Origin of the sequence: Kitasatospora sp. CB01950 (assembly GCF_001905465.1) — a bacterium.
GTDB lineage: Bacteria > Actinomycetota > Actinomycetes > Streptomycetales > Streptomycetaceae > Kitasatospora.
The window spans coordinates 423,010-480,285 of sequence record NZ_LISX01000004.1 but is presented as its reverse complement, the minus strand read 5'-3'; the positions used below and the strand labels follow the sequence as shown (position 1 = coordinate 480,285).

Genomic DNA, 57,276 nt, shown 5'->3' with positions numbered 1-57,276 from the left:
TAGTCGTATTCGAGGCCCTTGGCGAGGGAGGCCGGGACGAGGGTGAGCCGGGCGTCGGCGGTGGTCTCGGTGCCGGGCTCCAGGCAGGGCAGCCCCGCGGCTTCGAGCGCCGCGGCGAGCTCGGGGATGCGGGCGTCGGCGGCGATCAGGCCGACCGAGCCCTCGTGGCGGAGCGCGTCGCGGCAGGCGGCGAGGACGGCTTCGTCCCGCCCGGAGGGCACGTGGCGGATGCTGAGCGAGCCGGGCGCGTCGCGGACGGAGGTCGCGGGGGCGAGCCCGGGTGCGATCGCCGGGAGGAGGCGGGAGGCGTAGGCGATGACCTCGCCGGGGACGCGGAAGCCCTGGGTGAGTTCCTCGATGTGCGCGCCGTCCTTGCCGAGGTGGTGCAGGGCCTCCTGCCAACTGCCGGTCGCCCACGGGGTGGTGCCCTGGGCGAGGTCGCCGAGGACGGTCGCGGAGCCGGTGGTGCAGCGGCGGCCGACGGCGCGGTACTGCATGGGAGAGAGGTCCTGGGCCTCGTCGACGACCACGTGGCCGAGCGACGGGGTGCGGTGGACCAGGTCGGCGGTCTCGTCGATCAGGACGGCGTCGGCGGCAGACCACGGCGCGGTGCGGGCGGAGCGCGCCGTGGTCCACCGGATCGTGGCCTGTTCCTCGGACGACAGGATGCCGTCCGCGGCGGCGGCCAGGAACGCGGCGTCGGTGAGCAGGCGGTGCACCAGCTTGGCCGGGTCGACGGCCGGCCAGCTGGCCTTGACGACAGCCTTGACGGAGGTGTTGCGGGCGACCGCGTCCTGCACCCGGTCGTCGGGGGCCTCGCCGCCGTGTTCCATCTTGACCAGAATGGCGTGCGCGATCCGCTGCGGGAGGGCCTCGGCGGCAGCGCCGTAGCGGATGTCGCGGTCCATCAACTCGCGGACGATCTCTTCCAGTTCGTACGCCGGGACGCGCCATCGGCGGGAGCCGCGGACCACCATGCAGGGCTCGGTCGGCACGGTGATCCCGGCCCGGACGGCGTTGCGCAGCACCCGGGCCATCCGGGCGTCGCCCTTGATCCGGGCGGCGTCGGCGGTGTCGGCGCCGCGCACCTCGACGTGGCCGACGAGTTCCTGCACGGTGGCCTGCGCGACATCCAACTCGCCGAGGGCGGGCAGGACTTGCTCGATGTACTGGAGGAAGGACCGGTTCGGTCCGACCACCAGGGTGCCGGTGCGGGCCAGCCGCTCGCGGTGCGCGTACAGCAGGTAGGCGACACGGTGCAGGCCGACAGCGGTCTTCCCGGTGCCGGGGGCGCCCTGGACGCAGACGGTGCCGGTGATGTCGGCGCGGACGATCTCGTCCTGCTCGGGCTGGATGGTGGCGACGATGTCGCGCATCGGGCCGACGCGGGGCTTCTCGATCTCGGCGGCGAGGAGCGCGGAGCGCGTGTCGCTCTCGTCCGGATCGGACAGGTTCTCGTCCTCGTAGGCCGTCAACTCGCCGCCGGTGTAACCGAATCGGCGGCGCTTGGCGACGTCCATCGGGTCCGTGCGGCTGGCCCGGTAGAACGGCTGGGAGACCGGCGCGCGCCAGTCGATCACCATCGGGTCGCCGCCGGCGTCGTGGACGTGCCGGCGGCCGATGTAGAACTGCTCGCCGCCGCTGCCCTCCGACTCGGCCTCGCTGATCGCGTGCAGGTAGTCCAGCCGGCCGAAGAACAGCGGGGTGTGCGCGAGGTCGGCGAGCGCCTTGATCCGTTCGTCGATCTGCTTCTGCAGCACCAGCGCGGACACCCAGGTGCCGGTGACGTCACGCAGGTCGAGCGCCTCGACGTCCTCCCGCATCGCCTTCAGCGCGGCCCGGGAGGCGGCCAGGTGGGAGCGTTCGCGGCCCAGCGGATCGGTGTCGGCGGCGAACGTGTCGGTAGGGGTGGGGGAGTGCACGGCGGACCTTCCCGGCCGCCCGGCATCCAGGGGCGGCGGACTCGTCTTGGCTCACGGTGAAGGGACACCGGCCGGTTTCCGAGCGGCCGGCACCCTCCCACGGCTGCCGACGCGGCACCACGTTTCGGGAGGGGCAGACGGACGATCCTAGACCCGCCGCCGCCGAGGGGCGAATCCTTTCCCCCGGGCCTCCCCTGGGGGATCACCCCCCTGGGCGGAGTAGGGGTCGCTACGCCTGCGGGACGACCGGCCGCCCGCCAGGTACGGCCTTTCGGCTGATGCCCGCCGCGGGGGCGCGAACCTACCGTGGAGACATGACGACCGCACCCATGAACCCGCAGTTCAACGGCTCCCACAGCGCCTCGGAGCGCCGCCGGAACCCCCTCGCCAACGCCGTCCGCAACGTCGGCATCGTCCTCGACACCGCCGCGCGCGTCCTCTTCCTCGGGCGCGACGGCGTCAAGATGTAGCCCCTCGCCTACAGGTCGTCGGCGTCGACGATCCGGTACGCGTAACCCTGCTCGGCCAGGAAGCGCTGCCGGTGCGCCGCGAAGTCCTGGTCCACGGTGTCCCGGGCGACCACCGAGTAGAAGTGCGCCGCGTGCCCGTCCGCCTTCGGCCGCAGCACCCGGCCCAGCCGCTGCGCCTCCTCCTGACGGGAGCCGAACGTGCCCGACACCTGGATGGCCACCGTGGCCTCCGGCAGGTCGATCGAGAAGTTCGCGACCTTCGAGACCACCAGCACGCCGATCTCCTTCGAGCGGAACGCGTCGAACAGCTTCTCGCGCTGCGCGTTCGACGTCTCGCCCTTGATCACCGGGGCGCCCAGCGCCTCGCCCAACTCGTCCAGCTGGTCGATGTACTGGCCGATGACCAGCGTCTGGTCGCCCTTGTGCTTCTCCACCAGCCGCTCCACCACCCGGCGCTTGGTCGCCGTGGTCGAACAGAACCGGTACTTCTCCTCCGGCTCGGCGGTCGCGTACGTCAGCCGCTCCGAGTCGGAGAGCGTCACCCGGACCTCGCAGCAGTCGGCGGGCGCGATGTAGCCCTGCGCCTCGATCTCCTTCCACGGGGCGTCGAACCGCTTCGGGCCGATCAGCGAGAACACGTCGCCCTCCCGGCCGTCCTCGCGCACCAGCGTCGCCGTCAGGCCCAGCCGGCGGCGGGCCTGCAGGTCGGCGGTGAACTTGAACACCGGCGCCGGCAGCAGGTGCACCTCGTCGTAGACCACCAGGCCCCAGTTGCGGGCGTCGAACAGCTCCAGGTGCGGGTACACGCCCTTCCGCTTGGTGGTCATCACCTGGTAGGTGGCGATGGTCACCGGGCGGATCTCCTTGCGGGTGCCGCTGTACTCGCCGATCTCGTCCTCGGTCAGCGAGGTCCGCTTGATCAGCTCGTGCTTCCACTGCCGGGCCGAGACCGTGTTGGTCACCAGGATCAGCGTGGTCGCCTTGGCCTCCGCCATCGCCGCCGCGCCCACCAGCGTCTTGCCCGCGCCGCACGGCAGCACCACGACGCCGGAGCCGCCGTGCCAGAAGCCGTCCACCGCGTGCCGCTGGTACGGGCGCAGCTCCCAGCCGTTCTCCTCCAGGTCGATCGGGTGCGACTCGCCGTCCACGTACCCGGCGTGGTCCTCGGCCGGCCAGCCCAGCTTCAGCAGCATCTGCTTGATCTGCCCGCGCTCCGACGGGTGCACCACCACCGTGTCCGGGTCCACCCGGGCCCCGACCAGCGGCGCGATCTTCTTCGACCGCAGCACCTCCTCCAGCACCGGCCGGTCCGTGGTGGACAGCACCAGCCCGTGCACCGGGTGCTTCTGCAGCTGCAGTCGCCCGTACCGCGCCATGGTGTCCGCGACGTCCACCAGCAGCGCGTGCGGCACCGGGTACCGCGAGTACGTCACCAGGGCGTCCACCACCTGCTCGGCGTCGTGCCCCGCAGCCCGCGCGTTCCACAGCCCCAGCGGTGTCACCCGGTACGTGTGGATGTGCTCCGGCGCGCGCTCCAACTCCGCGAACGGCGCGATCACCCGCCGGCACTCCGCCGCCTGCGGATGGTCGATCTCCAACAGCAGCGTCTTGTCGCTCTGCACGATCAAGCAGGACACGCATACCTCCACGGTTAGGATCGCCGAGTGACCGACGCCACAACTGCCGCTGTCCGGGCCATGCCCCGTGCCCGTCGCCCGAAGGGCGTTCCGGCCGGCACCACCGGATTGCGCGCAGCCATCTATGTTCGCCTATCGCGCGAGACAGAGGAAACGACGTCTCCCGAGCGGCAGCGCGCCGCCTGTGAAGCGCTCTGCCAGGCCCGGGGGTGGACCGTCGTCGCCGTCGAAGAGGACATCGACGTCTCGGGCTTTTCGCGCGGGCTTGAACGGCCCGGCCTCCAGCGGGTTCTGTCGAGGCTAACCGAATTGGACGTCGTCGTATTCTTCAAGATCGACCGGCTTGCCCGCTCCACCGTGGACTTCGCCGAGATCATGCGGATCACGGAGGCGGCGGACGTCGCGCTGGCGTCGGCGACAGAACCACTGGACCTGACCACCTCCATGGGCCGCGCCATGGCGAAGGTGATCGCGGTCTTTGCCGAGTTGGAGTCCGACACCATCGGCATGCGTGTCTCCAGCGCCCACGAACACCTGCGGCGGGAGGGCCGGTATACGGGCGGGCGCGTCCCGTACGGCTACCGCGTGGCCCCCAACCCGGACGGTCCGGGGAAGGTGCTGGAGGTCAACCCGGAGGAGGCCAGGACCGTTCACGGGATCGTGGAGCGCATCCTCGCCAAGGACTCTCTGATGACCGTCGCAGCCGACCTGAGCAAGGCCGGAATCCCGTCGCCCGGCCACACCTCCCGGCAGACCACCGGCAAGCGCAGCGACTCGAAGAAGTGGTACACGACCACGCTGCGGAGCCTGCTCACCAACCCGCAGTTGCTCGGCCAGGTGATCGAGGACGGTAAGCCCATTCTGCGGACGGACGGCCTGCCACTGGTCAACCGGACGCCGATCCTGGACATGGACACTTGGCAGGCCCTCCAGGACGAACTGGAGCGCCGCAGCAACCCCGGCGACCGGCGGCGCGAAGGCACGTCACTGCTCCGGGGCATCGTCCACTGCGCGCTGTGCGGTTTCCGGATGTACACCTACGTGGCGGGCGGACGGCTCCGGTACCGGTGCATCGGCCGGTTGAAGAAGCGACAGGGCGGGGAGCAGATCGACTGCTATGGCGTGAGCATCGCCGGGGAGTCGATGGAGAACCACGTGGAGGCCCGCTTCCTGGAGTCCTTCGGCAAGCTGCCCGTGGTGCGCATGGTCGAGCAGGCCGGAGAGGACTTCCGCCCACAGATCAGGCAGGCGCGGGAAGCACTGTCCAACTTGGAGAAGGACCGGTACGACCGGGGGCTGTTCAAGGGCGACGACGGCGCGGACCGTTATGCCGCGCAGTACGCCAAGCTCGAAGAACGCGTCGCCTCGCTGAAGGAGAAGCAGCGCACCGCCAGGCCCGCCGGGGTGGTGGAGGTGCCCACCGGGCAGACGTTCCGTCAGCATTGGAAGGCGGCGGACACGGCGGGCAAGCGGGACCTGCTGCTACACGCGGGCGCGTTCGTGGAGGTCTCGCCCGCGACGAAGAGCGGCCCCGCTTTCGACGCCTCACGGCTGGCGGTCCGGTTCGGCGGGGACGGGCAGATCCGGCGGGCTGACACGGAGGGCAAGGACGTGGAGGCCGTGATCCGGCGGGTGGGGGCGGAGGAGATGGCGGGCGGCGCGGGCTTGTAGCCGGTGCAGTAGTCAGCCGAGCCCCGTCCGACCTGTCCAGGGTCGGGCGGGGCCTCTTCGTTCGCGCAGGTGCCGTTGGCTCGGCCGGCATCGCAAGGCGGACCGTCGCCTATCGGCGGTGAGTGCTGTTGTGTTGTTTTTGATCGAAATTCCAAATGACCATAGAAACCTATAGCTAAAACGAGAGTCGGCTGCGAGGTGCCATTCCAGCATGCGGGGCAGCTCCGGACGCTGGAGGCTCCGTGCTCCGGTTGCGCCGCTTCGCCGTGTCAGGCCGGTCCGGCCATCGTATGACGGAGGGTCACCACGTTCGCCCCTCTCAGAAACGATGGTTTGTGAGACGGCAGCCGAGTAGGCCGCAGAAGGGACCCACTGGCGTTCAAAACCCGTCTCAAAACCCATGAGTAACCCTTGATGTTATGAGACGAGTTATGAGACGGTTGGGTCATGGCGAAGAACCCGGGACACCTGATCGGCTACGCGCGAGTCTCCACCGACGACCAGGAGGCGCAGCTCCAGCGCGATGCACTCGCCGAAGCGGGCTGCTCCCGGATCTTCACGGACAAGGCGTCGGGCAAGAACACCGACCGTCCGGAGCTTGCCGCCGTCCTGGACTACTTGCGCCCGGGTGACACCCTGTGCGTGTGGAAGCTGGACCGCTTCGCTCGGTCTCTGATCGACCTGGTGACCATGGTGGACGCGCTGTCGGCCCGGGGTATCGGGTTCAAGGTGCTGACGGGTGCGCTGGCGAGCATCGATCCGAACACGCCCGACGGCCGTCTGATGCTCCAAGTGGTCGGCGCGATGGCGGAGTTCGAGCGCAGCTTGATCAAGGACCGGACGCGGGCCGGCCTGGAGGCCGCCAAGGCGCAGGGGCGCACCGGTGGGCGGCCCAACGTCATGGACGCGGACAAGCTCGCTGCGGCCCGCGCCCGCAAGGCGAACGGCGAGAGTGTCACAGCCATCGCCAAGGCGCTCGGGGTGAGCCGTGCGACGCTGTACCGCAATCTCGGCCAGTAGCCGGGCAAGCGCCAACGCCCCAGAGCCGTCCACCTATTGCAGGCGGGCGGCTCTTCGCCATGTCTGCACGGGGGCGCTGCGGAAGTTCGGCGTTCTGCCGCCCCGCGATCCCGGCCCCAGCTCGCTGTACGCGCCCTGGGTGTGACCCCGTTTTTTGTCGGGCCAGTCATGGGCAGCTCTCGCGGTAGGTCGCCCACAGCTCTCCGGTGCCATCGGATGAACCGTCGTGCCCGTAATGGTCGGACTCATCCAGGACGCGAAGCACTTCAAGGTGCAAGTCATCAGCGAGGGGCACCACGCGGAAGCTGAGTTGTACGCCGCCCGCCACCTGCGACACACGCACCTGCTCACCCGTCAGGGCAACGAACTGGGCAGCCGCATCCCAGGCCCGACTCAGCGCATCCGTCACCGCGTCGGAGCCGTACGTTTCGGCGGGGCGAGTTCGCCCAGCGTGGTGATGCTCTCCCGTCCATCCCGCAGTCGTCGGACAAAGACGCCGCAGGCATGTACCGCCATCACCCGCACCGGCTGCTCGGAGCGCTGGTCGTAGGCCGCTCCACCTTCCTGGGGCTCCCACTGCTCAGGAGTGCTCATCCGCCCACCTCGCAGCATCTCCGAAGAACGGGAACACCATCGGTTCGCCGTCGGGCCGAGTGACGAGACTGTCGGCATCGGCGCAGTCGGCCAAGCCCCAGAGATCTGTCAGCAGTGCGCCAGGTTCTGCCGGCGCGGGCACCACTCTGTAGCGCTGATGGGGCGTTGTGGGCATGGGCTGCTCCTCCGTCCGATCGGTCCACGGCCCACACTTGCGCGCCCTCTTGGGCGAATTCGGCATGTAGGTAAGACAGTTGGACTGTCGTGGCAGTAGGTTCGGAAAAGGCCCAAACGTCCCTGGGAGAAGTCTTGAACGCCGCCTTACGATCGGCTATGTCTGCCGCAGGCCTCTCGCCGCGTCAGTTGGCGGGCCGGGTGGGAGTGTCAGGCAAGACCGTTGAGCGGTGGTTGTCCGACGGCCGGCTGATCCCCCACGCCCGCAACCGCGAGGATGCCGCCAAGGTGCTGGGAGTTGATTCAACGATGCTGTGGCCGAAGGTAGTTCGGGACGCACTCAAGATCGGCCCGGATCGGGAGATCATCCGGAGCTACCCGTACCGGTCCGCCTGTCCGTCCACCGTGTGGGGGGACCTGATCAAGAACGCTCGGACGGATCTCCTCTTCGCGGGCTACACCAACTACTTCCTGTGGCTGGAACAGCCCAACCTGGTCGAGAGCCTGCGTCGAAAGGCGGAGGCCGGTTGCCGAGTCCGGTTCCTTCTGGGCGATCCGGACGGGGAAGTCACGCGGCAACGGGAGGCGATCGAGGACGTGGCCCTGACTGTCTCCACCCGCATCCGGATCACCCTGGAGAACCTGGCAAAGCTGCGTGACGTGACGGGCGTGGAGGCCCGCCACAGCGCCGCTGACGACGCCACCAACCATGTCGGCCTGTCCGTGTTCCGGTTCGACTCCCAGGCGCTCGTGACGCCCCACCTGGCCCGTGTCGTCGGCCATGACTCGCCGATGATGCACCTGCGCCGTCAGCAGGAGGACGGGATGTTCGACCGGTTCGCGGCCCATGCAGAGGAACTGTGGGATCGTGGCCGTCCCTGCTGAACTCCGTTGGGACGCATGGCAGGGGACGACACATCACTAGTATGTGAATCAGACTTGATCGCTTGCACGATCAGCGGTCCGTTCACGCCTGTGCATCCCCTTCCGCGCGGGCCAAACCTCCAGTGTGCCGCATCGCGCGACCTGCGCCGTCAGCCGAGGAAGAAGTTGTGGCCGACGTCCGGGGGGATGACCTCCTGGTACGGGGTGGAGCCGGGGCCGGGGAGGTGGGTGCCGGGGACGGGGGTGGGGCCGGTGCGGTGGAGGAGGGTGACGCCGTCCTGGTCGAACAGCTCGGTGTAGCCGTGGGCGAGCAGGAAGGCGCGGTAGGCGGCCTGGTCCGGGTCCTTCTGGAACGGGAAGGCGCGCTGGGTGTAGCGGAGGAGCACGTAGTCCTGGCCGCGCGGGGTGCCGTCGGCCAGCATCACCCGGGTGCGGTTGGTGAGGCGTGGTGCGACCTGGTTGTCGGCCTCCACGGTCGCGCCGTCCGGGATCAGCTCCGCCGCCCGGGCCAGCGCCGCCGTCGGGGCCTTCGGCTGCCACTCGTACGGGAGCGCCAGGTGGTAGAGGCCGAGCGCGCCGGACGCGGCCAGCGACAGGACCGCGGCGGTGGCGCCCAGACGGCGGACCTGCCGGAGATGGCCGCGGGACCACAGCACCCCCAGCGTCTCGATCGCGGCGGTCACCAGGATCGGCCACAGGAACGCGTCGTAGTGCCGGGCGATCGACCAGTGGTTCGGATTGTCGGACAGGATCCGCTCCGCGAGCAGCGGCAGCGCGACGAGCGAGGTGGCCGAGCGGAACGGCAGGGCAGCCGTGGTGAGCAGCAGCCAGCCCAGCAGCATCGGCTTCAGCGGGCTGGAGAACGCCGACTCCACCAGCAGCCACGGATTGCCGAGGACGTGCCGCAGCGCCTCGCCGCCGTCCGCCCCCAACTGCCCGTAGTTCCAGTAGTAACCGGGCTCGCCGCCCATCGCCGGTATCGCGTAGGCGATCTCCACCGCGCTCGCCAGTGGCCCGCCCACCAGCAGCGACCAGCCGAGGACCTTCGCCCACCGGTCGCCGTCGCCGCGCCCGCGCCACAGCAGCACCGCGCCGAACGCGCCCACCGCCAGGCCGAGATCCTCCTTGGTCGCGCACAGCAGCACCGCCGCGACGGCCACCCCGACCCAGCGCCGTGCCCCCGCCCGTTCGAACAGCAGCAGCAACAGCGGGACGGCGAACCCCACCTCGTGGAACCCGCCGCGCGAGGAGATCAGCAGCGGCCAGCCCAGCCCGTACACCAGCGCCGCGACGTCCAGCACCCGGGTGCGGACCCGCGCATCCGCCCCCGCGAACGCCCGGCTCGCGATCCGGCGCACCAGCGGCACGCCCGCCGCGAACAGCGCCGCCTGCCCGACCAGCAGCATCCGCGGGTCGTCCCACACCCAGTACAGCGGGGCGAGCAGCGCCAGCACCGGCGAGAAGTGGTCGCCCAGCAGCGAGAAGCCCGGTGGGAACTCGTGGTGCACGCTCTTCAACGTCGACACCGGCAGCCCGAAATGCGCGTAGCCGCGCACGCCCTGGTCGAAGATCCCCAGGTCGAAACCGCCCAGCTGGAGCGACGTCCACTGCTGGATACCCAGCGCCAGACAGACCGCGAAGCTCAGCACGGTGAACAGGACGGTCCGGCGTCGACGGGCCGGACGGGCCCCGGCCGCGCGGCCGGTCGCCACCCGGACGAGACGGGTCTGCAGAGCGGGGGAAGTGGTCACGGTTCCGGTCCTGTCGGGGGCCGACGAAGGCCCGGTTCCGGCCGGCCGCCACGCAGTCTAACCGTCGCCCATGTCCCCGGGTGCGGATCGTCGAACGTGACCCCGGGGCGGCCGGATCGTTGGGCAGGCCATGACGATGCGCAACCGAATCCTGGCCGGCCTCGCGCTCTCCGGCGCCGCCCTCGCCACCACCCTCGGAGCGGCCCCCGCGAACGCCGCGACCGCCACCCCGGCCCTCGACCAGGTCGCCGACGTCGGCCAGCCCGGCGGCCTCCTCGGCACCCTCGCCTTCACCGGCACCGGCCTGCTCACCGGCGTCGAGCCGAAGATGCCGGACACCCACGCGATCATGGAAGAGGCGAAGCAGCAGAAGGCGGACGAAGAAGCGAAGAAGCAGCACGCCGGCAAGTAGCGGGAGTGGGTGCGAGAACGGGGGCGCGGGAGGTACCCCCACGCGCCCCTGGTGATGCGCCTGCTTGCCCGCCCGCAGGCGCTTTCTAGTCGTCGACCTCGGCCACGCCGGTGATGCGGTGGAGGGCGAAGGTCCGGACCTCGTCGGAGAGGTGGTCGTAGGCGGTGACGAAACCGCCCTCGACCTTGACGGGGTCGATGACGCGCTGGGAGGCGAGGCCTTCCGCGTTGATGTAGCCGATCCACATGCGTTCGCCGAGCAGGACGGCGGTCTGCAGGGAGGCGAGGGTGTCGGCGGCGGCGGTGCGGGGGACGGCGGCGCTCGCGGGGCCCGCCACGGCGTCCTTGCGGGGGGCGGTCGCGGCGCGGTCGCCGGCCCGGATCGCGCGGACGGCGGCGGTGAGGAGCGCGTCGTCGGGGCGCGCGGGTCCGTCGGGAACGGGGACGGGCGCGGTGCGCGGCGGGGTGCGGCGGCTGTCGGGGCGGGTGATCACGACGTCGCCCTCGGCGGACTCCGCGGCGGGCGCGTAGCCCATGGTGCGCAGCACGGTGAGCAGGGTGTCGGGCGGAGCCTGGGCGGCGAGGACGGTGGGGGCGAGCAGCCGGAGGCGGAGTTCTGCGGCGCGCCGGTCGGCGAGGACTTCGCCGAGCAGCCGGGGGTCGTCGCAGCGCAGGTAGGAGGACGCGGCGCCGACGCGCAGGATGCCGTGCCGGCGGGCGACGTCGTCGATCAGGTAGGCGAGCGGCTGCGGGACGGGCGTCCGGGAGTGCTGCGCGAGGAAACCTTGCAGGTCGGCGGCGGTGCGTCCGGCGTCGAGGGCGCGGCGGACGGAGTCGGGGGTGAAGCGGTAGACGGTCGCGCCGCCCTTGGACTCGATGTCGGCGCAGAGCGCGAGGGCCTGGGCGAGCGGGGTGAGCAGCGGGCCGGGGGCGATCGCGGTGAGGTCGGGCTGCAGGATGACGTGGTCGAGCGGTTCGGGCAGCAGCGGCGCGAGGTCGGCCGTGGGGTCGGCCCCGGCGAGCAGGGCGCGGGCGTGGGCGGCGAGTGCGCCTCGGCCGGTGACGCCGAGCAGTTCGGCCTCGTGCAGGGCCCAGCCGGTGAGCTGGTCGCGCAGGTCGTGGCCGTCGGGGCCGACGGGTCCGCCGCGCAGCGGGCGGTGCCAGCGCAGGGCGGGCAGCAGGGCGGAGGCGTCGGCGGCGGTGCCGGGGGGCAGTTCGGCGAGCCGGGCGAGGGCGGCGCGGCGGACGGACGGGGCGAGGGTGCGGTCGAGCTCGGGACCGAGGGCGGCGCGCGGCCGGCCCTTGCCGTCGGGGGTGCCGGTGAGGCGGCCGACCCGGGTGGCGGTGAGCCAGGCGCGGGCGAGCAGGGTCCAGCGTTCGGCGGTGTCCTGCTGCCGCCACTGGTCGTACGCGGGGGTCGGGGCCCACACCTCGTCGATCTCGCCGTCGGGGGCCAACAGCCCAGCCGTGTAGGCGAGTTCGAGCCAGAACGCGGCGTCCTGCTCGGAGCTTTCGAGGAGCTGGGCGGCGCGCTTGAGGTCGCGGACGCCGAGGCCGCCGGCCCGCAGGGTGGGCGGCGGGGTGAGGCCCCAGGCTTCGAGCAGCTCGTCGAGGACGCGGACGGCGGAGGCGGCCTGACCGGCCGCGGTGCGGTCGACCTGCGCGGGGTCGCGGGCGACGACGGGGGCGACGGCGGGCGGGGCGGGTTCCACGGTGCGGTGGGTGCGTCCGCCGCGCAGGTGGAGGGCGAGTTCGCGGGGCAGCACCACCGAGGTGGGGCTGGACGGCAGCAGCAGGCCGCGGGCCAGCAACCATTCGACGGGGCTGTGCGCGTCCTCGGCGACGACCTGCCGGGCGGCGTCCGGGACGGTGCCGGTGGGCGGGCCCCAGACCAGGCGTTCCAGCAGGCCGACGGCGGCGGGCGGGGCCTGGTCGAGCAGTGCGGCGAGGCGCTTGCGGTCGCCGAGCAGGGCGGTGAGCGCGGCGACGGCGGTGACCGGGTCGGGCGTGGGCGGCAGTCCGGCGCCGGCCAGCAGCTGCTGGAGGCGGGCGGGCGACATGCCGACGGTGGCCTCGGCGAAGGTCGGGCCGAGGCCGGTGCGGCCGGGGTTGACGGCACTCGGGGCGAGCGCCTCGCGGACGGCGAGGACCAGCCGCAGCGCCGAGTCCGGCCCCCAGACCAGGGCCCGTTCGCGCAGCCGGGCGAGCGCGCCGGGGAGCGCGGCGGTGACGGCGGCGCGGTCCACCTGGTCCGCGCCGGGGTGCGGCTTGACCCGGGCGGGTCCGGCCAGCAGGTTGCGCACCACGGTGTCGGACGCGCCCTCGGGGGCGGCGGCCAGCGCCTCGGCGGTCTGCAGGGTGAAGCGGTCCAGCCGTTCCAGCGCGCGCAGCACGGACGCCCGGCTGGAGAGCCGGGAGGACAGCTGGGTGAGGTCGGTCGGCACCGGGTTCAGCAGGTCGGGGCGGGCCCGGAGCAGCGCGGCGACAGCGTCGTCCTCCCGGCCGCGGAGTTCCTCGGCCAGCGTGCGGGGGGCGCCTGCGCGGGTGGCGCGCGGAGCGCTCTGCGGTGCGGTCATCCGGTCCAGCCTAGTCAACGCCCCCGTCCGAGGCCCAGAACGGGGGGAGAACTCCCGGCGAAACGGGAACGGTCCGGGCCCGACGGGGCTCGCTTCGGGCGGGTGCGGGTGGGTACCGTCTCGGTGCGGCGTGAGGTACTTCGTGAGGGCGGGTGGCGGGGCGATGGCGGGCGGCTCGTGGTGGCGCGAGGACGGGGCGGCGGACGGCCCGGACAGCGGGGAGAGCGTGTACGTTCCGGCGCCCGAACCGGACGTCCCGCCGAAGCCGGCCGTCCCGCCGGCGCGGCGCCCCGTCGCGTTCGACAAGCCCGCGTTCGACAGGCCCGAGTTCGACAGGCTGGTGCCGCCCCCGATCGAGTTCGACCTGCCGCCGGGGCCGTCCCACGAGGACGTGGACCGGGCGGCGCAGTGGGCGGAGGGGCGCGGCCGGGCCGACGTCACCTCGGTGTTCCCGGGCTGGACGGAGGTCTACTTCGACCTGCCGGCGGAGGAGCCGGAACCGGAACCCGCGCCGAAGCCCGAACCGGAGCCCGAACCCGAACCCGAGCCGGAGGCCCCGCCGCAGCCGCGCCCGGGCCTCGCGGTGCGCGCCCTGCGCCTCCTGTTCGGCAAGCCGCAGCCCGCAGCGGAGCCCGCCCCGGCCGCCCCGACGGCGGCCGGCGGGGCCCGGCGGCCCGCGCCACTGCTGCTGCTCGGCGCGGCGGTGCTGATCGGCGGCGCGGTGACCGGCTCGCTGCTGGCAATGGTGCTGGGCTGGGGCCTGGCATACCTGTCGAGCGGGCTGCCCGACCTGCTGAAGAAGTTCGCCGTGCTGGGCATCCCGCTGATCACCGTGACCGGCCTGTCGCTGTGGAACTGGGGCCGCGAGAAGGGCCGTTGGGGCACCGCCCTGGCCCCGGGCACCGACGCCGCCCACGCCACCATGAACGCCGGCGTGGGCGCCCTGCGGACCGCCGCGGTGCTGACGGCGCTGCTCGTGCTGGCCGTCACACTGCGCCGCCGCAAGGCCTAGCGGCAGCCGGGCAGCAGGGCAGCCGGTTCGCCAGGTCGTCGAGCAGGGCGGACATGGGCGTACGTTCGGGGCCCGGGCGTAGTCGGCGGCGGCCGGTCGGTCGAGGCGGGTACGCAGGCGGGGGGCGGTCGCGGACGACGTCGGCCGTGAGGGCCATGGTGGCGTCGATGCGCGGCCGGGCGTCCTCGCCGTCGCGGGCGAGGCGGCGCTCCAACGAGGCGGTGGCGGCGGCCGGGAGGGCGTTGCGGAGGACGTAGGTGAACACCGCCCCGGCCGGCACGTCGGCGTCGTCGGGGCGAAGCCCGCCCGCTCGTACAGGGCCAGGGTGCGGTCGTCGAAGCGGGCCTTGCCGGGGCCGTGGAGAGCAGGTACGCGCCGAAGGCGGGCACCAGCCAGGGACGGCGGCCGAGCATCGTGGGCAGGTCGGGGCCGCCGCCAGCACCGCCTCCCATGCCGAGCTGCGCCGCCTGGGCGTGCGCACCACGGTGCTCGCCGAGAACGGCATGCGGTTCGACGCGGGCGGCCACGAGACCTGGGCGCCGGTGTCGATCGCCGCGGTGCCGGCCGGCGCGGCCGGGGCCGAGCCGGCGGGCACGTCCTGGGCGTCCGCAGCGACCTGGGCGGCGTTGGGCCTGGTGATCGTCGTCAACCTGTTGATTCTCGTCAGCAACCTGACCGCCGTCCGGTCCGTCCGGTCCGTCCGGTCCGTCCGTGCGGCCTTCGCCCGCAAGGGAGACCCGGAGCCGGCGCGGATCGAGGTGCCCGCGCTGCCGGCGGCCGCCGAGTCCGCGTTTGCGTGCCGGGTGCGGGTGCGGGTGCGGGTGCGGGTGCGGGTGCTGCAGCGGCTCCGGCGCGTGGTGGTGTTCGGCGGAGCCGGGCTCGCGCCGGCCGCAGTGGCGGCGGGCTAACCCGCGCCGAGGATGTGGAGGAGTTCGGCGATCAGGAAGTGCGCGCCGGTGTAGCCGATGCCCTGGAACCAGAGTTGGTCGTCCACGGGGAAGGCGCGGTGGGCGCGGACGGCGCCGAGGGAGCGCCAGGCGGGGGAGGCGAGGGCGGCGGTGAGGCCGTTGCGGTCGGGGTGGCCGTAGCCGGAGTAGAGCAGCAGGTCGCCGTCGGCGCCGGTGAGCTGGTCGGGGGTGGTTTCGACGGCGAACTGGTCGGTGTTCTGCGGGTCGGGCCGGGCCAGGCCGAGGTCGGTGAGGACGCTGCCGGGGAAGTTCTCCCGGGCGTACAGGCGGACGGTGGGCGAGCCCTCGACGAACCGGACCAGGCTGATGTGCTGCCCGGTGAGGCCGGCCGAGGCGAGGGCGTGGCCGGCCTGGTCGAGGTGGCGGGCGTAGGCGGCGACCACGGCGGCGGCCTGTTCGTGGCGCTCCAGGGCGGTGGCGTGCAGCTGGAAGTTCTCCTTCCAGGGGGCGCCGGTGGTCTGGGTGAGGACGGTCGGGGCGAGGCTGCGCAGGGTGTCCAGGTGGGCGGCGTCGCGGGTGCGGTTGGAGAGGATCAGCTGCGGGCGCAGGCGGGCGATCGCCGCCGGGGAGGGCGGGGCGGCGATGTCGCCGACCAGGGCGATCCGGGCCCGCCAGGAGGCCGGCCAGTACTCGGGCAGGCCGGCGTCGAGCGGGGCCTTGGCGGCGCCGACGGGCGGGATGCCGAGGGTGATCGCGGAGTCGAGTTCGGCGGTGTCCAGCGTGATGACCCGGGTCGCCCCGCCGGGTACGGCCACCGGCCCGTCCGCGCCGTTGACGGTGACGCTGGGCGTCGGGCTCGGGGTGGGCGGCGCGCCGCCGGTGAGCGGCAGCGGCGGCGGCAGGTCGTCCGGGCCGCAGCCGGTGAGCAGGACGGCGCCGAGCCCGGCGAGGGCGGCGCGGCGGGAGAGCGGGGGCGGCGGCACGTGGGACCTCCGGCGGAACGAGAGGGCCTAAGCAGTATGTCCGCATTGCTCCCGTCCGTCCGGCTTTTCCGGTCGAAAGCGGCGCTGGCTAGGCTTGGTGGCATGGCTCTGACCGTCGGCTTCGACCTCGACATGACACTCCTCGACACCCGCCCCGGCATCAAGGACACCTACGACGTGCTGGCTGCCGAGACCGGCACCTTCATCGACTCCGAGCTCGCGGTGAGCCGGCTCGGGCCGCCGCTGCTGCACGAACTGGCGCACTGGTTCCCGGCGGAGCAGGTGGAGACCGTCGCCGACCGGTACCGGGCGCTGTACGCGGAGCACGCGATCGCGGGCTCGCTGGAGCTGCCGGGCGCACTGGCGGCGGTCGCGGCGGTGCGGGCGGTCGGCGGCCGGGTGCTGGTGATCACCGGCAAGTGGGAGCCGAACGCGCGCCTGCACCTGGACGGCATCGGCCTGGAGGTGGACGTCCTGCTCGGCGACCTGTGGGCGGAGGGCAAGGGCGAGGCGCTGCGCGCGCACGGCGCGGACGTCTACGTCGGCGACCACCTGGGCGACATCCGCGGCGCGCGGGCCGCCGAGGCCGTCGCGGTGGGCGTCGCCACCGGCCCGTACGGCGCCGCCGAACTGGCCGAGGCGGGCGCGGACGTTGTGCTGCGCGACCTCACCGAGTTCCCCGACTGGCTGGCCGGGCACCTGGCCGCCCACTCGGTCTGACCGCAGGTCAGCTGCTGGCTGCGGCCTCGCGGGCCGCACGCCGCCGGCGGGACTCGGCGCGGGCGGTGGTGAACAGTCCGACCAGCGCCAGCAGCAGGCCCGCCGGCATCAGCATGGACAGGCCGTACGCGATGGACGGCAGCCGCTGCAGGTGGAACAGGAACGGCACGAAGGTCACGACGGTGGCGAGCGTGCCGACGCCGAACACCACTCCGCCGACGCGGACCAGGACCTCACCGGCATCGCGGGACTGACGGGTCACTTCTGCACTCCTTCGCGCGGGCTTTGTGCCAGTTTCCCACGTACCCCCCCGCCGAACGGCGGGGGCGCGACGGTACACGCTCCACCTGAACGCTCAGGATTCCCAGGAAGCTCTCAGGCATCCTGAAACCTCCGGGGGGACAGCAGCGGGGAGCGAGGCGCACGGCGATATGGGACTGACCAGTCACAAGGTGCTTGCGCTGTCGGCACTTTTCTCCGTCCTGATGGTCGCGGGCACCGTCTGGCTGTGGCCCCGGCTGGCCCGGCGGAGCTGGCGGGCGGTGCTGGGCCGGCTGGCCACCATCGTCGGCACTCAGCTCGCCGTGATGTGCACGCTGGGCCTGGTCGCCAACAACTACTTCGCCTTCTACAGCAGCTGGGCCGACCTGCTGGGCACCAACGACGACGGCCCGGTGACCATCCAGAACCAGCTGCTCGGCCGCACCAAGGGCGTGGAACGGATCAGCGCCGAGAACGTCCGCGACACCGGCGCGATGGGCCGCGACCCCTCGCAGGTCGGCCGGCTGGAGAAGGTCCGGCTGCCCGGCGCGGCCACCGGCCTGTCCACCGAGGGCTACGTGTACCTGCCGCCGCAGTACTTCCAGCCCGCCTTCCAGAACAAGCGCTTCCCGGCGGTGATCGCCATCACCGGCTTCCCCGGCGACGCCAAGAACCTGATCACCAAGCTGAACTACCCGGCGGTGCAGCTGAAGCTCTCCACCGAGGGCAAGACCAAGCCGACCGTCCTGGTGCTGATGCGCCCGTCGCCGGCGATGCCCCGCGACACCGAGTGCGAGGACGTGCCGGGCGGCCCGCAGTCCGACCGCTACTTCAGCGCCGACGTGCCGGCCGCGCTGCGCTCCTCGTACCGGATCGCCGAAGGCCCGGGCAGCCTCGGCGTGATCGGCAACTCCACCGGCGGGTACTGCGCGTTGAAGCTCGCGATGCGTCACCCGGACGTGTTCTCCGCCGCGGTGTCGCTGTCCGGCTACTACAAGGCGGCCGAGGACCCGACCACCGGCGACCTGTTCGGCGGCGACCAGCAGCGCCGCGAACAGGCCGACCTGACCTGGCGGCTGGCGAACCTGCCCGCCCCCGGCACCGCGCTGCTGGTCGGCGGCAGCCGGGAGGGCGACGGCGACTACTACGCCGAGACCGAGCGGTTCCGGGCCGCCGCCAAGGGCACCGCGACCACCGTCTCCGCGATCACCCTGGACACCGGGGGGCACAACTTCAACACCTGGTCCCGGATGCTCCCGGCCTCGCTCGGCTGGCTCGGCGGGCACCTGTCCGACCCCGTCTGACCGGCGCTGCGTCACAGCGCGCAACTCGGTGCGCGCAAAGAGTTTCGACCCGCGTCGGGGCCGGGTATGCAGCCATCGCGCGGGCGGACCAGCGGCTGGTCCACGAGATGCCCGCCCGGAGCCGATGGGGGTGTGGACCGATGGAAGGCGCGACAGGCGCGAGGCACGGCCACGCCCCGGTCCGGAATCCCGTCGCCGTCCCGGCGCACGCTGAGGGATCATTGCCCCACTGAGTGACCCAGGCCGCCCGTTCCCGGCAGCCGAGCCGCACATCCATCCGCGACCCGACGAGGTCGCTCGCACCCGACACCGAGGACTTTTCGAGATGCCCACCGGCCAGGTCAAGTGGTTCAACGAGACGAAGGGCTACGGCTTCCTGTCGCGCGACGAAGGCGGCGAGGTCTTCGTCCACACCAAGGCGCTGCCCGCGGGCGTCACCACCCTGAGGCCGGGGCAGCGCGTCGAGTTCGGCATCGCCGCAGGGCACCGCGGCGACCAGGCGATGAGTGTGACGCTGCTGGACGCGCTGCCGTCGGTGGCCGCGAACCAGCGCAAGAGCGCCGACGACATGGCCCCGATCGTGCAGGATCTGATCACCAAGCTGGACAGCGTCCTGCCGGGCCTGCAACGCGGCCGCTACCCCAGCAAGCCGGAGGGCCAGAAGATCGCCATGGTGCTGCGCGCGATCGCCGACCAGTTCGACATCTGATCCCCGATCAGGGGAAAGCCAGCGCGCCCGGGTCGACGGCGGGGACGAGTCCCTGTTCGGCGGCCCGGGTGAGCAGGCCGCGGACGGCCGCGTAGCCGTCCTCGCCGAGGTCGGCGGTGAACTCGTTGACGTACAGCCCGATGTGCTGCTCGGCGACGGACGGATCCATCTCCTGGGCGTGCGCCAGCACGTACTCCCGGGAGGCCGCCGGGTCCGCCCAGGCCTGCCGGACCGAGGAGCGCACGGTGTCGGCGAGTTCGCGCAGCCGCTCGGCGCCCAGCGAGCGCCGGGCCACGATCGCGCCCAGCGGGATCGGCAGCCCGGTCGCCGCCTCCCACGCCTCGCCCATGTCGGCCAGGCAGTGCAGCCCGTACTGCTGGTACGTGAACCGGGCCTCGTGGATGACCAGTCCGGCGTCCACCCGGCCGTCCCGCACCGCCGGCATGATCTCGTGGAACGGCAGCACCACGATCTCGCCGAACCCGCCCGGCACCGCCTCGGCCGCCCACAGCCGGAACAGCAGGTACGCGGTCGAACGCTCGCTCGGCACCGCCACCCGGCGACCGGCCAACTCGGCCGCCCCGACCGGCCCCGCGGTCAGCACCAGCGGGCCGCAGCCCCGGCCGAGCGCCCCGCCGCACGGCAGCAGCGCGTACTCGTCCAGTACCCACGGCAGTTGGCCGTAGGAGATCTTCAGGACGTCCAACTCGCCGCGCTCGGCCAGCCCGTTGGTGATGTCGATGTCCGCGAACCGCACCGCGGGCGTGTCCGCGCCCGCGACCAGGCCGTGCGCCCAGGCGTGGAAGACGAACGTGTCGTTCGGGCAGGGCGAGTAGGCGACACTCAGCGACTCGGCCATCGGTCAGACCTCCTGGAGCAGACGGGACACCGGCAGCGCCGCGAAGGCCCGCTCCAGGGCCGCCAGCGCCTCGCCGATCCGCCACGCCGCGCGGTCGCGCGGCCCGACGGCGTTGGACACGGCCCGCAGCTCCCCCGCCGCGAGCCCGAAACGGGCGGCCGCCTCGGCCACCCCGAACCCCTCCATGGCCTCGGCCAGCGCCAGCGGATGACGCGCCCTCAGCCGCTCGGCACGCTCCGCCGAACCCGTCGCGGTGGAGACCGTCAGCACCTCGCCGAGCGCACCGCCGGTGGCCGCCGCGACCAGCTTCGCGATCCCCTCCGGCACCGCGTGCCGCGCCGTGCCGAAGCCCAACTCGGCGACGTCGGCGAAACCGTCCGGCGTCTCCGCGCCCAGATCGGCCGCCACCAGGGCGTCCGCCACCACCAGCGACCCGATCGGCGCGGCGGGCGCGAAACCGCCCGCGATGCCCGCCGACAGCACCAGCCGGAACCGGCCGCGGGCCAGCGCCACCGCCGTGCCCGCCGCCGCGGCGGCCGGGCCGACGCCCGCCGCCAGCACCTCGACCGGCGCGCCCTCGCCCAGCCCCCGGCGGACCGCCTCGGCCTCCGCCCCGACGGCAACGACGACGAGCAGCCCGGCGGCGGGGCCGGACTGCTCGGGGCGGCGCTCAGCGGTCATCGACCGGTGCGTCAGCTCTTCTGGTTGTTCAGGGTGAAGAACCAGACCGCGTAGTAGTCGTTGGTGTCCTTGTCGACAGCCGCGACCGTCACCAGGGTCCGCTCGTCACTGGTCATCAGACCGGCGGCCGACACCGAACCCGAGTAGGTCAGGCCGGTCGCACCAGCGATGATCGGCGTGCGGTTCTGGCCCGAGCCGGTGAACGCGTACCAGCCCTTGTCCGCCAGGTCCTTCGGCACACCCACGCCGACACGGTCGCTGGCGCGCACGTCCAGGCTGGTGAGCTTCTTGTTCTCGGAGTCCTTCGACGCCTGCTGGGCGCACTTGGTGAGAGCGGCGTCCGAGATCGGCTTGCCGTCGTTGTAGCAGGTCGGCTCGGCGCGGACCGACGAGGTGCCGACGACCAGCGTGGCCTCGTTCTTCGCGGGCTTGCCGTTGTCCACGGCCGAGTAGACGCCGTAACCGACGAGTCCGGCGCCGACGACGGCGGCGGCGGCGAGTCCGGCGGTGACGCTGGTGCTGAGGCTCATGGGCAAGAGGCTACTCGCCTTCCGCGATCACATGACAACGGGGTGCCCGAGTCGCGCGAGGTTACGCCACGCGCGGACGCGCCGCCGCCCGGCGCGGTCCGATCCGCAGCAACGACCGGAACGTCCACAGCAGCACGGCCGTCGTCACCCCCGCCGCGAGCCACAGTCCCAGCTCCGGGTCCAACGGCAGCGAGATGCCGACCACGCCGCCCAGCACCCAACTCAGTTGCAGCGCCGTCTCCGAGCGGGCGAACGCCGAGGTCCGCACCGCCTCCGGCACGTCCCGCTGGATCAGCGCGTCCAGCGCCAGCTTCGCCAACGACGCCGCCATGCCCGCCGTCGCCGCCACCACCGTCACCGTGACGATGCCGTACCAGAGCGCCGCCGCACCCGCGGCCAGCGTCGCCAGCGCCAGCATCACCGTCACCGTCACCTCCGAACCCCGGGTGCGCAGCCACGAACCCAGCACCGAACCCAGCGCGTTGCCCAGACCCGCCGCCGCCACGACCACCCCCAGCGCCACCGTCTCCGGCAGACCGCCCGGCGGGTGCTTGCGGATCAGGAACGCCAGGAACATCACCAGGAACCCGACCAGCCAACGCAGCCCCGCCACCCCGCGCAACGCCATGATCACCGACGGCCCGACCGCCCGCAGCACCCCCTTCGGACGCGGCTCGGACGGCTCCGCGTGCAACTCCGCCCGCTGCTCGCCCTTCGCCGAATCCACCTGGTGCGGCAGGTGAAACGCCATCAGGGTGCCGATCATGAACACCACGAACGCCCCGCGCAACGGCCACGCCGGACCGATCAGATGCAGCAGCCCGCCCACGCCGCCCGCCACCAGCGTCGCCACCAGACCCGCCAGCGTCACCCGCGAATTCGCCTTCACCAGCGACAACTGGGGCGGCAACAGGCGCGGCACCACCACGCTGCGCACCACCCCGTACGCCTTCGACGACACCAGCACACCCAGCGCCGCCGGATACAGCGCCAGCCCGCCGCCCGGCACCAGGCCCGCCATCACCCACGCCAGCACCGCCCGGGCCAGCATCGCCATCGCCACCGCCGAACGCCGGCCGTTCGGCAGCCGGTCCAGCAACGGGCCGATCACCGGGGCCAGCAACGCGAACGGCGCCATCGTGATCACCAGGTAGAGCGCCACCCGGCCGCGGGCCTCGCCGGTCGGCACCGAGAAGAAGATGGTCGACGCCAGCGCCACCGTGATCAACATGTCGCCGAACGAATTCAGTGCGTGCAACTCGATCAGCTTCGCCAGACCCGACTCGCCCGCGCCCTCCGCGGACGTCGCCCGCCGGATCCGCCGACCCGTCCCGTGCACCACCCGGCCGGTGCGCACCCCCGCCGCGGACGCGCCGCGCGCCCACACGCCGCGGGTCTTCACCGTGGGGGGTTCTCCGGCCGGTTCGCCGGACTGCTCCCGGCCCGATTCCGCTTCGTGGGGCGGCACTTCGGCGTCCTGACGGCCCATCGGGCGTGGCTCTTCCGCCTCCGGCTCGCCGGGGGCTGCGGGATGCTGCCGCGGCGCGTCCGACGGCTCCGGCCGGTTCTCGTCCTGCCCGGGTCTCAGTCCGTGCTGCGGTGGGTTCTCCTCCGCCACAAACCCATCCTGCCCGACGAACACACGCCGTACGAGTGATTGACTGCGGCACGGCGCGCCCACACCCACAGCCCCCGGACTGTGCTCCACCGCCGACCGGCGGGTAGCCTGCACTACGCGCCTGCCCAGTCTGCGCAGGGGGTGGCGGACCGGGGCGGCGCGGCCCGGCCACGGAGCGGTCCCCGGTCGAGCAGAATGGATCGGTCCCGCGTCCGCGGGGGTTGCGCTGGCGACGTGGCAGCGGCAACCGGTGCGAGCCCGCCCAGCGGGGGCCGTCTCGGGACAGACCGCAGGATGACAGGACTGGGAGAGAACCGACGCCGTGAGTGCTGCGATGCGAAGCCGTACCCCTGACCGGCTCTGTGCCGAGGCCGTCGATCTCGCCCGCCAGGCAGTTGTGGAGAGCGTCGGAGAGTCCGTCGTCGGCGCCCACCTGAAAGCCAACGCGGACGCCGACCGTCTGGTCACCCACACCTTCGAGTGCCTCGACCCCGCCTACCGGGGCTGGCACTGGGCGGTCACCGTGGCCCGCGCCCCGCGCGCCAAGAACGTCACCCTCGACGAGGTCGCGCTGCTGCCCGGCGCCGACGCCGTCCTCGCCCCCCAGTGGGTGCCGTGGAGCGAACGCCTGCTGCCCGGCGACCTCGGCCCCGGCGACCTGCTGCCCACCGACGCGGACGACCTGCGCCTGGAACCCGGCTGGACCGGCGAGGACGAACCCGCCCCCAACTCGGCGCTCGTCGAAGCCGCCGAGGACGACCTGGTGATCACCGACGCCGACATCCAGTCGCCGCCGGCCCGCGCCGAGATCGGTGCCGTGGCCGACGAGCTGGGCCTCGGCCGGCCCCGCGTGCTCTCCCGGATGGGCCTGCACCAGGCCGCCGAACGCTGGGAGACCGCGTACGGGCCGCAGACGCCGATGGCGCAGTCCGCCCCCGCCTCCTGCAACACCTGCGGCTTCCTCGTCCCGATCGGCGGCTCGCTCGGGCAGGCCTTCGGCGTCTGCGGCAACGAGTTCGGCCCCGCCGACGGCCAGGTCGTCTCGTTCGCCTACGGCTGCGGCGCGCACTCCGAGGCCGCGGTGCTGCCGGCTCCGCCGGTGCCCTCCGAGCTGATCCTCGACGAGACCGTCGTCGAACCGCTCCACATCCACCCGGACCGCACCTCGGGCTCGGTCGAGCCGGACGCGCCGGCGGAGGAGCTCGGGCACTCCTGAGCCTTCGGCAGGGGGATCACCACGACCCAGCTGTGCACCGATCCGCGAGGTCGCGATCAAGGGCAAGTCATTGCCCGCGTCGCGATCTTGCGGGTGGGCGCCTTCCGCCCCGCGCAGTTCCCCGCGCCCCCGGTTGCACTCCCGCCGGCTTCGTGGCCGTCCGTCGTCGTGGGGCCCTGGCAGAATGCCGACTCGTACGCAGACCACGCGAAGGGCGGCTCGGCACGTGGAGTCTCGGATCATCGGCAGCACGGCGTCCCCCGAAAACCCGGATGTCTTCGACACGGCCCGGCTGCGGCACACCGTGCTGGCGGCGTGGACGGCTGCACCGGCGAGATTCCGGGAGGACGCCAACGCCGAGGAGGAGCTCGCGCTCGGCGGGTACCGGGACCGGCTGGTCGTCGAGTTGGCGCAGAACGCCGCGGACGCGGCGGCCCGCGAGGGTGTCGCCGGGCGGTTGCGGCTGACACTGCGGGACGGGGTGCTGGCGGCGGCGAACACCGGTGCGCCGTTGGACGCCGAGGCGGTGGAGTCGCTGTCGACGCTGCGGGCGTCGGCGAAGCGCGGGGACGAGCGGCCGGTGGTCGGCCGTTTCGGCGTGGGGTTCGCCGCGGTGCTGGCCGTCAGCGACGAGCCGGCGGTGCTGAGCCGGGCCGGCGGGGCGCGGTGGTCGCTCGTCGAGGCCAGGGCGCTGGTGGAGGAACGGCCGGAGCTGGCCGAGGAGTTGACGCGCCGCGAGGGGCATGTGCCGCTGCTGCGGCTGCCGTTCCCGGCGCAGGGCGAGGCCCCCGAGGGCTATGACACGGTGGTGGTGCTGCCGCTGCGCGACAGTGCCGCCGAGGACCTGACGGCCCGGCTGCTGGCGGCGGTCGACGACGCGCTGCTGCTGACCCTGCCGGGCCTGGCCGAGGTGGTCGTGGAGACCGCCGACGGCATGCGGACGCTGACCCGGGAGGCGAAGGCGTCGCGGCCCGAGCAGCTGCCGACCGTCACCGTCACCGACGGGGAGCGCAGCACCACCTGGCAGACCGTCGGCGCGTCCGGCACAGCGGCCGCGGAACTGCTCGCGGACCGCACCACCGAGGAGCGGGCCCGGCCGCAGTGGACGGTGACGTGGGCCGTGCCGGTGGACGGCAACGGGCGGCCGCAGCGGCCCGGCACGGCGGCCGTGGTGCACGCGCCGACGCCGAGCGACGAGCCGCTCGGGGTGCCCGCGCTGCTGATCGCCTCGTTCCCGCTCGACCCGACGCGCCGGCACGTCGCGCCCGGCCCGCTGACCGACTTCCTGGTCGAGCGCGCCGCCGACGCGTACGCCGAACTGGTGCGCACCCGCGGCGCGGACGCGCACTCGCTGGACCTGGTGCCGTCGCCGCTCGGCGGGGGCGCGCTCGACAACGCGCTGCGCACCGCGATCCTGGACCGGCTGCCCGGCACGCCGTTCCTGCCGCACCCGCGCGGCACCGAGGAGGGCACGCCCGCGCTGCGGCCGCAGGACGCGGTGGTGCTGGAGGGCGCGGACCACTCGGTGGTGGAGGCGCTCGCCCCGATCTTCCCCGGCCTGCTGCCGGCCGGCCTGGAACGCCGCACCGAGCTGCGCACGCTCGGGGTGCGCCGGGTGCCGCTGGCCGAGGTGGTCGACCAACTGGGCGGCCTGGAGCGGGAACCCGCCTGGTGGCGGGGCCTGTACGCGGCGCTGGCCGGCGCCGACCCGGAGGCGCTGGGCGCGCTGCCCGTCCCGCTCGCCGACGGCCGGACGGTGACCGGCCCGCGCCGGGTCCTGCTGCCGTCCGACGCCGCCGACTGGGCCGGCTTCGAGGGCTACCCCGAGTCGCTGGCCGAGGCCCTCGACCTGCTCGACCTGCGCCTGGCCCACCCGGAGGCCGCGCACCCGCTGCTGGCCAAGCTCGGCGCCGCCACCGCCACCCCCGCCGGCCTGCTGGAGACGCCCGAACTGCGTGCCGCGGTCGCCCGTTCGCTGGAGCTCGGCGAGGACGACTACGACGCCGCGGTCGACCTCGCGGACGCCGTCCTGGCGGTGGTGAAGGCCGCCGCGCCCGCCCCCGGCGAGTACCCGTGGCTGGCCCGGCTGGCGCTGCCCGACGACGAGGGCGAACTCGCCCGGGCGGGTGAACTGCTGCTCCCCGACAGCCCGTTGGCGAACCTGGCGGGCGAGGACGACGCCGCGTTCGTGGACGAGGACCTGCTGGAGCGCTGGGGCCCGGAGGTGCTGGCCGCGACCGGCGTGCTCACCGCGTTCACCCTGGTGCACGCCGAGGACGTCGTCCTCGACCCCGACGACCTGGAGCGGCTCGACCCGACCGCGCCCGCCGACCGGGCGGCCGGCGGCACCCCCACCGGACTGATCGACGAGGCCCCCGACGGCCTCGCCGACTGGTGCGAGGACGTGCTGGAGTCCCTGCACGCCGACGACGCGGGGGAGTTGGGCGTTCCGCCGGTGGCCGCCGAACTGCTGGCCGTCCGTGACCTCGACCTGGTCGCCGACGACGCCTGGCCGGAGGCGCTGGCGCTGCTCGCCCGTCCGCCGTACCGGGACGCCGTGGTGACGCCCGTCCGCACGCTGCTGCCCGACGGCAGCTACACCGACCTGCCGCCGTACACCGCGTGGTGGCTGCGCGACCACCCCGTGCTGGACGGCCGGGAGCCCGCCGGGCTGCGCGCGGCCGGGGCCGACCCGCTGCTGCGCGGCCTGTACGACGAGGCGCGGACCGGCCTGGACCCGGAGTTCCTGCACGCCCTCGGGGTGCGCACCACGCTGGCCGCGCTGCTCGCCGAGCCGCACGGGCCCGAGGAGCTGATCGACCGGCTCACCGACCCGGTGTCCGAGGTCTCGCACCGTCAACTGCACGGCATCTACAGCGCGTTGGCGGCCCTGCCGGCCGAGCGGGTGGAGGCGCTGGACGTGGTGCGGGCGCTGGCCCCGCTGGACGACGGCACCGGCCGGCGGGACGACCGCACGGTGATCGTCGACGCCACCGCCGCAGTGGTCGCCGACGCGCCCGACCTGGTCGAGCTGCTGCACGACCACCCGGTGCTGCCCGTCCACCCCGCGCTCGCCCCCGCGCTGGCCGAGCGCCTGCACGTCTCGCTGGCCAGCGAGGTGGCCGGCGGCCGGGTGCTCTCCGAGGGCACCCTGCACCGCACCCCCGCCGTGGTCCGCGAACTGCTGCCCGGCTGCCCCGCCGTCTACGAGGAGCACGAGGAACTGCTGGTCGTCGGCCCCGACGGCGAGGACGCCCGGGTGGACTGGCGCTGGGACACCGCCGCCACCGCGCCCGAGCTCCCCTACGACCCGGAGGACGCCGACGAGGCGGACGAGAACGACGAGTTCGACGTCCCGCCGGTGCCGGGGCTGCTGCACGCCGCCACCCCGGAGGGCTTGGCGGCGGGTCTTGCCTGGTCGGTCCAGCAGTGGCACCGGCGGTTCGAGATCCTGGCGGCGCTCACCGAGCCGGACCGGGCGTACGAGCTGCTGGCGGCGCGCGACTACGAGTGACGTCGAGGGGGCGGGAGGCCTACGCCGTCGCGTCGGCCTCCTGTTCCTTCCGTTCGACGAACACCCGTGAGGTGATCTCCAGCAGGCACCCGGCGATGCCGGCGATCGCGACGCCGATCAACGGGTCGCGCCAGCCGACCAGTTGGAGCTGGAAGAAGTCGGACAGGAACGGCACCACCAGCACCAGGGCGAACGCGCCCGCCATGACGCCGATCAGCAGGATCCGCCACCAGCTGTAGGGGCGGGCGACGATCGCGAGCACCCAGATCGCGGAGATGAACAGCGTCAGGGTGGCGACCGAGGTGTCCGCCTTCAGCGCGGTCTCGTGGTCGGCGCGGGCCAGGGCGTACGCGACGAAGGTGGCGGTGCCGCAGATGATTCCGCCGGGGACGGCCAGGCGCAGCACCCGGCGGACGAAGCCGGTGCGGGCCCGCTCGTTGTTGGGCGCGAGGGCCAGGAAGAACGCGGGGATGCCGATGGTCAGCGAGGACAGCACCGTCGAGTGCCGCGGCAGGAACGGGTACGGGACCTGGGTGAACACCACCAGCAGCGCCAGCAGCACCGAGTAGACGGTCTTCACCAGGAACAGCCCGGCCACCCGCTCGATGTTGCCGATCACCCGGCGGCCCTCGGCGACCACCGAGGGCAGGGTGGAGAAGCGGTCGTCCAGCAGCACGATCTGGGCGACGGCGCGGGTCGCGTCCGAGCCGGTGCCCATGGCCACGCCGATGTCCGCGTCCTTCAGCGCCAGCACGTCGTTGACGCCGTCGCCGGTCATTGCGACCGTGTGGCCCTTCGACTGCAGCGCGCCGACCAGCGCCCGCTTCTGCTGCGGGGTGACACGGCCGAACACCGCGGTGCGGTCGGCGACCTCGGCCAGCTGCCCGGGGTCGGTGGGCAGGGTGCGGGCGTCGGTGGCGGTGTCCGCGCCGGGCAGGCCCAGGTGGGCGGCGACCGCGCCGACCGAGACCGCGCTGTCGCCGGAGATCACCTTCGCCCGGACGTCCTGCGAGCGGAAGTAGCGCAGGGTGTCGGCGGCGTCCTCGCGCAGCCGCTGCTGGAGCACCAGCAGGGCCAGCGGCTCCAGCTGGGAGGCCGGGTCGGGGGCGTCCAGCGGCAGCGGGCTGCGGCCCAGCAGCAGCACCCGCAGGCCCTTCGCGCCGAGTTCGTCGACCTCGGCGAGCGCCGGGTGGCCGGTCGGCAGCAGCACGTCGGGGGCGCCGAGCAGCCAGCTGCCCTCGGTGCCGCCGGGCTCCAGCAGCTGCACGCCGCTCCACTTGCGGGCGGAGGAGAACGGAATCGCCTCCAGCACCCGCCAGCGGCCCTCCTCGGGCGCCGGGTACACGTCGATGACGGCCCGCATGCTCGGGTTCGGGCGGCTGTCGGCGGTGCCGATCGCGCCCAGCGCCTCGGCGAGCCGGGCCCTCGCGCCGTCCTCGGCGGTCAGCGGGCGCAGGTCGACGAGGTCCATGCCGCCCTCGGTGAGGGTGCCGGTCTTGTCGAGGCAGACGGTGTCGACCCGGGCCAGGCCCTCGATCGCGGGCAGCTCCTGCACCAGGCACTGCTTGCGGCCCAGCCGGATCACGCCGATCGCGAAGGCCACCGAGGTGAGCAGCACCAGGCCCTCCGGGACCATCGGCACGATGCCTGCGACCATCCGCCGGACGGCTTCCTGCCAGTCGTTGCGCTGCACCGCGAGCTGGCTGATGATCAGGCCCAGCGCGGTCGGGATCAGCAGGTAGGTGATGATCCGCAGGATCTGGTCGATGCCGGAGCGCAGCTCCGACTTCACCAGGGTGAACCGGCTGGCCTCCTCGGCGAGCTTGGCGGCGTACGCCTCCTTGCCGACCTTGGTCGCGGTGAACGCGCCCGCGCCGGCCACCACGAAGGAACCCGACATCACGTGGTCGCCGGGGTGCTTGAGCACCGGGTCCGGCTCGCCGGTCAGCAGCGACTCGTCGATCTCCAGGCCGTCCGCCTCGGTGACCGTGCCGTCCACGACGACCTTGTCGCCGATGCCGAGCAGCACCGTGTCGTCCAGCACGATCTCGCCGGTGGCGACCTGCACGGCCGCGCCCTCGCGGCGCACCTGCGGGCGGGCCTCGCCGATCAGCGCCAGGCTGTCCAGGGTCTTCTTGGCGCGCAGTTCCTGGACGATGCCGATCGCCGTGTTGGCGACGATGACCAGGCCGAACAGACCGTCCTGGAGCGGGCCGACCACCAGGATGATGCCGAACATCACGCCGATGATCGCGTTGAACCGGGTGAACACATTGGCCCGGACGATCTCCCGCACGGACCGGCTGGAGCGCGCCGGCACGTCGTTGACCTGCCCGCGGGCGATCCGCTCCGCGACCTCGGCGCCGCTCAGGCCGGGCTGGTACGCCCCGCCCGCGCCGGAGGGGTGCGCGCCGGGGCTCGCAGGGGCGGTGCCGTCCGCTGGGTGCGTCATGGCACCGACTCTAGGTGGGCGATTTGGGCGGTGCGCCCCGCCTCGGCCGTTTCGTGCCGGACGAGTGGCAGGTCACACTCCGGCTACTGGACGGTGTCGGAGGTCTCCGCGGCCTCGGCGGCGCGGGCGCGGCGGATCGCGTCCCGGCGGGCCCGGCAGTACTTCAGGCCGATCAGGCCGAGCAGCCCGCCGGACAGGCAGACCCACGGCCAGCTGCCGTGGTCGTGGTCGGACAGCCAGCCCTGGAACGGCACCAGCACCACGAAGCCGACGAACCACAGCACCGTGCCGGCGCCGACGATCGCGACGTCGTTGGCTTCGAGCGGCGGGGGAGCGGAGCGCAGGGCGGTCTTGGGCATGTGCCCAGGGTACGGGGCGGGTCCGGGGAACCGGGAGAGGCGGCCGATCTTTCGTATTCGACCGATGCTGATCGTAAGGGCCTCGCTCTACGCGCGAAGATGGCGCGTCCACGACGGGGATCGCCATACTGAAACTCCCCCCACCCTTGCCTCACCCGATCGAGGACGCCCGAATGTCTCCGCAGGCCCAGCCGGCCACCGCGTCGCCCGAGCCCCCCCAGCACTCGCCGCAGCCCCCGGCCGGCGCGCTGGACCGTTTCTTCCGGATCTCCGAGCGCGGGTCCACGCTGCCCCGCGAGATCCGCGGTGGCGTCGCCACGTTCTTCACCATGGCCTACATCCTGGTGCTGAACCCGATCATCCTTGCCTCGGCGACGGACATGAACGGCGCCCACCTCAGCAGCGCCCAGCTGGTCACCGCCACCGCGCTCACCGCCGGTCTGACCACCCTGCTGATGGGCGTCATCGGCAACGTCCCGATCGGCCTCGCGGCCGGCCTGGGCGTCAACACCATCGTGGCGCTCCAGCTCGCCCCCAAGATGACCTGGCCGGACGCCATGGGCATGGTGGTGCTCGCCGGTTTCGCGATCATGCTGCTGGTCGCCACCGGCCTGCGCGAGCGCGTCATGAACGCCGTCCCGCTCGGGCTGCGCAAGGCCATCGCCATCGGTATCGGCCTGTTCATCGCGCTGGTCGGCCTGGTCGACTCCGGCTTCGTCACCCGCATCCCGGACGCCGCCCACACCACCGTCCCGCTGCAGCTCGGCGTCGGCGGGCACCTGCACGGCTGGCCGGTCCTGATCTTCATCGTCGGCCTGCTGCTCACCATGGCGCTGGTCGTCCGCAAGGTGCCCGGCGCGATCCTGATCTCGATCGCCGTGATGACCGCCGCCGCCGTGATCATCCAGAACTTCGCGGACCTGGCCCCCGAGAACTGGGGCCTCACCGTCCCGGCGTGGCCCGGCAACCCGGTCGCCAGCCCCGACTTCGGCCTGGTCGGCCACGTCAGCCTGTTCGGCGGCTTCTCCAAGGTCGGCGTGCTGACCGGCATCCTGTTCGTCTTCACCGTGCTGATGAGCTGCTTCTTCGACGCGATGGGCACCATCCTCGGCGTCGCCGACGAGGCCCACCTGCTCGACGAGAAGGGCGACCTGCCCGGCATCAACAAGGTCCTGATGATCGACGGCATCGCCACCGCGGCCGGCGGCGCGACCTCCTCCTCGGCGAACACCTGCTTCGTCGAGTCCACCGCCGGCGTCGGCGAGGGCGCCCGCACCGGCTTCGCCTCGGTCGTCACCGGCGCGCTCTTCATGGTCGCGCTCTTCCTGACCCCGCTGGCGACCATGGTCCCCGCCCAGGCCGCCACCCCGGCCCTGGTCACCGTCGGTTTCCTGATCCTGGCGAACTCCATCAAGGACATCGACTGGACCGACTACACCATCGCGATGCCGGCCTTCCTGACCATCGCGATGATGCCGTTCACCTACTCCATCACCAACGGCATCGGCTTCGGCTTCATCGCCTTCTGCCTCCTCCGGGTGGCCGCCGGCCGCGCCCGCACCGTCCCGATCCCGATGTACTGCGTCGCCGCGGTCTTCGCCTTCTACTACCTGATGCCGGCCCTCGGCCTGCTCTGACCCCAGGTCGTCCGACGGCCCTCCTCCGCTTGTGCGGGGGAGGGCCGTTCGCGTGGCCGGTGGGGGTCAGGCGGTGTGGTCGACGAGGGCGTCGAGGGGCTGGGCGGGGCGGAGGGGTTCGAAGCGGACGGCGCCGGTGAGGTCGGTGGTGGCGCCGTGGACGGGGGGTTCGGGGAGGGAGTTGTAGCTGAAGTGGTGGGAGGAGTAGTAGGCGCCGGTGTCGAGGAGGCAGACCAGGTCGCCGGGGTCGAGGAGGGGGAGCGGGCGGTTGCGGGCGACCAGGTCGCCGGCGAAGCAGCAGGGGCCGGCGATGTCCTGGGGGACGGGGGCGCCGTGCTTGGCCGCGCCGGACGGGTGGTGGGTGCTGATCCGCAGCGGCCAGCTGTCGGGCATGAAGACGGTGCGGGTGGCGACCTGGGCGCCGGCGTGGCCGACGGCGATGGCGCGGCCGCCGGCCTGCTTGGTGTACTCGATGTAGCTGGCGGTGAAGCCGGCCTTGGCGAGGATCGAGCGGCCGAACTCGGTGACCAGCCGGTAGTTGCCGTCGAAGAGCGCGGGGGCGTGCCGGCGGAGCTCGTTGACGTAGGCGTCGAAGCCGGGCGCGACGCGGTCGTCGGCGAAGTTGACGGGCAGGCCGCCGCCGAGGTCGATGCCGGTGATCTGGCGGCGGCCGAGCTCGTGGTTGATGCGTTCGGCGAAGTCGACGGTCGCGCCGACGCCGGCCGCCATCCGGGACAGGTCGATGCCCTGCGAGCCGATGTGGCAGTGCAGCCAGGTCAGCCAGGGGCGGGCGCGGAAGGCGTCGATCAGGCGCTCGGCGTTGCCGGGGTCGGCGAGCGGGATGCCGAACTTGGAGGTGGCGGTGGCGGTGCTCATCGCCGCGATGCTGCCGCCGCCGACCTGCGGGTTGACCCGGACGCCGATCCGGGAGGTGGTGGGGCGGTCGGCCAGCAGGTCGTCGACACGGGCGAGTTCCTGCCAGTTGTCGACGTTGACGGCGACACCGAGGTCGAGGGCGAGGGCGAGTTCGCGGCGGGTCTTGGCGGGGGAGTCGAGCACGATCCGGTCGGGGGCGAAGCCGGCGGCGAGGGCCTGCGCGAACTCGCCGGGGCTGGCGACCTCGCAGCCCATGCCGAGGCCGCGCAGCCGCCGCAGCACCGGCCCGAGCGGGTTGGCCTTGGCGGCGAAGGCGTGCAGGACGTCGAGGCGGGCGGGGAACGCGGCGTGCAGGGCGGCGACGGTCTCGGTGACGGCGTCCAGGTCGAGGAAGGCGGCGAGCGGGGTGTCCTCCGGGTCGAGCAGCCCGTCCCGGACGGCGGCGCGGAGGAGGAGTTCGCGGCGTTCGGCGCCGATCAGGGGCTGGTGGTCGGTCATGGGGCACGCTCCGCGCGGTGTCGGCAGGAAGGGGACCGGGCCCGAGGCGGTTCCGGGCCGTGGTTCCAGCGTGCGGTCCGGGGCGGTGCCGTGTCTGTGCCCGCCGCGCCGGGTTTCGGCGGGCCCGGCGGGGCGCGCGCACCGCGCGGCGCGGCCGTTCGGGTGGGCGCGGCGCGGGGCGGCGGCGCGGGGCGGTCCGGGTGGGTCCGAGCGGCCGGATGACGGGGGACGGGCCCGAAGAGCGTGCCCGGACACCGGTTCCGGGGCCCGGGGCGGTGTCAGGACGCGTCCGGGCCGTCGTGGTCGAGGAGCCGCAGCTGGAGGTGGGCGAGCAGGCGGGCGTCGGGGTTGCCGACGTTCAGGCGGGAGATCTCCAGGACCTTCTTCTGGAACCGGTTGGCGAAGGTGGTGCGGGGCACGCCCAACGAGTCTGCGGCGCGGCCGAGTTCGCCGGAGTGGTCGAGGTAGGCGCGCAGGGCGTTCAGCAGGCTGCGGTCGCCGCCCTGCTCGGCGTGCGCGACCAGCCGGGACACCGAGGTCCGGACCGGCAGCGGCAGGTCGCGCAGGGTCTCCAGGACGTGCCGCAGGGCCACCGCGTCGGCGACCTGGTCGACGGTGGCGCAGCCGAGCTCGGCGCGGCCGAACAGCAGTCCGCTGAGCGCGAGTTCGGCGGATTCGCGGGAGCGGGAGGCGTGGTCGAGGCGGCCCTGCACCGGGCCGAGGCCGGCCAGCGCGCGGACCTTCAGCCGGGCGGACAGGTCGGCGGCCAGCCGTCGGCCGTAGTCGGCGACCTGGAGCTCGGCGCTGGGCAGGTCGGCGGCGAGCCCGGCCAGCAGGATCAGCACGCCGCGGTCGGACGGGAGCAGCAGGGAGCTGCGCCCGGGGCCGGCCGGGTGCCAGCCGGCGTGCCGGGCCAGCCGGACCCGCAGGTCGTCGTCGAGGGGACCGGCGACGCCGACGGCGAGGACCGCGCAGCGGGTGTCGGCGGGCAGGCCGCTGTGGCGGGCGAGCAGGGCGCCGGAGCCGCGGCCGTCCAGCACCGCGCGGGTGGCCTCGGTGAGTAGTTCGCTGCGGCCGTGGTGGCGGGAGTGGTGGTGCAGCAGGTGGCCGGCGGCCAGCCGGGCGGCGATCCGCAGGGCCTCGACGGCGCTGTCCTGGAGGGTGTGTCCGTTCAGCGCGGCGACCCAGATCGAGCCGAGGCGTTCGCCGCCGGCCTGGACCGCCACCGCCATCCGTTCCGGGATGTCGCCGGCGGCGCGGCGGTGCAACACCTGTTCGGTGGACCAGAGTTCCTTGAAGAAGCCGTCCTCGGTCATCGCCCGGCGCCGTTCCTCGGGGACCTGGCCGGTGGAGATGGTGAGGATCCGGATCGGGTCGAGGGCGGCGCTCTCCGCGTAGTGCGCGAGGACGCGGGAGTCCGGGTCCTCGATGGTCACCGCGCCCTGCACCTGGACGGCGATCAGGCGGGCCAGCCCGCCCAGGTCGCCGAGCGGCACGTTGGCGTCGTCCGGGACGGGGCCGATCGCGACGGCGGCCCCCAGGGCGCCGATCAGCCGCGGCCAGTTCATCCACGCGGCGCGGAACAGCAGCGCCGTCCCGGCCTGTTCGGCGAGCGACCGCAGCTCCTGCTTGCGGCCGGGCTCGCGGGCCTCGCGCAGCACCACGCCCGCCGCCTCGGCCTTTCCGGCGGCGCGCAGCAGCTTCTCGGCCTCGATGCCGTGCGAGTCGAGGCCGGCGGCGACCACCAGGTCGCCCCGGGCGATCGGCCGGTCGAACGGGTCGTACACCACCAGCTGTCGGACGGGCGTCTGCGGCCGGGGCAGGGCCGCCACCTCGATCCGCGACTCGACCAGGTCGATCAGCCCCTCCAGGGTCTGCGGCCGCACCGCCGGCCGGTCCCACGCATCCTCGCCCATCGGACGACCTCCCCAGCTGCGCGCGCGTCATCGCCGGCCTTCAACTCCCCCTGTTTCCGGCCGAGTCGGGCCATCCTACGGCCGCCCGCCGCACCCGGGCAGGTGTCGCGGCGGCGAAAACCGGAGGTGGCGGGAGCGGGCGGGCGGCTAGCGTGGGCGCGTCCTCGGGCGGCTGTCTACCGCTCTTCCTGTGGCGCGAACAACGCGTCCGCAACCCAGGGAGTTGCTGAACACGGTGCGTACCCTCGTCGGTGAGCTGGCGTCCTCGGTGGACGCGACAGTGACGGTCAAGGGGTGGGTGAACACGCTGCGGCTGCAGAGCAGGACGCAGTTCGTGAGCGACTGCGGCCGGGCCGGGTGCTGATGCCGGCCCTCGGGCTGCCCTCGATCCGGGACGCGGTCTTCCTGTTCCGCGGCCCGAACCGCTTGGAGCCGTAGGTTCCGCCCGGCGGGTCATCAGCTCGGTTCAGCGCCCGGTGCGGTCTGCGCCGGGCGGCCACACCACGCGCACCGGCACCCCGGCGGCCAGGGCGACGGCGACCAGGTCGGCCGTCCCGCCCGGGCCGTTGCCCGGCGCGCCGTCCCAGACCGCGACCAACTCGTCGGCCAGCGCGAGCAGTTCGTTGTTGGCGGCGACGTAGGCGGCGTCGTCCAGGACGGCGGCGGGCAGCACCACCGTCCGGTGGGCCGCGGCCCGTAGCCGGGAGAAGTCGGCGTCGGCCTGCGGGCCCGGGTGGCCGGGGCCGGGCAGCACGGCGATCAGGCGGGCGCCGCGGGCCAGCACGGCGTCCGCGAACAGCGTGTCCGCGCCCGGGGCGAGACAGGACACGCCCGTCAACTCGCCTGCCGGATATGGCGCGAGGAGGTCGTCGAGGGCGGCGCGCACCGCGCGGGCGGTGGCCGGGGTGAGGTCCAGGTGCCCGGTCACGGCTATCACGGGCATGGCGGTGCTCCCTCGTACGGGTGGATCGTGCTGCGCCGGATCCTGCCAGGACGGCCGCGCCGGGCAGGCGAATTGACGGGTGATTCGCCGAAAAGAGGCCGGTGGAGGCGCAGTCGGGGACTGCGCCGACCGGCCGTGCGCCGTACGCTGGACAGTCGCGCCCCGGCAGGCCGACAATCGCGCCATGAGCGCACAGGAGTTCGGCACCGAACTGGCCCGCCCCTCACAGGGCGAGCGGGACAGCGCGCTGGAAGTGCTGCGGGACGGCGTCGGCAGCGGCCGGCTCTCCCACGACACCTTCGTCCGCCGGATGGAACTGGTGCTCACCGCCCGCAGCCGCGCCGAACTCGCCGAGGTGATCGGCGACCTGCGCACCTACGGCCCGGTCTCCCGGCTGCTGCTGCGCACCGTCGCCAAGGTCTCCGCGCTGAACGTCCGCCTGCGGCAGACCTGGCACGCCGAACAGCTCACCCGCCTGCGGCTGCCCGACCCCGGCGTCGGCCGCCTGCTGATCGGCCGGATGACCGGCGCCGGCCTGCGCCTCGGCGACGCGACCGTCTCCCGCCGCCACGCCGAACTGCGCTTCGAGGGCGACGCCTGGGTCCTCTACGACCTCGGCTCCAGCAACGGCACCTTCGTCAACGACCGCCGGGTCGCCGGCGGCACCGCCGTCCGCCCCGGCGACCGCCTCCGCTTCGGCCGGCTGGCCTTCCACCTCAGCGCGGACTGACCCCCGGCCGGGGCGGCGCTCGGGCGTGATCGAAATCAATTTTCCTTAGCCTTGGTAATGACGTAGGCTAAGGACATGCCCGAGATGTCCGAGGACGACCTGGTGGCGGTAAGCCAGCTGAGGTCGTCCGCGATGCGTTTGGCCCGGCGGTTGCGACACCAGCGGGTCGAGGAGTCGCTGAGCCCCACCGAGATGGGGGTGCTCGGCACGCTTGCCCGCTGTGGGAAGGCGACGCCCGGTGAGCTGGCGCGCAAGGAGCACGTCCAGCCGCCCTCCATGACCAGGATCATCGCGATGCTGGAGGAGAAGGGCCTGGTGCGGCGCGAGCCGCACCCGGAGGACCGCCGACAGGTGGTGGTCAGCAGCACCGAACAGGCCGAGCAGATCCTCAACGAGTCCCGCCGCCGGCGCAACGCCTGGCTGGCGGAACTCGCCGAGGGCCTCGACGAGGACGAGTGGGAGCGGCTGAAGGCAGCCGCGCCCGCGCTCTACAAGCTGGCCCACCTGTAAACCGCACCCGGACCGTCTCAGGGCGAACGAAGGAGAACCGCATCACCGCAGCATCGACAAGCGCCACACACCGCGCCGCGACCGTCCACACGGTCGCGGCGCGTCGAGGGGAGAACACTGTGACACCGCCGGCCGCCCGCGCCGCCGCGATCCGCACCGCGACCATCCGCACCGACCTCCGCACCGACCCCCGACGCATCACCGCCCGCCCCGCCGGGCAGCGCACCGACGAACCGTTCACCGACGAAACGGCCCCCGCCGCACCCGCGCCCACCGGCGCACCCGCCGCACAGAGCCAGGCACCTGCCCCCACGGGCCTGCCGGGCAGCGGCGACGACGACCCCGAGGAACGCACCGCGGCGGAGATCCCCGCCGCTCAGCCGGGCCGGTTCACCCGCCCGGGAGGGATGTTCTCGTCCCTGCGCATCCGCAACTACCGGTACTACTTCGCCGGCCAGGTCGTCTCCAACACCGGCACCTGGATGCAGCGCATCGCCCAGGACTGGCTGGTCCTCAGCCTCACCGGCAGCCCCTTCGCGGTCGGCATCACCACCGCCATGCAGTTCCTGCCCATGCTGCTGTTCGGCCTGTGGGGCGGCGTCCTCGCCGACCGGCTGCCCAAGCGCCGCCTGCTGATCGCCACCCAGGGCGCGATGGGCCTGCTCGCCGTCGGCCTCGCCGTACTCGCCATCACCGGCACCGCCACACCCGCCGCGGTCTACCTGTTCGCGCTGCTGCTCGGCCTGGTCACCGTGGTCGACAACCCGACCCGGCAGGCCTTCGTCAGCGAAATGGTCCCGGCCAAGGACCTCGCCAACGCGGTCAGCCTGAACGCCGCCAACTTCCAGACCGCCCGACTGGTCGGCCCCGCCGTGGCCGGCGCGCTGATCGCCGCGGTCGGCAGCGGCTGGGCGTTCGCCCTCAACGCGCTGTCCTTCGTCGCGGTCATCGGCGGCCTGCTCGCCATGCGCAGCAGCGAACTGCGCCCCGTCGAGCGGATCGCCCGCGAACGCGGACAGCTCCGCGAAGGCCTGCGCTACGTCCGGGAACGCCCCGAACTGCTCTGGCCGATGGTGCTGGCCGGCTTCATCGGCACCTTCGGGTTCAACTTCCCGACCCTGCTCGCCGGCTTCGCGCACGACACCTTCCACGTCGGCGCCGGCGCGTACGGCCTGCTCAACACCGCGATGGCGGTCGGCTCGCTCACCGGCGCGCTGCTCGCCGCCCGGCGCGGCGCGCCCCGGCTGCGCCGCCTGGTCTTCGCGGCGCTGGCGTTCGGCGCGCTGGAGATCATGGCCGCGTTCGCGCCCGGCTACTGGACGTTCGCGCTGCTGCTCACCCTGATCGGCGTCTTCGGCCTGACCTTCAACACCTCGGTCAACTCGGCGCTCCAGCTGGGCACCGACCCCGAGATGCGCGGCCGCGTCATGGGTCTGCTCGTCCTGGTCTTCACCGGCGGCACCCCCATCGGTGCCCCGCTGGTCGGCTGGATCACCGCCCAGTACGGCCCCCGCCTCGGCCTGCTCGCCTGCGGACTGGTCTCCGCCGCGGCCGCCGGCGTGGTCGCCCTGGTCCTCGGCCGGATCAGCGGCCTGCGCCTGCGCTTCGACCTGCACCCGGTGCGGGCCCGCGGCCGGGTGTTCTCGGTGGTGCAGAAGGACGACCTGGCGCCGGCCTGCTAGCAGTCGTGCGGGACGCGCTGTTCCAGCACCTGGCCCGGCCACGGGCCGGCCGGCCGGTCGACGGTGAACGTGGCGGTCCGGGTGAACCCGAGCCGCTCGTACTGCTCGACCAGCCGGCCGCCGCCGCCCGCCCAGCAGTCCACCCGCAGCAGGTCGATGCCCCGACGACGGGCCTCGCGCAGGGCGTCCGCGATCAACGCCGAACCGATGCCCGACCCGCTGTGCACGCGGTCGGTGACCAGCCAGCGGACGTACAACTCCCGTTCGGCGACCGGCGGGGCGTACGACGGGGCCTCCTCGGAGAGGACGCACATGCCCAGCGCGTCGCCCCCGCCGGCCGCCCGCTCGGCGACCCGCACCAGCTGCTCGCGGCACGCCTCCTCGGCCCGCGCCACCGACTCCGGGCGCTGCGACCACGGCACCGAACCCCACTGGCCGGAGCGGCCCTGCGCGGTCAGCCAGGCGACCGCGCCGTCGATGAGGTGCAGCAGGGCAGGGGCGGAGTCGGGACCTCCGGTGCGAATGCGCATGACATCAGTTTCTATCCGGTGGCGGCCGTCGAACGGTAGGGCAGGATGACCGGATGAGGCTCTTCGTCGCCGTGAACCCGCCCGCCCGCGCCATCCAGGAACTCGCCGCCGCGAGCTCCTCCCTGCGCGAACTGCCCGGCGCGGAGCGGCTGCGCTGGAGCGAGACGGCCGGGTGGCACCTCACGCTGGCCTTCCTGGGGGACGTCCCGGCGGACGAAGTGCCCTCGCTCGCCGGGAAGTTGGCGACCGTCGCCGACGAGCACCCCCGGCTTCGACTGCGGCTGGCCGGCGGGGGGACGTTCGGGGACCGGGTGCTGTGGTGCGGCGTCCAGGGCGAGACGGCCGCACTGCGGCGACTCGCCGGTGCGGTCCGCGACGCCCTGGACGTGGCGGACGACCACCCGTTCCACCCGCACCTGACGCTGGCCCGGAGCCGCGCGGGGGCGCGAGGGATGCGGGGGATGGCCGATGTGCTGAAGGGCTTCCGGGGGGTGGAGTGGGAGGCCGGGTGGATCTACTTGATGCGCAGTGAGACGGGGTCCGGTCCGGCGAGGTACACGGTCGTGGAGAGGGTGCGAAGCCAGGGGCGCGGGGAACTGCGCGACAAGCGCTAGCCGGTCCGTAAGGTCGCGAGCACGTGCAAGCCATTGTCCTGCGTCGCGATCCTGCGGTGGGGTGCCTTCCGCTTCGCGCAGTTCCCCGCGCCCCTGGTCGTGCTCTCCCTGGTGGTGCACCTTCAGCCGAGGTCGGGGGCCTCGCGGAGGTGGATGTGCTTGGGGGCGGCCTGGCCGAGTTCCAGGAGGGTGACGGTGTTGGCGCCCTCGTGGAGGAGGGGCTGGGGGCAGTAGAGGGTGACCTGGGGGCCGCGGCGGTCGTAGCGGCCGAGGAGGAAGCCGTTGATCCACAGGTAGCCGTGGTCGCCGTCCGGGACGGCGAGGAAGGTGTCGCCGGTGGCGTCGAGGTGGAAGGTGCCGCGGGCGAGGAGTTCGGGGGCGGTCTCGCCGGGGGCGTACGTCGCGGCGGGCAGCGGGTCGAGGGCGAGCGGCTGGGCGTGCCAGCCGTGCAGGTACTGGCGTTCGTGGCGGAGGCCGGTGATGCCCTTGGTCTCGCCGACCAGCGGGCCGTAGTTGACCCGGCCGAGGGACTCGACGAGCAGGGTGACCCGGTCGCCGCCGGTCGCGGTGACGTCGGGCGCGGTGACGCCGCGTTCGAGTGAGGCGACGTGCTTGCCGTTGACGTGGAGGGCCGCGCGGTCGCGCAGGTTCTCGACGGTGAGCGGCTGGGCGGAGCTGATCGCGGGCACCGTCGTGGTGTAGCGCACCAGGCCCTGTTCCAGCCCGAGTTCCTCGAACAGCGGCGGCACGGGCGAGGCGACGGCGTCCCCGAACGGCAGCTCCGCGACCTCGGTGAGCTCGACCTCGGCGGCGGCCAATACGGGCGCGGCAGGCGGAAGTTCGGCGACCTGGTCGTCCAAGTAGTGGACCAGCGAAGGGTTTTCGGCCGCGAAGTCGGCGATGACCTGCCGGAAGGCGTCGAACTTGGCGCTGGGCAGGCCGCGTTCGTCGAGGGCGGCGTCGTAGTCGTAGGAGGTGGTGGTCGGCTGGTACGGGGAGTGCGTCCAGTCGGTGGAGTTGAACGGCGCGTCCTCGTGGTTGGCGCCGGCGGTGGTGCCGAAGTTGGTGCCGCCGTGGGCCATGTAGAGGTTGACGGAGCCGCCGGCGGCGAGGATGCGGCGCAGCGCGTCGGCGGCGTCGGCGGTGTCGCGGGTGTGGTGCGGCTTGGCCCAGTGGTCGAACCAGCCGTTCCAGAACTCCATGCAGAACGGCGGGTCGTCGGGGCGGTGGCGGCGCAGTGCCTCGAAGGAGGCCTCGGGGTTGGAGCCGAAGTTGACGGTGGCCAGGATGCCGGGGAGGGTGCCGCCGCCGAGCATGTGGTCCTCGGGGCCGTCGGAGGTGAACAGCGGGACGGTGATGCCGCGTTCGCGCAGGCCGTCGGCGAGGTGCTGGAGGTAGACCTTGTCGCTGCCCTGCGAGCCGTACTCGTTCTCGACCTGGACCATCAGCACGGTGCCGCCGGGCCGCCCCCACTGGCGGTCGACGACCTGCGGCAGCAGCACGTCGAAGAAGGCGTCGACGGCGGCCAGGTACGCGGGGTCGCCGGTGCGGGCGCGGCGCCCGACCTCGGCGGTGAGCCAGGCGGGCAGTCCGCCGTTGTCCCACTCGGCGCAGATGTAGGGGCCGGGCCGGACGATCGTCCACAGGCCCTGGCGGTGCGCCTCGTCGAGGAACGCGCCGAGTTCGTCCAGGCGCTCGAAGCGGCCGGGGGCGGGCTCGTGCAGGTTCCACGGCACGTACGTTTCGACGGTGTTCAGCCCCATCGCGCGCAGCGCGGCGAGGCGGGCGGGCCACTGCTCGGGGCGGGTGCGGAAGTAGTGCATCGCGCCGGAGAGGATGCGCAGCGGGCGGCCGTCGAGGCGGAAACCGGTCGAGTCGTAGGTGAGCATGCGTCCTAGCCTGCAAGAAGGCACCGGCCCGGACCATGGACAAAGCCCGGCGGCGTGTTGGACTTGTCCGGGGATTTCCCGTGGACGGAGGACGATGGAGCGCTGGTGGCACTACCTGACGCCCGGGCCGGCCCAGTTGGGCACCGGCCTGGCGTGCCTGGGCGTGGGCCTGCAGCGCGGGCGGCTGCCGGTGGTCGGGCCGCGGGTGCTGGACCACTGGGTGGCGGTGGTGGTCGGCTCGGGCCGCGGCTGGTACGCGCTGCCGGGCGGCCGGCGGCTTCCGGTGGCGGCGCCTGCGGTGCTGTGGCTGCGGCCGGGGGTGCCGCACCACTACGGGCCGGACGGGGACGGCTGGGCGGAGTCCTTCGTCGACTTCACCGGCGCGGGCACGGCCGGGTACGCGGAACTGGGGCTGCTGCCGGAGGCCGAGGTGGTGCCGCTGGACTCCGCGGAGGCCGCGCAGCGGGTGATCGCCCGGATCGCCGCGATCTGCCGCCGGGGCGGGCCGACGGCGGGGACGGAGGCGTCGGTGGCGGTCCACGAGCTGCTGGTGGAACTGCACCGGCAGCGGGCCGACCTGGGCCCGGAGGGCGCGCCGGTGATGGAGGTGCTGCGCCGGGACGCCTGCCTGCCGCTGTCGGTGTCCGAGCATGCCCGGCGGGTCGGGATGGGCGTGGAGGAGCTGCGCCGCGCGGTCCGCGCGCAGGGTGCGACCAGCCCGAAGGAGTACCTGCTGACCGTCCGCCTGAACGAGGCGAAACACCTGCTGGCGGCCAGCGAACTGCCGGTCTCCGCGGTGGCCCGCCGGGTCGGCTACCAGGACCCGGCGTACTTCACCCGGCTGTTCACCCGCCGGGTCGGCGTCGCCCCGACGGTCTTCCGGCAGCGCGAGTACCGCGGTGGCGCCCTGCCCGTCGGGGAGGGGCCGGAGCAGGGGTAGGCCGGGCGACCGACTAGTCTCGAAGGGTGGACCCGAAGACCCGTATGCGGATCGTGACCGGCGCGTTCGTCCTGCTGCTCGCCGTAGTGATCATCAGCGCCCTCGTGCAGAAGTAGCCCCGGCCGGTTTCGGCGACGGGGCCGGTTCGCGGGCGGCCGATCCGTAGGGTGGGGCGCGACGCGGGCCCGACCGTGGGGCCCGCCGCGACGCAGGGGGCGGATTTCCATGGAGTACACCCGGCTCGGCCGCAGTGGGCTGAGGGTGTCCCGGCTGGTGCTCGGCACGATGAACTTCGGCACCGAGACCTCCGAGCAGGACAGCCACGCGATCATGGAGCGGGCGCACGAGCACGGCATCAACTTCTTCGACACCGCGAACGTCTACGGCACCCGGCCGGGGGAGACCTCGACCGAGGAGATCATCGGCCGCTGGTTCGCCGGCTCGCCGGAGCGCCGCGAGCGGACGGTGCTGGCCACCAAGGTCTACATCCCGACCGGCAGCCGCCCGAACGAGGGCGGGCTGAGCGCGCTGCACATCCGGCGGGCCTGCGAGGACTCGCTGCGCCGGCTCGGCACCGACCACATCGACCTGTACCAGATGCACCACATCGACCGGCACACGCCGTGGGACGAGATCTGGGAGGCGTTCGGCGTCCTGCGGCAGCAGGGCAAGGTGCTGTACTTCGGCTCGTCGAACTTCGCCGGCTGGCACCTCGCGCAGGCCCAGGAGGCGGCCCGCGAGCGGCACTTCCTCGGGCTGGTCGCCGAGCAGTCCCGGTACAACCTGATGACCCGCTGGGCGGAGCTGGAGGTGCTGCCCGCCGCCCGGCACTACGGCATCGGCGTGATCCCGTGGGGCCCGCTGAACAGCGGACTACTCAGTGGTGTGCTGCGCAAGCGGCGCGAGGGGACGGCGGCGCGCGGCGGCAGCGGGCACTCGGCGGGGGCGCTGGCCGAGCACGGCGCGGCCATCGAGGCGTACGAGAAGCTGTGCGCCGCGGCCGGGGCCGATCCGGCGCATGTGGGCCTGGCCTGGCTGCTCGCCCAGGAGGGCGTCACCGGCCCGATCATCGGACCGCGCACGGTGGCCCAGCTGGACGGCTCCCTGCCCGCCCTCGACCTGCAGCTGGACGCGGCCCTGCTGGCCGAGCTGGACCGGCTGTTCCCGCCGCCCGGCCCGAACGGCGGAGGCCCCGCGCCGGAGGCCTACGCCTGGTAGCGGATCGGCCCCGAACGCGGCCCGGGGTGCGGGAACGACGAAGGCCCCGGTCCGCGGACCGGGGCCTTCGAGGGGCGACGGGGTGTCAGTCGTTCAGGTGCTCGACCACGTAGTCGATCGCGCCGGTGAGCTTCTCGACGTCCGCCGGGTCGATCGCCGGGAACATCGCGATGCGCAGCTGGTTGCGGCCCAGCTTGCGGTACGGCTCGGTGTCCACGATGCCGTTGGCACGCAGTGCCTTGGCGACCGCGGCCGCGTCGACCGACTCGTCGAAGTCGATGGTGCCGACGACCTGCGAGCGCTCCTCCGCCTTGGCGACGAACGGCTGCGCGTACGGGGACTTCTCGGCCCAGGTGTACAGGATCGAGGAGGACTCGGCGGTACGGGCCACCGCCCAGTCCAGACCGCCCTGGCCGTTCATCCACTCCAGCTGGTCGGCCAGCAGGAAGAGGGTGGAGAGCGCCGGGGTGTTGTACGTCTGGTCCTTCGAGGAGTTGTCGATCGCGGTCGGCAGGTCGAAGAACGGCGGGATGTACCGGCCGGAGCCGGCGATCTCCGCGGCGCGCTCCAGCGCGGCCGGGGAGAAGGTGGCCAGCCACAGGCCGCCCTCGGAGGCGAAGGACTTCTGCGGGGCGAAGTAGTAGACGTCCGTCTCGCGGATGTCGACGGGCAGGCCGCCGGCGCCGGAGGTGGCGTCGACCAGCACCAGCGAGCCGGCGTCCGCGCCCTCGGGGCGGCGGATCGGCATGGCGACACCGGTGGAGGTCTCGTTGTGGGTGAGCGCGTAGACGTCCACCCCCGCCTCGGCGACCGGCAGCGGGTGGGTGCCCGGCTCGGTCTTGATGACGGTCGGCTCGGCCAGCCACGGGGCGGCCTTGACCGAGGAGGCGAACTTGGAGGAGAACTCGCCGAAGTTCAGGTGCTGCGACTTCTCGCGCACCAGCCCGAAGGCGGCGATGTCCCAGAACGCGGTGGAGCCGCCGTTGCCGAGCACGACCTGGTACCCCTCGGGCAGCGAGAACAGCTCGGCGACGCCCTGGCGGACGCGCTTCACGATGTTCTTGACCGGGGCCTGACGGTGGGAGGTGCCCAGCAGGGAGGTTCCGGTGGCGGCGAGGGCACTCAGGGCCTCGGGGCGCACCTTGGAGGGGCCGCAGCCGAAGCGGCCGTCGTTGGGCAGATTGTCGGCGGGGATCTGAATCTGAGCCACGCCCGCACCCTATCGCCCCGAATTGCCCGGCTGTAAGGCCGTCCGGCCGCTGAGACGTGATCTTTCCGGCACCGGACAGCGCTCACCGGAGCGCGCGCAGCCCCTGGTCAGGGGTGGTGCGCGCGCCCGGCGGCGGCGTCAAGGATGATGACGGTCCGTCAGTTGTTCATCCGAACGGGTGTCAGCGGGCGATCTGGTCCCAGCCCTCGATCTCCTGCGGCGTGCGGGAGCCGGGGCCGATGTAGCGGGCGGCCGGGCGGACCAGCCGGCCGGTGCGCTTCTGCTCCAGGATGTGCGCCGACCAGCCGGCGGTGCGGGCGCAGGTGAACATCGAGGTGAACATGTGCGCCGGGACCTCGGCGAAGTCCAGCATGATGGCGGCCCAGAACTCGACGTTGGTGGCCAGCACGCGGTCGGGGCGGCGGTTGTGCAGCTCCTCCAGCGCGGCCTTCTCCAGCGCCTCGGCGATCTCGAAGCGCGGCGCGTCGAGCTCCTTGGCGGTGCGGCGCAGCACCCGGGCGCGCGGGTCCTCGGCGCGGTAGACGCGGTGGCCGAAGCCCATCAGTCGCTCGCCCTTGTCGAGGGCCTTCTTCACGTAGCCGACCGCGTCGCCGGTGCGCTCGATCTCCTCGATCATGCCGAGCACCCGGGACGGCGCGCCGCCGTGCAGCGGGCCGGACATCGCGCCGACCGCGCCGGACAGCGCCGCGGCGACGTCCGCGCCGGTGGAGGCGATCACCCGGGCGGTGAAGGTGGAGGCGTTCATGCCGTGCTCGGCGGCGGACGTCCAGTAGGCGTCGACGGCCTTGACGTGCTTCGGGTCCGGCTCGCCGCGCCAGCGGATCATGAACCGCTCGACGATGGTCTCGGCCTTGTCGATCTCGCGCTGCGGGACCATCGGCAGGCCTTGGCCGCGGGCCGACTGGGCGACGTACGACAGTGCCATCACGGCGGCCCGGGCGAGGTCGTCGCGGGCCTGCTCGGCGGAGATGTCCAGCAGCGGCTTGAGGCCCCAGACCGGGGCGAGCATGGCGAGCGCCGACTGCACGTCGACCCGGATGTCGCCGGAGTGGACCGGGATCGGGAACGGCTCGGCGGCGGGCAGACCCGGGGCGAACCGGCCGTCCACCAGCAGGCCCCAGACGTGGCCGAAGGAGACCTGGCCGACCAGGTCCTCGATGTCCACCCCGCGGTAGCGCAGCGCGCCGCCCTCGCGGTCGGGTTCGGCGATCTCGCTCTCGAAGGCGACGACACCCTCAAGGCCGGGTACGAAGTCCGACATGTAGAACGGCTCCTTCAGTGATCCGACACGACGTACGGCCGTGGTGGGGCGGCACGCCGGTGACCGATGGTGGTTGGCACTCGGTGTCAGAGTGGCAGGCACGGAGTGCATTGCGCCATACACCACGACGGTGATGTTTCCCCCATGGGCCGCTCGAACCCCTGGCGTCTCCGGCATCGTCGGCGGATTTTCCGGGGCGCTCCGGTGGAAACCGGACGAATCCCCGGGCAGTGGGTCGGGTTGCGGTGGCGCGCCACCTTATCCCCAGGTGTTTGCGCGGACGTAGCGGCGCTCGGCGCTTGTCGTACGGGATGATGTTGGCGTGCCTACCGCGGAACGCCACAGCCACCCGAGCGCCCTGTCCACGCCGACCGAGGAACGGCCCGGTCCGGACCTGACCGTGATGCGCAAGCATTACCAGCACGAGGGCCTCTCCGAGGACCAGTTGGCCGAGGACCCGTTCCGGCAGTTCGCCCACTGGTTCCACGAGGCCGTGGAGGCCGGCGTGGTCGAGCCCAACGCGATGGTGCTGTCCACCGCCGACGCCGAGGGCCTGCCGTCCTCGCGCACCGTGCTGCTCAAGGGCTACGACCCGCGCGGCTTCGTGTTCTTCACCAACTACGGCTCCCGCAAGGGCACCGACCTGGCCGCCAACCCGAACGCCTCGCTGCTCTTCCCGTGGATCGGCCTCGCCCGCCAGGTGGTGATCGGCGGCCGGGTGGAGAAGGTCGGCCGGGACGAGACCGCCGCGTACTTCCGCACCCGCCCGCACGGCTCCCAGCTCGGGGCCTGGGCCAGCGAGCAGTCCAGCCCGGTGGCCGGCCGCGAGGTGCTGGAGCAGCGCTACGCCGACCTCGCCGCCCGCTACCCCGAGGGGGAGGGCGTCCCCGTCCCGCCGTTCTGGGGCGGCTACCGGGTGGTCCCGCGCACCGTCGAGTTCTGGCAGGGCCGGGAGAACCGGCTGCACGACCGGCTCCGCTTCGTCGCCGAGGGCGACGGGTGGCGGGTCGAGCGGCTCTGTCCCTGAGCCGCCGGTCCGCCAGTTCGAGACTCGGGCTCTAGCACGGACAGGCGAGCGAAGGTACCGCCGACCAGGTGATTGTCGAATTCCTGGCATTCCGTCAACTCCCTTGCGGCCCACGGGAGAAGGCCCGAATCGAGGTTTTCGATCAGAGGCCCGGTGGATCGCGGCGGCGCTATGCTGGCCCAGGTGTCATGCCGCAGTGAACGACACTGCGGCTTCGGCTTGCGTTACGACGGCTGCGGCGCTTCCCCCGTTCCGCACGCCTCAGTGAAGAAGGCAACGCCATGACCACTGCACTCGCCGCCGGCCCGGCCGAAGACCTGACCGGGGCCCAGGTCGCTCTTGAGCACGCCACGCTGGCCGACCTCGCCGCACTGGATGTCGAAGATCTCACCGCACAGATCGAGCGGGTACTGCCGGCCGCGGCAGCCCGTCAGGTGGCGGTGGCCGCCTTCCAGTCATCGATCTGACCGGGCAGGAGTTGCCGGACCGATTCGCCCGTCATGTCCGTTCCCGTTCCTTTCAGCCAATTCGTGCTGAAGGTCCACAGTCGCTGTGACCTGGCCTGCGACCACTGCTACGTGTACGAGCACGCGGACACGAGCTGGCGCGGGCGGCCCCGGGCTGCCGCGGACGAGGTGCTGGAACGGGCCGCCGGGCGGATCGGCGAGCACGCCGCGACCCACCGGCTCCCCGCCGTGCACGTGGTACTGCACGGCGGGGAACCGCTCCTGGCCGGCCCCGCCCGACTGCGCCGGGCCGCCGAACTGCTGCGCGCCGCACTGCCGCAGGGCTGTGCACTGGACCTGCGGATCCACACCAACGGCGTGCTGCTGAGCCGCCGCTTCTGCGACCTCTTCGTCGAGCAGGACATCAAGGTCGGCATCTCGCTGGACGGCGACCGCGCCGCCAACGACCGGCACCGCACCTTCTCCGACGGCCGCTCCAGCCACGCCAAGGTGCTGGCCGCGCTGGCCCTGCTGCGCGAGCCGAAGTACCGGCACCTGTACGCCGGGCTGCTGTGCACCATCGACGTCGCCAACGACCCGGTCGCCGTGTACGAGGCGCTGGTCGCCGAGCAGCCGCCGAGGATCGACTTCCTTCTGCCGCACGCCACTTGGGACCACCCGCCGGTCCGACCGGAGGGCGCCGGCCCGACTCCGCACGCCGACTGGCTGCTGACGATCCACCGGCACTGGACGGCGCAGGGCCGCCCGGTGCCGGTGCGGATCTTCGACTCCGTGCACCGCACGCTGCGGGGCCGCTCCAGCCTCACCGAGTCGCTCGGGCTGGACCCGGCGGACCTGGTGGTGATCGAGACCGACGGAACGCTGGAGCAGGCCGACAGCCTGAAGACCGCCTACGACGGCGCGCCCGCCACCGGCTTCGACGTCTTCGCGCACAGCCTGGACGACGTCGCCCGGCACCCGGGGATGGTGGAGCGGCAGTCCGGTCTGGCCGGGCTCTCCGAGCAGTGCCGCGGCTGCCCGGTGGTCAGGTCCTGCGGCGGCGGCCTGTACGCCCACCGATACCGAACCGGCGGGGGCTTCGACCACCCGTCCGTGTACTGCGGGGACCTCTTGAAGCTCATCACCACCATCCGTGACCGGGTCTCGGCCCCCGTCGCCGTGCCCGCCCGGGCCCGGCAGCCGCTGACCGACGAGCACCTCGCCGAACTGGCCCGCGGGCTGGGCGGCGCGGGCGCGGTCGGCGCCCTCGCCGGGGCCCAACTCGCGCTCTCCCGGCGGCTGGTGACCGCCGTCGGGGCGAGCGGGAACAGCCCTGCCTGGCAGCTGTTGGTCGAGACCGACACCCGCGCGCCCGCCGCGCTGGACGCGGTGCTGGCCCACCCGTACACGCGCGCCTGGGCGGTGCGCAGCCTGGGCGGCGACGGGGGAGACCTCGGCACGCTGGACGAGCTGGCCGCCGCCGCGGCGGCCCGGGCCCGGACGGAGTTCGAACTGATGCTGCCGGTCCGCTCCGGACGGCTGCACCTGCCGACCCTCGGGCGGCTGCGGCTGGACGGCCGCACCCGGGCGGTGCTGCGCGGCGACGCCGACGGGCTGTACTGCGGGGAGCACACCGTCCGCTGGGACCGGCCCGGCGACCACCTGTGGCAGCCCGTCCGGCGGGTCGCGCTGACCGGGTGGACGGTCGCCCTGGAGGACGTCGACCCGCAGCGCGACAGCCACCAGTGGCCGGTCGCCGAACGCCTCGCCGACGCCGAATTCCTGGACTGGGCAGGCGCGTTGCGGGAGGCGTGGGAGCTGCTCGGGCGCGACCTGCCGGAGTACGCCGAGGGCATCGCGGCGGGTCTGGGCACCGTCACCCCGCTCGCCCCCGGGCCGGCCGGGCGCGACATCAGCGCCGCCGCCCGGCAGGCGTTCGGCGCCGTCGGCATCGCCCGGCCGACCACCTCGCCCGTGCTGGCGCTGCTGCTCGCGCACGAGTTCCAGCACGTCAAGCTCGGCGCGGTGCTCGACCTGTACGACCTGTACGACAAGGACGACCAGCAGCTGTACTACGCGCCGTGGCGGCCCGACCCGCGTCCGCTGGAGGGGCTGCTGCAGGGCACCTACGCGCACCTTGCGGTCGCCGCGTACTGGGCCGGGCGGGTCCGGGCCTTCGACGGGATCCGCGGGGACGCCGCCACCACGGCCCGCCTCCAGCTGGCCACCTGGCGGGCGCACACCGCGGACGCGATCGGGACACTGGCCGACTCCGGCTCGCTCACCGCGCTCGGGCTGCGTTTCGTCGAGGGCATGCGGGAGACGCTGGCGTCCTCGCTGGCGGTGCCGGTCGGCGCGGCCACCGAGCGGGCCGCGAAGGAGGCGGTCGCGGCCGGCCTGGCGGCCTGGCGGGACGCGGCGGGCCGGCCGTGACGGCGGTCGGTGCGCGGGCCACCGCCCCGCGCACCGGTGCCCCGGCGAGGCGGCCCGGCGAGGCCCGCACCGTTCGCCAACTGGCCGACGACCTGCGGGCGCTGGGCGTGCGCGAGGGCGAGACGCTGCTCGTGCAGTCCTCGCTGAGGGCGCTCGGACCGGTCGCGGACGGCGCGCACGGGGTGGTGAAGGCGCTCACGGCGGCGCTCGGGGCGGACGGCACGCTGGTCGTGTACACCGCTACACCCGAGAACTCGCTGACCTCCCCGTCCTACCGGGCCGCCACCGCCGGGCTCACCCCCGCCGAGCTGGAGCTCTTCCACGACCGGATGCCCGCCTGGGACGCCGCGACCACCCCCGCCTCGCCCACCATGGGCCGACTCGCCGAGGAGGTCCGGCTGCTGCCCGGCGCGCTGCGCAGCCCGCACCCGCAGACCTCGTTCACCGCGTACGGCCCGGCCGCCGGGGAGCTGACCGCCGTCCACCCGCTGGCCAGCCACCTCGGCGAGGGCTCGCCCGCGCACCGGCTCTACCTGGCCGGTGCGCGCTGCCTGGCGATCGGCGTCCCGGTGTGGTGCTGCACCCCGCTCCACCTGCTGGAGTACTGGCAGTCGGAGCTGCCGCCGCAGCAGTACAGCTGCGTGGTGCGGACCCCCGACGGCGGCCGGAAGTGGGAGCGGTTCACCGGCCTCCGGCTGGAGGACGCACATTTCCCGGCGATGGGACGGGAGCTGGAACGCGGCCTGCCCGACCTGCGGCGCGGCTCGGTCGGGGACGCCGACTGCTTCCTGCTGCCGATCCGCGGAGCCGTCGATCTCGCCGCCAACTGGTTTCCGAACAGGCCGATATGAACATGTGTCAGATCAAGGCCCTATTCCATTCGGGCCGTCGACCTTCCTACACTTGAGACCCTTTCGGGGAATCAGTGACAGGCGGGCTCGGGGGAGGCGCGTGTGAACAGCCCAGCGGTCCGGGGAAAGGAAGCGCCGCGGCCGTACTTCTTCCTCAGCTACGCGCACACCCCGAGAGTCAACTCGCGGGGCGCGGCCGACCCCAACCTGTGGGTGGCGAAGCTGCACCAGGACCTCTGCGAGGCGATCCTGCAGATCACCGACGCACCCGCCGGGCACCCGATCGGCTTCATGGACCGCTCGATGCACCAGGGCCAGAAGTGGGCCGAGCGGCTGTCGCGGGAGCTGGCCAGCTGCCGGGTGTTCGTGCCGCTGTACTCGCCGAGGTACTTCAAGTCCGAGGCGTGCGGCCGGGAATGGCACCTGTTCAGCCGCCGCTCGGTCTACCAGCGGCGGCCCACCACCGAGCGGATGACCGGCATAGTCCCCGCACTGTGGGTGCCGATGGACCACTATCCGCTGCCCCGGGTGGCCGGCGAACTGCAGTTCAACCACGACAGTTTCGGCCCGGACTACGCCGCCGAGGGCCTGTACGCGCTGATGAAGATCGCCACGTACAGCTCGCAGTACCACACCGCGGTGTGGCGCCTCGCCCAGCGGATCGTGGACGTCGCCGAACAGACCGTCATACCGACGGGCCAGGTATTGGAGTTCGAGTCGCAGCCCTCAGCCTTCGATCCGCCCGACTCCGCCGACCACGTGCGGATCTCGGTGTTCTCGTACCGGCAGCCCGAACTCCCGCCGAACCGCAGCGCCGCCTGGTACGGCGAGCAGCGCACCGACTGGCAGCCGTTCCGGCCGGACTCCGGCCGGCCGCTCGCCCAGGACGCCGCCGACGTCGCCCGGACCATGGGATTCCAGCCCACCGTAAGAGAGTTCGAGGAGGAGTCCGAGCACCTGCTGACCAGCGAACGCCCCTCCGCACCCTGCGTCCTGCTGGTCGACCGGTGGGCGTTCCTGGACGGGCGGCGGGCCGAGGCGGTGCGACGGCTCGACCGCCGCAACCTCGGCTCGGTGGCCATCCTCGAACCGTGGAACCGCGACGACCAGCAGAGCCGCGACCACGAACGGATGCTCAACGAGATCGGCGACAGCGTGCTGACCGTCAGCCGCGGCGCCCGCCAACGACCCAGCCTGCGCGACGAAGGCCCGGGCGGCGCGCCCGGCAGCCTGGAGGAGTTCCGCGGCGAGATGGAACGCGCCGTGATGCGCGCCTGCACCGCCCACGAGCAGCAGCACCGGGACCGACCGCCCGAAGGACCCACCGACCGCAGACCCAGCATCGGCCCCTGAACGACACCAGCAGAACGTCGGACGGTCGGGACTCCGTCCGACGGCACGGCGTGCGGGAGACAACGGGCACCAAGGGCCCGGGGGAGGGAACGTCATGACCGAGAGGCCGGCGAAGGGCCCGCAGATCCAGGCGCGCCGCCGCGACACGACCGTCGAGAACAGGCACGGACGGATCGTCACTTTCTACTCCTACAAGGGCGGCACCGGCCGCACCATGGCGCTGGCCAACACCGCCTGGATCCTGGCCGCCAACGGCTACCGGGTGCTGGTCGTCGACTGGGACCTCGAAGCGCCCGGCCTCGCCCAGTTCTTCCGGCCGTTCCTCAACCCCGAGGTGGTGGCCGCCACCACCGGCATCATGGACCTCTTCGCCGACTACCTCGAAGAGGCCCGCCGCCCCATCGACCGCGACCCCGAGTGGATCGAGGACTTCGCGCGGATCCACCCGCACGCACTCTCCCTCGCCTGGCCGCACTTCCCCGGCAGCGGCCGGATCGACCTCGTCCCCGCCGGACAGCAGAACCGCGACTACTCCGTCGCCCGGCTCGACTGGGACCTGCTCTACGAACGGTACGAGGGCCGGCGCTTCATCCAGTCGCTGCGTGCCGACATGAAGCGCCGGTACGACTACGTGCTGATCGACAGCCGCACCGGCCTCACCGACACCGCGGACATCTGCACCGTCGAGATGCCCGACGACCTGGTGGTCTGCTTCACCCTCAGCGACCAGTCCATCGACGGCTCCTCCCGGATCGCCCGGGTCATCGAGGACCGCTACGGCGACCGCGACATCCGGATCATGCCCGTCCCGATGCGCATCGACGAGGGCGAGAAGGAGAAGGCCGACGCCGGCCGCGCACTCGCCCGGATCAAGTTCGCCGGACTGCCCGCCGGTTTCGCCGAGAGCGACCTCGCCCGCTACTGGGCCGGCGTGGAGATCCCCTACCGGCCGTTCTACGCCTACGAGGAGATCCTCGCCCCGTTCGGCGACCAGCCCGGCCTGCCCGGCTCCATGCTCGCCGCCAACGAACGCCTCACCCGGGAGATCACCCAGGGCCGGGTCGCCGGACTCCCGCCGATGCCCGAGGACCTGCGGCTGCGCCACCTCGACGGCTTCGCCCGGCGCCGCCCCACCGCCCCCGCCGACCTCTACCTCAGCTACGTCCCCGAGGACCGGGCCTGGGCGGACTGGGTCTCCGCGCTGCTCGCCGACGCCGGATACCGGGTCGTGCCGCGCGACGTCGGCGCGGGCGCCAACCCGCGCGAGGCCACCGGCCGCGGGATCGACTCCGCGTACCGCACCGTCGCCCTGCTGTCCGCCGCCTACCTGCAGTCCCCGCAGGCCCAGGCGCTGTGGGACCGCACCGTGCTCGCCGACCCGGCCGGCGCCCGCCGCCAGCTCATCCCCGTCCGGGTCTCCGACGTGCGCCTCAACGCGCCCTACAACAGCCGCAACCCGGTCGACCTGATCGGCCGCGACGAACAGGCCGCCGCCACCACCCTGCTGCGCGCCCTCGGCCGCAACGAGACCGAACTGCCCGAACGCACCCCCGGCGCGCCCCGGTTCCCCGGCACCAAGCCCACCTACTGGGAAGTCCCGCAGCGCAACCACTCGTTCACCGGCCGGGTCAAGGTCCTCGACGACCTGCGCGCCCAACTCGCCGGCGGCACCACCGCCGTGCTGCCGCCGCCGCAGACCCTGTACGGCCTCGGCGGCGTCGGCAAGACCCAGGTCGCGCTGGAGTACGCGCACCGGTACATGTCGCACTACGACCTGGTCTGGTGGATCGACGCCGAGCAGAGCGAGAACGTCGTCGTCGACCTCGCCGAACTCGCCAGCCGGCTCGGCCTGCGGGTCGGCGACAACGTCAACGAGGCCGCCCAGGCCGCCCGCGACGCGCTCCGCCAGGGCAACCCCACGCCCAACTGGCTGCTGATCTTCGACAATGCCGACGAGCCGTCCGAGATCCGCCGGTTCTTCCCCGACGGCCCCGGCCACATCCTGGTCACCTCCCGCAACCAGGGCTGGTCCGGGCAGGCCGGCGTGCTCAACGTCGACGTGTTCGACCGCACCGAGTCCGTCGACCACCTCACCCGCCGGGTCCGCGGCCTCGCCCGCGCCGACGCCGACCGGGTCGCCGATGCCGTCGGCGACCTCCCGCTGGCCGTCGAGGTCGCCGCCGCCTGGCTGGAGACCACCCGCACCCCCGTCGACACCTACGTCAGCCAGCTCAAGGCCGAGGCCACCCGGGTGCTCGCCGCCGGCGAGACCCCCGTCGACTACCCCACCCCCGTCGGCCTCACCTGGAACGTCTCCATCACCCGGCTGCGCGAACAGTCCCCCGCCGCCGTCCGGCTGCTGGAACTCTGCGCGTTCTTCGCCCCCGAGCCGATCTCGCTCAAGCAGTTCTTCTTCTCCGAGCAGATGCGCGTCGCGCTCTACCCCTACGACGAGGAACTCACCGACACCTTCCTGCTCGGCAAGGTGCTGCGCGCCGTCAGCCGCTACGCCCTCGCCAAGACCGACGCCGGCTCCGACTCCTTCCAGGTCCACCGACTCGTCCAGGCCGTCGTCCGCAGCGGCATGACCGACGCCGACCGCAACATCGCCGCGCACCAGGTGCACCGCATCCTGGTCAACGCCCGGCCGCCCCGCGGCGACACCGACGACCCCGCCAACTGGCCGACCCTGGAGAAGATCTGGCCGCACCTCGCGCCCTCCCGCGCGCAGGACTGCGACGAGCGCGAAGTCCGCGAACTCCTCATCGACCGCGTCCGCTACCTGTGGAAGCGCGTCGACCTCTCCCAGGCCCTGCAACTCGGCCGCCAGCTCGACGAGGCCTGGACCGTCCGCTCCGAGAGCGAGGCCGACCCGGTCGAGAAGCGCACCTGGCAGCGGCAGATCCTCAGCCTGCGCCTCCAGACCGCCAACGTGCTGCGCTCCCAGGGCGCCTACAACGACGCCCTCGAACTCGACCAGGCCACCCTCGCCGGACAGCGCGAACTGCTCGGCGAACACCACCCGTACACCCTGATGACCGCCAACTCGATGGCCGCCGACCTGCGCTACCTCAGCCGCTTCCAGGAAGCCCTCGCGCTCGACCTCGACACCTACAGCCAGTTCGTCGAACTCTTCGGCGAGGACGACCCGCGCACCCTCACCGTCGCCAACAACCTGGCCATCGACCACCGCCTGGTGGGCAACAGCCGCGAAGCCCTCGAACTCGACCAGGACACCTTCGAGCGCAACTCCGCCGTCCGCGGCTCGCACCACCCCTACACCCTCGGCACCAAGTCCAACGTCGCCCGTGACCTGCGCGAACTCGGCGACTACAAGGGCTCCGTGGACCTGCTGCGGGAAGTCACCGAGGCCTTCGCCGACCTCACCCAGTCCGACCTGCCGGAAGAACTCCGCAACGCCAAGTCGCTCGCCGTCTCGCTCCGCCGCGCCGGCAAGTACGCCGAGGCCCGCGAACTCACCGAACGCACCTACGAACGCTACATCGACCTGTTCGGCCCCGACTTCGCCGACGCCCTCGCCTGCCGGCTCAACCTCGCCGCCGACCTCAGCGCCGCCGGCGACAAGGAGACCGCCAGGGACATCGCCACCGACGCCTACGAGGGCCACCGGCGGCTCTTCGGCGACGAGCACCCGTTCACCTACGCCTGCGAGAACAACCTCTCCATCTACCTGCGCGGCTCCTCCGACGTCGCCGGGGCGATCAGCCACGGGCGCAGCGCGACCGAGGGGCTCGGGCGGGTGCTCGGACACGAACACCCGTTCACGCTCAACGCGAGCATCAACCTGGCGAACGCGCTGGCGGAGAACCGGGAGCTCGCCGAAGCCGAGGCGATGGCTCGCGCCGCGTACGGCGGGCTGGTCACCCGCTACGGCGCCAACCACCCCGACGCGCTGATCTGCCAGGCCAACCTCGCCGTCACCCTCCGGGTGGCCGGCCGGCGCAGCGAGGCGGAGAACCTGCGCATGCAGGCCATCGCCGCGCTCGTCGAACTCTTCGGCGAGGACCACCCGTCGGTCCTCGCGGCCCGCAGCTGGCAGCGCAGCAACCGCGACCTGGAGCCGCAGCCGCTGTAGGGACGCCAGGGGCGCGGGAACTGCGCGACAAGCGCAAGGCCCGCCCGCAAGGTCGCGATCACGTGCAGGTCATTGTCCTGCGTCGCGACCTTGCGGTGGGGTGCCTTCCGCCTCGCGCAGTTCTCCCCCGGCCCTGGCGGGCCGGGAGGTACCCCCACGCGCCCCTGGTTGTGCTCTCCCACACCCTCTACGCGTTGGCGGCCCAGCGGATCGCGTCCGTCATCTCCTTCAGGGAGCCGAAGTGCGCCGCGCCGGGTTCCAGGTAGAGCTGGGCGCCGGGGATGTGGTCGGCGAGCCAGGCGGAGTGGCCGACGGGGGAGAACTTGTCGTCCGCGCCGTGCCAGATGCGGACCGGGAC

The 57,276-nt window shown here is 73.2% G+C and carries 47 protein-coding genes (2 of these 47 cut by a window edge); 26 read left to right on the top strand and 21 right to left on the bottom strand.

Annotation, left to right across the window (positions count from 1 at the left end):
• On the bottom strand, positions 1-1,922 hold the 5' portion of the coding sequence (locus tag AMK19_RS14105) for a HelD family protein (protein ID WP_073811554.1). Its footprint begins 145 nt before the window's first position; the window shows 1,922 of its 2,067 coding nt (coding positions 1-1,922); the start codon lies at positions 1,920-1,922; its stop codon lies off the left edge, out of view.
• 314 nt (positions 1,923-2,236) lie between these two features.
• Between AMK19_RS14105 and AMK19_RS35980 the strand changes: the two genes are divergently transcribed.
• Positions 2,237-2,392 (top strand): hypothetical protein, encoded by a 156-nt coding sequence (locus AMK19_RS35980; RefSeq protein WP_158071907.1) that lies wholly within the window; start codon positions 2,237-2,239, stop codon positions 2,390-2,392.
• Between the two features lie 8 nt (positions 2,393-2,400).
• Here the strand turns inward: AMK19_RS35980 and AMK19_RS14100 are convergent, their stop codons facing one another.
• The gene (locus tag AMK19_RS14100; protein WP_073811553.1) at positions 2,401-4,029 is read right to left on the bottom strand and encodes a DNA repair helicase XPB; all 1,629 of its coding nucleotides are present in this window, start codon (positions 4,027-4,029) and stop codon (positions 2,401-2,403) included.
• A 27-nt stretch (positions 4,030-4,056) separates the two neighbouring features.
• Here AMK19_RS14100 and AMK19_RS14095 point away from each other — a divergent pair, with 27 nt between their 5' ends.
• Together AMK19_RS14095 and AMK19_RS14090 are read left to right on the top strand one after the other, a co-directional pair.
• On the top strand, positions 4,057-5,700 hold the full coding sequence (locus AMK19_RS14095) for a recombinase family protein (protein WP_073811551.1): 1,644 nt from the start codon (positions 4,057-4,059) through the stop codon (positions 5,698-5,700).
• Positions 5,701-6,147: 447 nt separating this feature from the next.
• Positions 6,148-6,720 carry a recombinase family protein gene (locus AMK19_RS14090; protein ID WP_073811549.1) on the top strand — a complete coding sequence of 191 codons (573 nt, stop codon included), beginning with the start codon at positions 6,148-6,150 and terminating at the stop codon, positions 6,718-6,720.
• A 166-nt stretch (positions 6,721-6,886) separates the two neighbouring features.
• Here the strand turns inward: AMK19_RS14090 and AMK19_RS14085 are convergent, their stop codons facing one another.
• On the bottom strand, positions 6,887-7,129 hold the full coding sequence (locus AMK19_RS14085; RefSeq protein WP_073811547.1) for a hypothetical protein: 243 nt from the start codon (positions 7,127-7,129) through the stop codon (positions 6,887-6,889).
• A 518-nt stretch (positions 7,130-7,647) separates the two neighbouring features.
• Here AMK19_RS14085 and AMK19_RS14080 point away from each other — a divergent pair.
• Positions 7,648-8,373: a helix-turn-helix domain-containing protein gene (locus AMK19_RS14080; protein ID WP_073811545.1), complete on the top strand. Its 726-nt coding sequence runs from the start codon at positions 7,648-7,650 to the stop codon at positions 8,371-8,373.
• A 149-nt stretch (positions 8,374-8,522) separates the two neighbouring features.
• Here AMK19_RS14080 and AMK19_RS14075 read toward each other — a convergent pair whose 3' ends face one another.
• Positions 8,523-10,124, bottom strand: coding sequence for a DUF2079 domain-containing protein (locus tag AMK19_RS14075; protein ID WP_143200200.1), 1,602 nt, complete (start codon positions 10,122-10,124; stop codon positions 8,523-8,525).
• Positions 10,125-10,260: 136 nt separating this feature from the next.
• Between AMK19_RS14075 and AMK19_RS14070 the strand changes: the two genes are divergently transcribed.
• Entirely contained in the window at positions 10,261-10,536 is a 276-nt protein-coding gene (locus AMK19_RS14070; RefSeq protein WP_143200199.1) for a hypothetical protein, read from the top strand.
• An 85-nt stretch (positions 10,537-10,621) separates the two neighbouring features.
• Here the strand turns inward: AMK19_RS14070 and AMK19_RS14065 are convergent, their stop codons facing one another.
• Positions 10,622-13,111, bottom strand: coding sequence for a helicase-associated domain-containing protein (locus tag AMK19_RS14065; RefSeq protein WP_073811542.1), 2,490 nt, complete (start codon positions 13,109-13,111; stop codon positions 10,622-10,624).
• Between the two features lie 130 nt (positions 13,112-13,241).
• Between AMK19_RS14065 and AMK19_RS35975 the strand changes: the two genes are divergently transcribed.
• Together AMK19_RS35975 and AMK19_RS14050 are read left to right on the top strand one after the other, a co-directional pair.
• Positions 13,242-14,123 (top strand): hypothetical protein, encoded by an 882-nt coding sequence (locus AMK19_RS35975; RefSeq protein WP_158071906.1) that lies wholly within the window; start codon positions 13,242-13,244, stop codon positions 14,121-14,123.
• Between the two features lie 473 nt (positions 14,124-14,596).
• On the top strand, positions 14,597-15,031 hold the full coding sequence (locus AMK19_RS14050; protein ID WP_073811537.1) for a hypothetical protein: 435 nt from the start codon (positions 14,597-14,599) through the stop codon (positions 15,029-15,031).
• On the opposite strand, the gene AMK19_RS14045 is transcribed toward AMK19_RS14050, so the two are convergent.
• The gene (locus AMK19_RS14045; protein ID WP_073811535.1) at positions 15,028-16,014 is read right to left on the bottom strand and encodes an ABC transporter substrate-binding protein; all 987 of its coding nucleotides are present in this window, start codon (positions 16,012-16,014) and stop codon (positions 15,028-15,030) included. The two genes, AMK19_RS14050 and AMK19_RS14045, sit on opposite strands and share 4 nt — an antisense overlap.
• A gap of 102 nt (positions 16,015-16,116) precedes the next feature.
• On the opposite strand from AMK19_RS14045, the gene AMK19_RS14040 reads away from it, so the two are divergent.
• On the top strand, positions 16,117-16,734 hold the full coding sequence (locus AMK19_RS14040; protein ID WP_073811533.1) for an HAD family hydrolase: 618 nt from the start codon (positions 16,117-16,119) through the stop codon (positions 16,732-16,734).
• Positions 16,735-16,741: 7 nt separating this feature from the next.
• Here AMK19_RS14040 and AMK19_RS14035 read toward each other — a convergent pair whose 3' ends face one another.
• Positions 16,742-16,996 (bottom strand): hypothetical protein, encoded by a 255-nt coding sequence (locus AMK19_RS14035; RefSeq protein WP_073811532.1) that lies wholly within the window; start codon positions 16,994-16,996, stop codon positions 16,742-16,744.
• A gap of 169 nt (positions 16,997-17,165) precedes the next feature.
• Here AMK19_RS14035 and AMK19_RS14030 point away from each other — a divergent pair, with 169 nt between their 5' ends.
• Both AMK19_RS14030 and AMK19_RS14025 read left to right on the top strand, forming a co-directional pair.
• Positions 17,166-18,299 carry an alpha/beta hydrolase gene (locus tag AMK19_RS14030; RefSeq protein WP_073811530.1) on the top strand — a complete coding sequence of 378 codons (1,134 nt, stop codon included), beginning with the start codon at positions 17,166-17,168 and terminating at the stop codon, positions 18,297-18,299.
• Between the two features lie 325 nt (positions 18,300-18,624).
• Complete coding sequence (locus AMK19_RS14025) at positions 18,625-19,008, top strand: cold-shock protein (protein WP_073811529.1); 384 nt, start codon at positions 18,625-18,627, stop codon at positions 19,006-19,008.
• A 7-nt stretch (positions 19,009-19,015) separates the two neighbouring features.
• On the opposite strand, the gene AMK19_RS14020 is transcribed toward AMK19_RS14025, so the two are convergent.
• The 4 genes from AMK19_RS14020 to AMK19_RS14005 all read right to left on the bottom strand — a co-directional run bounded on the left by AMK19_RS14020 (position 19,016) and on the right by AMK19_RS14005 (position 22,567).
• Entirely contained in the window at positions 19,016-19,867 is an 852-nt protein-coding gene (locus AMK19_RS14020) for a menaquinone biosynthesis family protein (RefSeq protein WP_073811527.1), read from the bottom strand.
• Between the two features lie 3 nt (positions 19,868-19,870).
• Positions 19,871-20,548, bottom strand: coding sequence for a futalosine hydrolase (locus tag AMK19_RS14015; protein ID WP_073811525.1), 678 nt, complete (start codon positions 20,546-20,548; stop codon positions 19,871-19,873).
• Positions 20,549-20,559: 11 nt separating this feature from the next.
• On the bottom strand, positions 20,560-21,078 hold the full coding sequence (locus AMK19_RS14010; protein ID WP_073811524.1) for a DUF2771 family protein: 519 nt from the start codon (positions 21,076-21,078) through the stop codon (positions 20,560-20,562).
• Positions 21,079-21,139: 61 nt separating this feature from the next.
• A complete protein-coding gene (locus AMK19_RS14005) occupies positions 21,140-22,567 on the bottom strand; it encodes an MFS transporter (RefSeq protein WP_083646767.1) in 1,428 nt (475 codons plus the stop codon).
• A gap of 463 nt (positions 22,568-23,030) precedes the next feature.
• Here AMK19_RS14005 and AMK19_RS13995 point away from each other — a divergent pair, with 463 nt between their 5' ends.
• A complete protein-coding gene (locus AMK19_RS13995) occupies positions 23,031-23,912 on the top strand; it encodes a DUF3027 domain-containing protein (protein WP_073811520.1) in 882 nt (293 codons plus the stop codon).
• A 226-nt stretch (positions 23,913-24,138) separates the two neighbouring features.
• A complete protein-coding gene (locus AMK19_RS13990) occupies positions 24,139-27,426 on the top strand; it encodes a sacsin N-terminal ATP-binding-like domain-containing protein (RefSeq protein WP_083646764.1) in 3,288 nt (1,095 codons plus the stop codon).
• Positions 27,427-27,445: 19 nt separating this feature from the next.
• On the opposite strand, the gene AMK19_RS13985 is transcribed toward AMK19_RS13990, so the two are convergent.
• The gene (locus AMK19_RS13985; RefSeq protein ID WP_073811518.1) at positions 27,446-29,878 is read right to left on the bottom strand and encodes an HAD-IC family P-type ATPase; all 2,433 of its coding nucleotides are present in this window, start codon (positions 29,876-29,878) and stop codon (positions 27,446-27,448) included.
• A gap of 83 nt (positions 29,879-29,961) precedes the next feature.
• Positions 29,962-30,237, bottom strand: coding sequence for a DUF2530 domain-containing protein (locus tag AMK19_RS13980; protein WP_073811517.1), 276 nt, complete (start codon positions 30,235-30,237; stop codon positions 29,962-29,964).
• 173 nt (positions 30,238-30,410) lie between these two features.
• On the opposite strand from AMK19_RS13980, the gene AMK19_RS13975 reads away from it, so the two are divergent.
• Complete coding sequence (locus AMK19_RS13975; protein WP_073811515.1) at positions 30,411-31,874, top strand: NCS2 family permease; 1,464 nt, start codon at positions 30,411-30,413, stop codon at positions 31,872-31,874.
• A 66-nt stretch (positions 31,875-31,940) separates the two neighbouring features.
• Here AMK19_RS13975 and AMK19_RS13970 read toward each other — a convergent pair whose 3' ends face one another.
• Both AMK19_RS13970 and AMK19_RS13965 read right to left on the bottom strand, forming a co-directional pair.
• A complete protein-coding gene (locus AMK19_RS13970; protein ID WP_073811514.1) occupies positions 31,941-33,248 on the bottom strand; it encodes a diaminopimelate decarboxylase in 1,308 nt (435 codons plus the stop codon).
• 278 nt (positions 33,249-33,526) lie between these two features.
• On the bottom strand, positions 33,527-35,164 hold the full coding sequence (locus AMK19_RS13965; RefSeq protein WP_073811512.1) for a helix-turn-helix domain-containing protein: 1,638 nt from the start codon (positions 35,162-35,164) through the stop codon (positions 33,527-33,529).
• 235 nt (positions 35,165-35,399) lie between these two features.
• Between AMK19_RS13965 and AMK19_RS38065 the strand changes: the two genes are divergently transcribed.
• Entirely contained in the window at positions 35,400-35,528 is a 129-nt protein-coding gene (locus tag AMK19_RS38065) for a hypothetical protein (protein WP_274536973.1), read from the top strand.
• 102 nt (positions 35,529-35,630) lie between these two features.
• On the opposite strand, the gene AMK19_RS13960 is transcribed toward AMK19_RS38065, so the two are convergent.
• Positions 35,631-36,107: a hypothetical protein gene (locus tag AMK19_RS13960; RefSeq protein ID WP_073811511.1), complete on the bottom strand. Its 477-nt coding sequence runs from the start codon at positions 36,105-36,107 to the stop codon at positions 35,631-35,633.
• Positions 36,108-36,291: 184 nt separating this feature from the next.
• On the opposite strand from AMK19_RS13960, the gene AMK19_RS13955 reads away from it, so the two are divergent.
• From AMK19_RS13955 to AMK19_RS13945, 3 genes are all read left to right on the top strand, one after another.
• Entirely contained in the window at positions 36,292-36,837 is a 546-nt protein-coding gene (locus tag AMK19_RS13955; protein WP_073811509.1) for a DUF1707 and FHA domain-containing protein, read from the top strand.
• Positions 36,838-36,912: 75 nt separating this feature from the next.
• Positions 36,913-37,347, top strand: a complete 435-nt coding sequence (locus AMK19_RS13950; protein WP_073811507.1) for a MarR family winged helix-turn-helix transcriptional regulator — start codon at positions 36,913-36,915, stop codon at positions 37,345-37,347.
• A 119-nt stretch (positions 37,348-37,466) separates the two neighbouring features.
• Entirely contained in the window at positions 37,467-39,029 is a 1,563-nt protein-coding gene (locus AMK19_RS13945) for an MFS transporter (RefSeq protein ID WP_073811506.1), read from the top strand.
• Here AMK19_RS13945 and AMK19_RS13940 read toward each other — a convergent pair.
• Positions 39,026-39,559, bottom strand: a complete 534-nt coding sequence (locus AMK19_RS13940) for a GNAT family N-acetyltransferase (protein ID WP_083646762.1) — start codon at positions 39,557-39,559, stop codon at positions 39,026-39,028. The genes AMK19_RS13945 and AMK19_RS13940 overlap by 4 nt on opposite strands.
• Positions 39,560-39,612: 53 nt before the next feature.
• Between AMK19_RS13940 and thpR the strand changes: the two genes are divergently transcribed.
• Complete coding sequence (gene thpR, locus AMK19_RS13935) at positions 39,613-40,173, top strand: RNA 2',3'-cyclic phosphodiesterase (protein WP_073811504.1); 561 nt, start codon at positions 39,613-39,615, stop codon at positions 40,171-40,173.
• 122 nt (positions 40,174-40,295) lie between these two features.
• Here thpR and AMK19_RS13930 read toward each other — a convergent pair whose 3' ends face one another.
• Positions 40,296-42,062 carry a glycoside hydrolase family 35 protein gene (locus AMK19_RS13930; protein WP_073811503.1) on the bottom strand — a complete coding sequence of 589 codons (1,767 nt, stop codon included), beginning with the start codon at positions 42,060-42,062 and terminating at the stop codon, positions 40,296-40,298.
• 94 nt (positions 42,063-42,156) lie between these two features.
• Here AMK19_RS13930 and AMK19_RS13925 point away from each other — a divergent pair, with 94 nt between their 5' ends.
• Both AMK19_RS13925 and AMK19_RS13920 read left to right on the top strand, forming a co-directional pair.
• Complete coding sequence (locus tag AMK19_RS13925; protein WP_073811501.1) at positions 42,157-43,002, top strand: AraC family transcriptional regulator; 846 nt, start codon at positions 42,157-42,159, stop codon at positions 43,000-43,002.
• A gap of 225 nt (positions 43,003-43,227) precedes the next feature.
• Positions 43,228-44,220 carry an aldo/keto reductase gene (locus AMK19_RS13920; RefSeq protein WP_073811499.1) on the top strand — a complete coding sequence of 331 codons (993 nt, stop codon included), beginning with the start codon at positions 43,228-43,230 and terminating at the stop codon, positions 44,218-44,220.
• An 85-nt stretch (positions 44,221-44,305) separates the two neighbouring features.
• Here AMK19_RS13920 and serC read toward each other — a convergent pair whose 3' ends face one another.
• Both serC and AMK19_RS13910 read right to left on the bottom strand, forming a co-directional pair.
• Positions 44,306-45,430 carry a phosphoserine transaminase gene (gene serC / locus AMK19_RS13915; protein WP_073811498.1) on the bottom strand — a complete coding sequence of 375 codons (1,125 nt, stop codon included), beginning with the start codon at positions 45,428-45,430 and terminating at the stop codon, positions 44,306-44,308.
• A gap of 181 nt (positions 45,431-45,611) precedes the next feature.
• The gene (locus AMK19_RS13910; protein ID WP_073811495.1) at positions 45,612-46,712 is read right to left on the bottom strand and encodes a citrate synthase 2; all 1,101 of its coding nucleotides are present in this window, start codon (positions 46,710-46,712) and stop codon (positions 45,612-45,614) included.
• Between the two features lie 403 nt (positions 46,713-47,115).
• Between AMK19_RS13910 and pdxH the strand changes: the two genes are divergently transcribed.
• The 6 genes from pdxH (at position 47,116) to fxsT (ending at position 56,918) form a co-directional block, all read left to right on the top strand.
• Positions 47,116-47,739 (top strand): pyridoxamine 5'-phosphate oxidase, encoded by a 624-nt coding sequence (gene pdxH / locus AMK19_RS13905; protein ID WP_073811731.1) that lies wholly within the window; start codon positions 47,116-47,118, stop codon positions 47,737-47,739.
• Positions 47,740-48,020: 281 nt separating this feature from the next.
• Complete coding sequence (gene fxsA, locus AMK19_RS13900; protein ID WP_073811493.1) at positions 48,021-48,206, top strand: FxSxx-COOH cyclophane-containing RiPP peptide; 186 nt, start codon at positions 48,021-48,023, stop codon at positions 48,204-48,206.
• A gap of 33 nt (positions 48,207-48,239) precedes the next feature.
• Positions 48,240-50,618 (top strand): FxsB family cyclophane-forming radical SAM/SPASM peptide maturase, encoded by a 2,379-nt coding sequence (locus tag AMK19_RS13895; RefSeq protein ID WP_073811490.1) that lies wholly within the window; start codon positions 48,240-48,242, stop codon positions 50,616-50,618.
• On the top strand, positions 50,615-51,469 hold the full coding sequence (locus AMK19_RS13890) for an aminoglycoside N(3)-acetyltransferase (RefSeq protein ID WP_241844394.1): 855 nt from the start codon (positions 50,615-50,617) through the stop codon (positions 51,467-51,469). The genes AMK19_RS13895 and AMK19_RS13890 overlap by 4 nt, the downstream gene beginning before the upstream one ends.
• 102 nt (positions 51,470-51,571) lie before the next feature.
• Positions 51,572-52,822, top strand: coding sequence for a TIR-like protein FxsC (locus AMK19_RS13885; RefSeq protein ID WP_073811488.1), 1,251 nt, complete (start codon positions 51,572-51,574; stop codon positions 52,820-52,822).
• A gap of 94 nt (positions 52,823-52,916) precedes the next feature.
• Entirely contained in the window at positions 52,917-56,918 is a 4,002-nt protein-coding gene (gene fxsT, locus AMK19_RS34325) for an FxSxx-COOH system tetratricopeptide repeat protein (RefSeq protein ID WP_198953315.1), read from the top strand.
• Between the two features lie 187 nt (positions 56,919-57,105).
• Here fxsT and AMK19_RS13845 read toward each other — a convergent pair whose 3' ends face one another.
• Positions 57,106-57,276, bottom strand: partial view of an alpha/beta fold hydrolase gene (locus AMK19_RS13845; protein ID WP_083646760.1) — the 3' portion only. The gene runs 699 nt beyond the window's last position; the window shows 171 of its 870 coding nt (coding positions 700-870); the start codon falls outside the window, past its right edge; it ends in the stop codon at positions 57,106-57,108.

Excerpts from the sequence above, each read along its gene's own strand:
- AMK19_RS14010 (WP_073811524.1), bottom strand. The coding sequence starts at position 21,078 with ATGAGCCTCAGCACCAGCGTCACCGCCGGACTCGCCGCCGCCGCCGTC.
- AMK19_RS13950 (WP_073811507.1), top strand. The coding sequence starts at position 36,913 with ATGCCCGAGATGTCCGAGGACGACCTGGTGGCGGTAAGCCAGCTGAGG.
- AMK19_RS14080 (WP_073811545.1), top strand. The coding sequence starts at position 7,648 with ATGTCTGCCGCAGGCCTCTCGCCGCGTCAGTTGGCGGGCCGGGTGGGA.
- AMK19_RS13895 (WP_073811490.1), top strand. The coding sequence starts at position 48,240 with ATGTCCGTTCCCGTTCCTTTCAGCCAATTCGTGCTGAAGGTCCACAGT.
- AMK19_RS14020 (WP_073811527.1), bottom strand. The coding sequence starts at position 19,867 with ATGGCCGAGTCGCTGAGTGTCGCCTACTCGCCCTGCCCGAACGACACG.
- AMK19_RS13965 (WP_073811512.1), bottom strand. The coding sequence starts at position 35,164 with ATGGGCGAGGATGCGTGGGACCGGCCGGCGGTGCGGCCGCAGACCCTG.
- AMK19_RS14040 (WP_073811533.1), top strand. The coding sequence starts at position 16,117 with ATGGCTCTGACCGTCGGCTTCGACCTCGACATGACACTCCTCGACACC.
- AMK19_RS14090 (WP_073811549.1), top strand. The coding sequence starts at position 6,148 with ATGGCGAAGAACCCGGGACACCTGATCGGCTACGCGCGAGTCTCCACC.
- AMK19_RS14065 (WP_073811542.1), bottom strand. The coding sequence starts at position 13,111 with ATGACCGCACCGCAGAGCGCTCCGCGCGCCACCCGCGCAGGCGCCCCC.
- AMK19_RS14070 (WP_143200199.1), top strand. The coding sequence starts at position 10,261 with ATGCGCAACCGAATCCTGGCCGGCCTCGCGCTCTCCGGCGCCGCCCTC.
- AMK19_RS13985 (WP_073811518.1), bottom strand. The coding sequence starts at position 29,878 with ATGACGCACCCAGCGGACGGCACCGCCCCTGCGAGCCCCGGCGCGCAC.
- AMK19_RS13995 (WP_073811520.1), top strand. The coding sequence starts at position 23,031 with ATGCGAAGCCGTACCCCTGACCGGCTCTGTGCCGAGGCCGTCGATCTC.
- pdxH (WP_073811731.1), top strand. The coding sequence starts at position 47,116 with ATGCGCAAGCATTACCAGCACGAGGGCCTCTCCGAGGACCAGTTGGCC.
- AMK19_RS13955 (WP_073811509.1), top strand. The coding sequence starts at position 36,292 with ATGAGCGCACAGGAGTTCGGCACCGAACTGGCCCGCCCCTCACAGGGC.
- AMK19_RS13925 (WP_073811501.1), top strand. The coding sequence starts at position 42,157 with ATGGAGCGCTGGTGGCACTACCTGACGCCCGGGCCGGCCCAGTTGGGC.
- AMK19_RS13910 (WP_073811495.1), bottom strand. The coding sequence starts at position 46,712 with ATGTCGGACTTCGTACCCGGCCTTGAGGGTGTCGTCGCCTTCGAGAGC.
- AMK19_RS35980 (WP_158071907.1), top strand. The coding sequence starts at position 2,237 with ATGACGACCGCACCCATGAACCCGCAGTTCAACGGCTCCCACAGCGCC.
- AMK19_RS13980 (WP_073811517.1), bottom strand. The coding sequence starts at position 30,237 with ATGCCCAAGACCGCCCTGCGCTCCGCTCCCCCGCCGCTCGAAGCCAAC.
- fxsT (WP_198953315.1), top strand. The coding sequence starts at position 52,917 with ATGACCGAGAGGCCGGCGAAGGGCCCGCAGATCCAGGCGCGCCGCCGC.
- AMK19_RS14005 (WP_083646767.1), bottom strand. The coding sequence starts at position 22,567 with ATGGGCCGTCAGGACGCCGAAGTGCCGCCCCACGAAGCGGAATCGGGC.
- AMK19_RS13960 (WP_073811511.1), bottom strand. The coding sequence starts at position 36,107 with ATGCCCGTGATAGCCGTGACCGGGCACCTGGACCTCACCCCGGCCACC.
- fxsA (WP_073811493.1), top strand. The coding sequence starts at position 48,021 with ATGACCACTGCACTCGCCGCCGGCCCGGCCGAAGACCTGACCGGGGCC.
- thpR (WP_073811504.1), top strand. The coding sequence starts at position 39,613 with ATGAGGCTCTTCGTCGCCGTGAACCCGCCCGCCCGCGCCATCCAGGAA.
- AMK19_RS13970 (WP_073811514.1), bottom strand. The coding sequence starts at position 33,248 with ATGACCGACCACCAGCCCCTGATCGGCGCCGAACGCCGCGAACTCCTC.
- AMK19_RS13975 (WP_073811515.1), top strand. The coding sequence starts at position 30,411 with ATGTCTCCGCAGGCCCAGCCGGCCACCGCGTCGCCCGAGCCCCCCCAG.
- AMK19_RS14015 (WP_073811525.1), bottom strand. The coding sequence starts at position 20,548 with ATGACCGCTGAGCGCCGCCCCGAGCAGTCCGGCCCCGCCGCCGGGCTG.
- AMK19_RS13930 (WP_073811503.1), bottom strand. The coding sequence starts at position 42,062 with ATGCTCACCTACGACTCGACCGGTTTCCGCCTCGACGGCCGCCCGCTG.
- AMK19_RS13940 (WP_083646762.1), bottom strand. The coding sequence starts at position 39,559 with ATGCGCATTCGCACCGGAGGTCCCGACTCCGCCCCTGCCCTGCTGCAC.
- AMK19_RS14030 (WP_073811530.1), top strand. The coding sequence starts at position 17,166 with ATGGGACTGACCAGTCACAAGGTGCTTGCGCTGTCGGCACTTTTCTCC.
- AMK19_RS14025 (WP_073811529.1), top strand. The coding sequence starts at position 18,625 with ATGCCCACCGGCCAGGTCAAGTGGTTCAACGAGACGAAGGGCTACGGC.
- AMK19_RS13920 (WP_073811499.1), top strand. The coding sequence starts at position 43,228 with ATGGAGTACACCCGGCTCGGCCGCAGTGGGCTGAGGGTGTCCCGGCTG.